This window comes from Roseburia sp. 1XD42-34 (genome assembly GCF_009917385.1).
In the GTDB taxonomy this organism is placed as follows: domain Bacteria; phylum Bacillota; class Bacilli; order Bacillales; family Amphibacillaceae; genus Virgibacillus.
The window spans coordinates 1-55,778 of the sequence record NZ_QWLJ01000032.1 but is presented as its reverse complement, the minus strand read 5'-3'; the positions used below and the strand labels follow the sequence as shown (position 1 = coordinate 55,778).

At 37.1% G+C, this 55,778-nt stretch carries 51 protein-coding genes; 19 read left to right on the top strand and 32 right to left on the bottom strand.

What is annotated here, in order from left to right; all coding sequences use genetic code 11:
- The first annotated feature begins 739 nt into the window (after positions 1 to 739).
- Positions 740 to 1,798, top strand: a complete 1,059-nt coding sequence (ytvI, locus tag D1839_RS14970; protein WP_120380660.1) for a sporulation integral membrane protein YtvI — start codon at positions 740 to 742, stop codon at positions 1,796 to 1,798.
- Between the two features lie 129 nt (positions 1,799 to 1,927).
- On the opposite strand, the gene D1839_RS14965 is transcribed toward ytvI, so the two are convergent.
- From D1839_RS14965 to cyoE, 7 genes are all read right to left on the bottom strand, one after another.
- Positions 1,928 to 2,383 (bottom strand): DUF420 domain-containing protein, encoded by a 456-nt coding sequence (locus tag D1839_RS14965; protein WP_120380661.1) that lies wholly within the window; start codon positions 2,381 to 2,383, stop codon positions 1,928 to 1,930.
- Positions 2,384 to 2,728: 345 nt separating this feature from the next.
- The gene (ctaG, locus tag D1839_RS14960) at positions 2,729 to 3,634 is read right to left on the bottom strand and encodes a cytochrome c oxidase assembly factor CtaG (protein WP_120380663.1); all 906 of its coding nucleotides are present in this window, start codon (positions 3,632 to 3,634) and stop codon (positions 2,729 to 2,731) included.
- Between the two features lie 124 nt (positions 3,635 to 3,758).
- Positions 3,759 to 4,070, bottom strand: a complete 312-nt coding sequence (gene ctaF / locus D1839_RS14955) for a cytochrome c oxidase subunit IVB (protein ID WP_120380664.1) — start codon at positions 4,068 to 4,070, stop codon at positions 3,759 to 3,761.
- 6 nt (positions 4,071 to 4,076) lie between these two features.
- The gene (locus tag D1839_RS14950; RefSeq protein ID WP_120380665.1) at positions 4,077 to 4,700 is read right to left on the bottom strand and encodes a cytochrome (ubi)quinol oxidase subunit III; all 624 of its coding nucleotides are present in this window, start codon (positions 4,698 to 4,700) and stop codon (positions 4,077 to 4,079) included.
- 2 nt (positions 4,701 to 4,702) lie between these two features.
- A complete protein-coding gene (gene ctaD, locus D1839_RS14945) occupies positions 4,703 to 6,556 on the bottom strand; it encodes a cytochrome c oxidase subunit I (protein ID WP_120380666.1) in 1,854 nt (617 codons plus the stop codon).
- Positions 6,557 to 6,594: 38 nt separating this feature from the next.
- Positions 6,595 to 7,647 (bottom strand): cytochrome c oxidase subunit II, encoded by a 1,053-nt coding sequence (gene coxB, locus D1839_RS14940; RefSeq protein ID WP_120380667.1) that lies wholly within the window; start codon positions 7,645 to 7,647, stop codon positions 6,595 to 6,597.
- Positions 7,648 to 7,711: 64 nt separating this feature from the next.
- Positions 7,712 to 8,653 (bottom strand): heme o synthase, encoded by a 942-nt coding sequence (cyoE, locus tag D1839_RS14935; RefSeq protein WP_120380668.1) that lies wholly within the window; start codon positions 8,651 to 8,653, stop codon positions 7,712 to 7,714.
- Between the two features lie 1,206 nt (positions 8,654 to 9,859).
- Between cyoE and D1839_RS14930 the strand changes: the two genes are divergently transcribed.
- Positions 9,860 to 10,810 carry a COX15/CtaA family protein gene (locus D1839_RS14930; protein ID WP_120380670.1) on the top strand — a complete coding sequence of 317 codons (951 nt, stop codon included), beginning with the start codon at positions 9,860 to 9,862 and terminating at the stop codon, positions 10,808 to 10,810.
- 638 nt (positions 10,811 to 11,448) lie between these two features.
- Here the strand turns inward: D1839_RS14930 and pyc are convergent.
- The 3 genes from pyc to D1839_RS14915 form a co-directional block, all read right to left on the bottom strand.
- Complete coding sequence (pyc, locus tag D1839_RS14925; protein WP_120380671.1) at positions 11,449 to 14,892, bottom strand: pyruvate carboxylase; 3,444 nt, start codon at positions 14,890 to 14,892, stop codon at positions 11,449 to 11,451.
- Positions 14,859 to 16,049: an FtsW/RodA/SpoVE family cell cycle protein gene (locus D1839_RS14920; RefSeq protein WP_120380672.1), complete on the bottom strand. Its 1,191-nt coding sequence runs from the start codon at positions 16,047 to 16,049 to the stop codon at positions 14,859 to 14,861. Before D1839_RS14920 ends, pyc begins: the two co-directional genes overlap by 34 nt.
- A gap of 268 nt (positions 16,050 to 16,317) precedes the next feature.
- Positions 16,318 to 16,599, bottom strand: coding sequence for a YlaN family protein (locus D1839_RS14915; RefSeq protein WP_050352617.1), 282 nt, complete (start codon positions 16,597 to 16,599; stop codon positions 16,318 to 16,320).
- A 448-nt stretch (positions 16,600 to 17,047) separates the two neighbouring features.
- Here D1839_RS14915 and D1839_RS14910 point away from each other — a divergent pair, with 448 nt between their 5' ends.
- Together D1839_RS14910 and D1839_RS14905 are read left to right on the top strand one after the other, a co-directional pair.
- On the top strand, positions 17,048 to 17,536 hold the full coding sequence (locus D1839_RS14910; protein ID WP_120380673.1) for a hypothetical protein: 489 nt from the start codon (positions 17,048 to 17,050) through the stop codon (positions 17,534 to 17,536).
- A gap of 470 nt (positions 17,537 to 18,006) precedes the next feature.
- Positions 18,007 to 18,612 (top strand): YhcN/YlaJ family sporulation lipoprotein, encoded by a 606-nt coding sequence (locus tag D1839_RS14905; RefSeq protein ID WP_120380674.1) that lies wholly within the window; start codon positions 18,007 to 18,009, stop codon positions 18,610 to 18,612.
- A gap of 406 nt (positions 18,613 to 19,018) precedes the next feature.
- Here the strand turns inward: D1839_RS14905 and D1839_RS14900 are convergent, their stop codons facing one another.
- On the bottom strand, positions 19,019 to 19,309 hold the full coding sequence (locus D1839_RS14900; protein ID WP_120380675.1) for a hypothetical protein: 291 nt from the start codon (positions 19,307 to 19,309) through the stop codon (positions 19,019 to 19,021).
- Between the two features lie 175 nt (positions 19,310 to 19,484).
- Here D1839_RS14900 and D1839_RS14895 point away from each other — a divergent pair, with 175 nt between their 5' ends.
- Positions 19,485 to 19,688 carry a YlaI family protein gene (locus D1839_RS14895; protein ID WP_120380676.1) on the top strand — a complete coding sequence of 68 codons (204 nt, stop codon included), beginning with the start codon at positions 19,485 to 19,487 and terminating at the stop codon, positions 19,686 to 19,688.
- Positions 19,689 to 19,834: 146 nt separating this feature from the next.
- Here the strand turns inward: D1839_RS14895 and D1839_RS21385 are convergent, their stop codons facing one another.
- Positions 19,835 to 20,074 (bottom strand): YlaH-like family protein, encoded by a 240-nt coding sequence (locus D1839_RS21385; protein WP_442970620.1) that lies wholly within the window; start codon positions 20,072 to 20,074, stop codon positions 19,835 to 19,837.
- 217 nt (positions 20,075 to 20,291) lie between these two features.
- On the opposite strand from D1839_RS21385, the gene D1839_RS14885 reads away from it, so the two are divergent.
- Complete coding sequence (locus D1839_RS14885) at positions 20,292 to 20,462, top strand: DUF5325 family protein (protein ID WP_158589674.1); 171 nt, start codon at positions 20,292 to 20,294, stop codon at positions 20,460 to 20,462.
- Positions 20,463 to 20,468: 6 nt separating this feature from the next.
- On the opposite strand, the gene D1839_RS14880 is transcribed toward D1839_RS14885, so the two are convergent.
- The gene (locus D1839_RS14880) at positions 20,469 to 21,278 is read right to left on the bottom strand and encodes an inositol monophosphatase family protein (protein WP_120380678.1); all 810 of its coding nucleotides are present in this window, start codon (positions 21,276 to 21,278) and stop codon (positions 20,469 to 20,471) included.
- Positions 21,279 to 21,778: 500 nt separating this feature from the next.
- The gene (locus D1839_RS14875) at positions 21,779 to 21,973 is read right to left on the bottom strand and encodes a hypothetical protein (RefSeq protein ID WP_120380679.1); all 195 of its coding nucleotides are present in this window, start codon (positions 21,971 to 21,973) and stop codon (positions 21,779 to 21,781) included.
- A gap of 386 nt (positions 21,974 to 22,359) precedes the next feature.
- On the opposite strand from D1839_RS14875, the gene D1839_RS14870 reads away from it, so the two are divergent.
- Positions 22,360 to 22,974 (top strand): YktB family protein, encoded by a 615-nt coding sequence (locus D1839_RS14870; RefSeq protein WP_120380680.1) that lies wholly within the window; start codon positions 22,360 to 22,362, stop codon positions 22,972 to 22,974.
- Positions 22,975 to 23,058: 84 nt separating this feature from the next.
- Here the strand turns inward: D1839_RS14870 and D1839_RS14865 are convergent, their stop codons facing one another.
- Entirely contained in the window at positions 23,059 to 23,352 is a 294-nt protein-coding gene (locus D1839_RS14865; RefSeq protein ID WP_120380681.1) for a UPF0223 family protein, read from the bottom strand.
- A 266-nt stretch (positions 23,353 to 23,618) separates the two neighbouring features.
- Between D1839_RS14865 and D1839_RS21380 the strand changes: the two genes are divergently transcribed.
- Together D1839_RS21380 and D1839_RS14855 are read left to right on the top strand one after the other, a co-directional pair.
- The gene (locus D1839_RS21380) at positions 23,619 to 24,068 is read left to right on the top strand and encodes a transposase (RefSeq protein WP_120380682.1); all 450 of its coding nucleotides are present in this window, start codon (positions 23,619 to 23,621) and stop codon (positions 24,066 to 24,068) included.
- A complete protein-coding gene (locus D1839_RS14855) occupies positions 24,037 to 24,198 on the top strand; it encodes a hypothetical protein (RefSeq protein WP_158589675.1) in 162 nt (53 codons plus the stop codon). The genes D1839_RS21380 and D1839_RS14855 overlap by 32 nt, the downstream gene beginning before the upstream one ends.
- A gap of 418 nt (positions 24,199 to 24,616) precedes the next feature.
- On the opposite strand, the gene D1839_RS14850 is transcribed toward D1839_RS14855, so the two are convergent.
- Positions 24,617 to 24,724, bottom strand: coding sequence for a GapA-binding peptide SR1P (locus D1839_RS14850; protein ID WP_072742214.1), 108 nt, complete (start codon positions 24,722 to 24,724; stop codon positions 24,617 to 24,619).
- Positions 24,725 to 25,061: 337 nt separating this feature from the next.
- The gene (locus tag D1839_RS14845; protein WP_120380683.1) at positions 25,062 to 25,946 is read right to left on the bottom strand and encodes a polysaccharide deacetylase family protein; all 885 of its coding nucleotides are present in this window, start codon (positions 25,944 to 25,946) and stop codon (positions 25,062 to 25,064) included.
- A 643-nt stretch (positions 25,947 to 26,589) separates the two neighbouring features.
- Here D1839_RS14845 and D1839_RS14840 point away from each other — a divergent pair.
- Positions 26,590 to 28,119, top strand: a complete 1,530-nt coding sequence (locus D1839_RS14840; RefSeq protein WP_120380684.1) for a glycine betaine uptake BCCT transporter — start codon at positions 26,590 to 26,592, stop codon at positions 28,117 to 28,119.
- Between the two features lie 752 nt (positions 28,120 to 28,871).
- Positions 28,872 to 29,204: a hypothetical protein gene (locus D1839_RS14835; protein ID WP_147358288.1), complete on the top strand. Its 333-nt coding sequence runs from the start codon at positions 28,872 to 28,874 to the stop codon at positions 29,202 to 29,204.
- A gap of 888 nt (positions 29,205 to 30,092) precedes the next feature.
- Here D1839_RS14835 and lpdA read toward each other — a convergent pair.
- From lpdA to D1839_RS14810, 5 genes are all read right to left on the bottom strand, one after another.
- Entirely contained in the window at positions 30,093 to 31,499 is a 1,407-nt protein-coding gene (lpdA, locus tag D1839_RS14830; RefSeq protein ID WP_120380686.1) for a dihydrolipoyl dehydrogenase, read from the bottom strand.
- Between the two features lie 4 nt (positions 31,500 to 31,503).
- On the bottom strand, positions 31,504 to 32,766 hold the full coding sequence (locus D1839_RS14825; protein ID WP_120380687.1) for a dihydrolipoamide acetyltransferase family protein: 1,263 nt from the start codon (positions 32,764 to 32,766) through the stop codon (positions 31,504 to 31,506).
- Positions 32,767 to 32,792: 26 nt separating this feature from the next.
- Positions 32,793 to 33,770, bottom strand: a complete 978-nt coding sequence (locus tag D1839_RS14820; RefSeq protein ID WP_120380688.1) for an alpha-ketoacid dehydrogenase subunit beta — start codon at positions 33,768 to 33,770, stop codon at positions 32,793 to 32,795.
- Between the two features lie 3 nt (positions 33,771 to 33,773).
- The gene (pdhA, locus tag D1839_RS14815) at positions 33,774 to 34,856 is read right to left on the bottom strand and encodes a pyruvate dehydrogenase (acetyl-transferring) E1 component subunit alpha (RefSeq protein WP_050352602.1); all 1,083 of its coding nucleotides are present in this window, start codon (positions 34,854 to 34,856) and stop codon (positions 33,774 to 33,776) included.
- Positions 34,857 to 36,178: 1,322 nt separating this feature from the next.
- On the bottom strand, positions 36,179 to 36,868 hold the full coding sequence (locus D1839_RS14810; RefSeq protein ID WP_120380689.1) for a YkyA family protein: 690 nt from the start codon (positions 36,866 to 36,868) through the stop codon (positions 36,179 to 36,181).
- A 254-nt stretch (positions 36,869 to 37,122) separates the two neighbouring features.
- On the opposite strand from D1839_RS14810, the gene def reads away from it, so the two are divergent.
- Positions 37,123 to 37,674, top strand: a complete 552-nt coding sequence (gene def / locus D1839_RS14805; protein WP_120380690.1) for a peptide deformylase — start codon at positions 37,123 to 37,125, stop codon at positions 37,672 to 37,674.
- Between the two features lie 42 nt (positions 37,675 to 37,716).
- Here the strand turns inward: def and D1839_RS14800 are convergent, their stop codons facing one another.
- Positions 37,717 to 38,490, bottom strand: a complete 774-nt coding sequence (locus D1839_RS14800; protein WP_120380691.1) for a Cof-type HAD-IIB family hydrolase — start codon at positions 38,488 to 38,490, stop codon at positions 37,717 to 37,719.
- 569 nt (positions 38,491 to 39,059) lie between these two features.
- Here D1839_RS14800 and D1839_RS14795 point away from each other — a divergent pair.
- Both D1839_RS14795 and rnjA read left to right on the top strand, forming a co-directional pair.
- Positions 39,060 to 39,269, top strand: a complete 210-nt coding sequence (locus D1839_RS14795) for a DNA-dependent RNA polymerase subunit epsilon (RefSeq protein ID WP_120380692.1) — start codon at positions 39,060 to 39,062, stop codon at positions 39,267 to 39,269.
- A gap of 3 nt (positions 39,270 to 39,272) precedes the next feature.
- Positions 39,273 to 40,940, top strand: coding sequence for a ribonuclease J1 (gene rnjA / locus D1839_RS14790; protein WP_050352597.1), 1,668 nt, complete (start codon positions 39,273 to 39,275; stop codon positions 40,938 to 40,940).
- A 195-nt stretch (positions 40,941 to 41,135) separates the two neighbouring features.
- Here the strand turns inward: rnjA and D1839_RS14785 are convergent, their stop codons facing one another.
- The 8 genes from D1839_RS14785 to cbpB form a co-directional block, all read right to left on the bottom strand.
- Complete coding sequence (locus tag D1839_RS14785; protein ID WP_050352596.1) at positions 41,136 to 41,801, bottom strand: potassium channel family protein; 666 nt, start codon at positions 41,799 to 41,801, stop codon at positions 41,136 to 41,138.
- A gap of 133 nt (positions 41,802 to 41,934) precedes the next feature.
- Positions 41,935 to 43,776 carry an ABC transporter ATP-binding protein gene (locus D1839_RS14780; protein WP_120380693.1) on the bottom strand — a complete coding sequence of 614 codons (1,842 nt, stop codon included), beginning with the start codon at positions 43,774 to 43,776 and terminating at the stop codon, positions 41,935 to 41,937.
- A gap of 17 nt (positions 43,777 to 43,793) precedes the next feature.
- Entirely contained in the window at positions 43,794 to 45,545 is a 1,752-nt protein-coding gene (locus tag D1839_RS14775; protein ID WP_120380694.1) for an ABC transporter ATP-binding protein, read from the bottom strand.
- Between the two features lie 213 nt (positions 45,546 to 45,758).
- The gene (locus tag D1839_RS14770) at positions 45,759 to 46,199 is read right to left on the bottom strand and encodes a TlpA family protein disulfide reductase (RefSeq protein ID WP_120380695.1); all 441 of its coding nucleotides are present in this window, start codon (positions 46,197 to 46,199) and stop codon (positions 45,759 to 45,761) included.
- Between the two features lie 90 nt (positions 46,200 to 46,289).
- Entirely contained in the window at positions 46,290 to 46,532 is a 243-nt protein-coding gene (locus tag D1839_RS14765; RefSeq protein ID WP_120380696.1) for a YkuS family protein, read from the bottom strand.
- 193 nt (positions 46,533 to 46,725) lie between these two features.
- On the bottom strand, positions 46,726 to 47,841 hold the full coding sequence (locus D1839_RS14760) for an N-acetyldiaminopimelate deacetylase (RefSeq protein WP_120380705.1): 1,116 nt from the start codon (positions 47,839 to 47,841) through the stop codon (positions 46,726 to 46,728).
- A 13-nt stretch (positions 47,842 to 47,854) separates the two neighbouring features.
- A complete protein-coding gene (gene dapD / locus D1839_RS14755; RefSeq protein WP_120380697.1) occupies positions 47,855 to 48,574 on the bottom strand; it encodes a 2,3,4,5-tetrahydropyridine-2,6-dicarboxylate N-acetyltransferase in 720 nt (239 codons plus the stop codon).
- Positions 48,575 to 49,145: 571 nt separating this feature from the next.
- Positions 49,146 to 49,586: a cyclic-di-AMP-binding protein CbpB gene (gene cbpB / locus D1839_RS14750; RefSeq protein WP_120380698.1), complete on the bottom strand. Its 441-nt coding sequence runs from the start codon at positions 49,584 to 49,586 to the stop codon at positions 49,146 to 49,148.
- Between the two features lie 196 nt (positions 49,587 to 49,782).
- On the opposite strand from cbpB, the gene D1839_RS14745 reads away from it, so the two are divergent.
- From D1839_RS14745 to D1839_RS14730, 4 genes are all read left to right on the top strand, one after another.
- Positions 49,783 to 50,082, top strand: a complete 300-nt coding sequence (locus tag D1839_RS14745; protein ID WP_120380699.1) for an ArsR/SmtB family transcription factor — start codon at positions 49,783 to 49,785, stop codon at positions 50,080 to 50,082.
- Between the two features lie 15 nt (positions 50,083 to 50,097).
- Entirely contained in the window at positions 50,098 to 51,018 is a 921-nt protein-coding gene (locus tag D1839_RS14740) for a cation diffusion facilitator family transporter (RefSeq protein ID WP_183030250.1), read from the top strand.
- A 247-nt stretch (positions 51,019 to 51,265) separates the two neighbouring features.
- Positions 51,266 to 52,120: a metallophosphoesterase gene (locus D1839_RS14735; protein ID WP_120380701.1), complete on the top strand. Its 855-nt coding sequence runs from the start codon at positions 51,266 to 51,268 to the stop codon at positions 52,118 to 52,120.
- Between the two features lie 322 nt (positions 52,121 to 52,442).
- The gene (locus D1839_RS14730; protein WP_120380702.1) at positions 52,443 to 52,919 is read left to right on the top strand and encodes a YkyB family protein; all 477 of its coding nucleotides are present in this window, start codon (positions 52,443 to 52,445) and stop codon (positions 52,917 to 52,919) included.
- A gap of 600 nt (positions 52,920 to 53,519) precedes the next feature.
- On the opposite strand, the gene D1839_RS14725 is transcribed toward D1839_RS14730, so the two are convergent.
- Positions 53,520 to 53,849, bottom strand: coding sequence for a hypothetical protein (locus tag D1839_RS14725; protein WP_120380703.1), 330 nt, complete (start codon positions 53,847 to 53,849; stop codon positions 53,520 to 53,522).
- A gap of 566 nt (positions 53,850 to 54,415) precedes the next feature.
- On the opposite strand from D1839_RS14725, the gene D1839_RS14720 reads away from it, so the two are divergent.
- Positions 54,416 to 55,309, top strand: coding sequence for a DMT family transporter (locus tag D1839_RS14720; protein WP_120380704.1), 894 nt, complete (start codon positions 54,416 to 54,418; stop codon positions 55,307 to 55,309).
- Positions 55,310 to 55,778: the final 469 nt, after the last annotated feature.

The window sequence follows — 55,778 nt, the reverse complement described above, 5'->3', positions numbered from 1 at the left end:
ATGCCTCAAATGGATAATTAGCGCTTGACTTGAAGCATTACTTTTTATGCAACGCTAGTGAGGAAATTATAAAATTTTGCAGCTGTGGATAACTTACTAAGTTATTTAGCCACGTCCGGCGCAAGCGCCCAGCAACTAGGCGACTTCACGAAATCGCCTTTCGATAAGTCATCATTGGTTCGTGCCTCACCATGATTCCTTTATCTCACTTCATTCGTTCCACTCGCTACGTTGCTAAACGGGAGCTTGCGCCTTTGTTCTTTTAAATACGCTCGTTTGACCATTGTTTTGCTGTGGATCAAATCTTGTTTCAGATTAGCAAAACTCTCCTTCCCTTTTCAAACAGTGAGAGTTTACGAGGGCTTACATTCGGTATAAACCGATAGGTAAAAGTAGAGCCGTAGCCAGCTACAGAAATGAAAACTATTTCCCCCAATAAAGCGAAACTTCCATCAGCTGTGGTTTTCATCATCCTCACAGATAGTTACATCGTGTGTCCAAATAGGACATTTAAATGCCTATTATCTTCCTCTTAGGCTTGTTGCACCCACTCAGGGGTTTTTTCAGCACTTATTTGCAGATGAAAATACGATAACCAACTCTGATTTACTTTAAATGATACGTCTAGAATATATTCTTCCATTTTAATAAATATTTCTGTTCAAATGCGTTATTTAATGCTATATTTTTTATAAGTATACCGTAACTGTTTGATGATGAAAGGAGCCATCGTAATACTTTGTTTCGCAATCTAACTAAACGTCACTGGACATTTATTTTTTTAACTCTTTTATTAATCCTGTTATTCATTTTTGTAGTACCAATTTCAATTCCTTTAATCGTTGCTTTTGTAACAGCTCTTATTCTGAACCCAGTTATAAGGATGGTGCAAAAAAAGCTAAAGATTAATCGAAAAATATCTGTAACGATTGTTTTTTTATTATTTTTAATCGTTCTTGGCGTTGTGGGAACTTTTACAATTACTAGAGCAGTTACACAGGTTGTTAATTTTGTAGAAGATGTTCCGCAACACTTTAATGAATTAAATAGAATCTACCAAGATTGGGAAAGGCAACTTCAACATTACACAGATGATTTGCCTGACGAATTTGTACGACAAGTATCGTCCAGCATTGAAACGAATCTCAATGCGTTGAGTACAACCGCAAAAGAAACGATAACATTAGAACGAATCGCTCAACTCTTCGCCTCTATCCCACAATATTTAATTAGCTTTATCGTTTACTTAATTGCGTTATTCCTGTTCATGCTGGAATTGCCGCTTCTAAAGGCAAAAATGTACCATGTTATGACAAAGGAAACAGCAGAAAAAGTATCATTTATGAATCATCGAATTACAAATGTATTTTTAGGGTTCTTTAAAGCTCAGTTTTTAGTAAGTCTGATTATTTTAGCCGTCACACTAGTTGGCCTTTTCCTTATTACGCCAGAAGTAGCGATTATTATGTCGTTAATTATTTGGATTATTGATTTAATCCCTATCATCGGCTCGATTGTCATATTAGGTCCATGGGCATTATTTATGTTTATGGCAGGAGATACATCACTAGGCATCCAGCTAGCTATATTAGCTGTCATCTTGCTAGCCATTCGCAGGATTGTCGAACCTAAAGTAATGGGTCAGCATATAGGTCTCTCCCCATTAGCTACTCTAATTTCTATGTTTATCGGTTTAAAGCTACTGGGAATATTAGGATTTATACTTGGTCCGTTAATCCTAATTGCTTTTAATTCAGCAAAAGAAGCAGGAATTATTAAATGGAATGTAAAGATTTAAGTAACTAACTGAACGGTTAACGTCGTTTCGTCTATCGGTTCTGTTATCTACCAACTACTTTATTCAACCGGATTAGGATACTACGAAAATAGGACAAAAAACGGGAAGTTCGTCTGACTCCCCGTTTTTTTACGTTCCTAAGATGGCTTTGATTAAACTTGTTGTTTCCCCGCCTTCATATAAAATATATAGTAGCAAGTATACTGCAACTCCGGTAATCGCAGTGAAAAACCAAATCACACTAGTTATGGGTCCAACCTTTCTATGTACACGAATGTTACGTTTAAATGCCAATGTCAATGTTACTATACCAAAAATGGCCCCCGTGGTAGCTAATATAATATGGAATACCAAAAAGATCGTATAATATATTTTTAAATCCTCCGGACCTCCAAAGCTAGTATTCCCTACAAATATTGTTCGAGAAACATAAATAATAAAAAATATTGTTGCACTAACTGCAGCAGTTATCATGGCTTTTTTATGTTTTACAGCTTCTCCTTTAGCTATAAAGCGCCACCCAATCGCTACAAAAACGGCACTTAAAACAATAAAAAAAGTACTTATTGTTGGTAAAATTGGCATTAAAAAATCTCCTTTCCCACGCAAATTAGTTGCAAATCATAGCTGTTTTCCCCTATATCATATCTTGGACTATAGGAATATAATAGACTTTGCAAAAAAGATAGTTGCCCCATCACTTATGAACAACTGCTTATTATAGGAGAAGCAGTTTCATTTCGTGAAGCTTTATAACTTGACCGAATAAAGTAGAACAAATTTGATTTATTACAACCACCCTTTGCTCTACTTCATCCCTTTTGTCTTCCACCATGTTTAATAACTTAATAGTTAAAACCAGAAGTCTTCTGCTCTTTTGCATATCCGTGTTGGTATACATAACCTACTACATCTTTTGTCCAAACGACTTCATTGGGAATGTTGTACTTCTGTCTGAATCGGATCCACCTTTAAACTTTCTTCTGTAAACCATTTAAAGAAGACTCTTGCCAGGATAGTACCGTAGGTGATTTCTTGCATAATCTTCATAATGATACCACCAAGCTGCTGATCTTCTAACGTACTCATCGGCGAGAACATTTCTGGACCGCTAATTTGTACAGCCATTCCTTCCAAAATATCTCCTGGGACACATAACGCAAGCGCTTGTAACCATGCTCCATTTTGGCTATATGCAGCAAACAACGGCTCGTCAGCAAATATGATTAGTACACAAGCTGGTGTAATTAATACACCATTAGCAAAAATGTAAAATATTTTTAACAGCGGCCGCATTGTATCCATTTCTTTAATCGGCGCCAGTAGAGGCCACCAAACGATGAACGCCGCAATTAAAATAATTAGTGAAATAGACGTATGGGCAACTTGTGACGATTTAGCAAAATCAAATATTGCTGGAATATGGTAAAGAGAAAATAGCCCATTAAATAACAGTAACGAAATAAGTGGTTTGGTCAATAGTTGAAACACCGGTTTTATAATCGGTGCATGGATAATTTTTTTCCAAATCCACACTGGAACACCCTTAATTACTAAAATCGGGAAAATTAAATAATAAACAGCCATTTGCATCATATGTGCTGTAAGCATAATATGAGACAACAAATCTATTGGCGCACCCTTTACTGCATAGAGTAACACTAATGCAAGCAAAAACATGAATTGTTGCATGCTCGTGGGTTTCTCCTCCCCACCGAATTTATGCCGATAGGGACCAGTTATGAGAAAATAAGCGACCCCTAACGCAAATATGAACAGGAGAAAATAGGGGCTCCATAAAGCTCGAAAACCAAAAATTTGTAGTTCTAGCCACATGTAAAATCACCTCAAAAGGATTGTCCTTTCTATTATAACATTTATAAATTTATGGACAGCAATAAGATTTGACAATTTCAAAACATTCGCAGAAATGGAAAAGGTCGGGAATCCCCGACCTTATTTACCACCATACAATAGCTACTAACGCAGCTATTGTTAACATTGCAGCAAACACTCCACCATAAATCATCACGGACGGAAATTCATGACCTCTATCCTTCATATGCATAAAATAGTAGAATTGGAAGCCAACCTGAACGACCGCCAAGATGAGTAATAATGGAACAGCAAACATCTTATCCATTGCGTTTGTCGCTACTATCGCAAAGGCGACAATGGTAAAACCAATCATTAACACAAATGTAATCAGTTGCTTTTTCATTTCTTCTTTATTCTTTTGCTTTTGAAATGAATTGGTATTGGTGTTATCCATCTTGTATTAACCCACCTTCCCCATTAGATATACAACTGTAAAGATAAATACCCATACAACATCAATAAAGTGCCAGTATAAGCTGAATGTATTAAATTTCGGCGCATTATATAAATTCAATCCACGTTTTGCATTTCGCACCATTAATGCAATTAACCAGCTTATTCCAAACACCACGTGTCCACCATGGAAGCCAACAAGCGTGTAAAACGCAGAACCGAATGCGGATGATCTAAACGTGAATCCAAAATCAGTAATATAGTGATAGAACTCGTAAATTTCACAACCGAGGAATCCGATACCTAAAAAGGCTGTAATTCCTAGCCATAACTGCATTTTCTTAAAATCATTATTTTTCATATGATACATGGCATAAACACTTGTTAATGAACTCGTTAATAGTAACATAGTCATAAGAAAAACAAGCTCTAAACCAAATATATCCTCACCGCTCGGACCGCCAGCAGTTGAGTTGCGAAGTGCTAGAAAAGTCCCGAACAGGCTAGCAAATAATACTGTTTCTCCGCCAAGAAAGAACCATAAGCCGAAAAATTTATTTTTTCCTTCTAATGTAGCCTTAGCTGGATCTTCAGGCATTGTTTCTGGATTTAAGGAATGATCGTGACTCATAATTAGTCCGCCTCCCTTTCAAGTTCTGCTTTGCTAATATGATAACCATGATCATCTTTTAATGATCGCATCAGCATGGATCCTAACGCAATTCCCATACCAATAAATATTGCAAAATTCCAAGCCTGATGGTCAGTTTGATAAATGAAGCCGAACCCTGCAATAAAGAAACCGAAAGAAATGATAAACGGCAAGATTGAACTATTTGGCATATGGATGTCACCAAGCGGCTCTGCAGGTGCCAGATTATCTTTACCATCCATTTTTTCCACCCACAAAGGATCCAGACCACGTACAAGTGGCAATTGCTTAAAGTTGTAATATGGAGGCGGAGATGAAATTGCCCATTCCAACGAACGCCCATCAAACGGATCTGCAGATGCTTTTTCTCCTTTAACCGAAGTATAAATAATATTAATTAAAAATATGGTTGCACTAATTGCCATTAGGAACGTACCAATTGTACTGACCAAGTTCCCTGTATCTAAGCCTTGATCTTCCAAGAATACCCAGTAGCGTCGTGGCATTCCCATAAGACCTAAGAAATGCTGAATAAAGAAGGTTAAATGAAATCCGATAAAAAATAACCAAAAGCCTATTTTTCCTAGTTTCTCATTTAATATTCTGCCAAACATTTTTGGCCACCAATAATGCAATCCCGCAAAAAGACCAAATACAACCCCACCAACAATAACATAGTGGAAGTGAGCTACAACAAAGTACGAATCGTGGTATTGGTAATCAGCCACAGCAGATGCAAGCATAATACCTGTCATACCACCAATTGTAAACGATGGTATAAAACCTAATGACCATAGCATAGCTGAATTGATCGTTATACTTCCGCCCCACATCGTTGCTAACCAGTTAAAGATTTTAATTCCAGTTGGTACAGCAATCGCCATCGTTGCTATCGCAAAGATCGCATTCGCTACTGGACCTAAGCCAACCGTAAACATGTGGTGTGCCCAAACCATAAAACCTAAGAAAGCAATTAACATCGTTGCAAAAACCATTGACGTATAACCGAACAAACGCTTTTTGGAAAATGTTGGTATAACCTCACTAAACACTCCAAATACTGGCAAAATCAAAATATAAACTTCCGGGTGAGCGAAAATCCAGAATAAATGTTGCCAAATGATAGAGTTCCCCCCTAAAGCAACATCGAAAAATGCCGATCCAAACATACGATCAAACATCAATAAAAACAAGCCTACCGTTAATGCAGGAAATGCAAATAAAATAAGTGTACTTGTAACAAATGTCGTCCATGTAAATAACGGCATGCGCATATATGTCATTCCTGGTGCCCGCATGGTAACAATTGTAGCTAAGAAATTAATCCCACCCATTAATGTACCGGCACCAGAAATCTGTAAACCCAATACATAAAAGTCAACTCCATGTGTTGGTGATACCGCAGATAATGGTGTATAGGCAGTCCAGCCTGCATCTGGTGCTCCACCTAAAAACCAGCTACAATTTAAAAGAATGCCTCCAAACATAAATAACCAAAACCCTAATGAGTTTAAAAACGGAAATGCCACATCACGTGCACCAATCTGCAGTGGCATTACTGCGTTCATTAGTCCTAACAACAACGGCATTGCTGCAAGGAAAATCATGGTTGTTCCATGCATGGTAAACATCTCATTATATAACCCTGCACTAATAAAATCATTTTCAGGGGCAATTAATTGAATACGAATAAATAAAGCTTCGAGCCCGCCGAGGATAAAGAAAAATCCTCCACCAACTAAATACAAATGTGCTATTTTCTTATGGTCAACTGTCGTTAAATAATCCCATAGAAAAGCACCGAAGCCTCTTTTTTGAGCAGCTGCAATACTCAAATTATAAACCTCCCTTTTAAATCTTCCACCCTTTATTATTAGTTACCCGCACTCTCTGGAGTTATTTCCGATGGCTTTAATTGCAGCAAGTATTCTGCAATACTGTCTGCCTCTTCTTCCGATAGTTTAGGGTATTTACCTGTCATCAAGTTACCTGGTTTTATAGACTCTGGATTTAATAACCAGTCAACCAGATTTTCCTTGTTAGTTTCAAGGTAACCAGCAATCTTGGTTCGATCTCCGAAGTTAGTTAAATTAGGTCCAACCGCATTTGGTGAAGATCCAATCGCATGACAGCTTAAACAATTATTCGCTTCCATTGCTGCTTTACCATCTTGAGCCACGGCGTCTTGTGGTTCTTCCTTAGGGTCTACAGCTTGCATATCAGATACCCATTGCTCATACTCTTCTGGACTAACGGCTATGACTTTAAAGTCCATGAGTGAGTGTGAAGGCCCACATAATTCCGCGCATTTGCCCCAATAAACCCCTTCTTCATTTGCTTCAATATACATCGTGTTTTCGTTTTCAGGATTCACATCCATCTTCCCCGAAATACTCGGCACCCATAAAGAGTGAATAACATCTGAGGATTTCATATTCAAATATACTTTTTTGCCAGTTGGGATGTATAAATCCTGACTTGTTTGAATTTCTTCATTTGCATAGCTAAAATGCCACCAATATTGATTTCCTGTCACATCAATATTGATATGTTCACTTTTGCCGGACTCATCGGCTAAATCAAAGGTTGCAGCAACAGTAGGTACTGCAAGGATCAAAACTAAAATAATTGGTATTACGGTCCAAATGGTTTCCAGTTTTTTACTACCCTCCACCTGCTTTGGAATGTACCCCTCCTGTCCTTTCTTTTTACGAAAGCGTATCAATGCTATCGAGTAAATAGAAAGAACAACAATAAATACAAATGTCATAATTACTGTTGAAAGAATAATTAAATTCATGGAAGACTCCGCACCATACCCCTTTGGTACAAGAGCTGTTAAGTTTTCCTTTCCACATCCTGCAAGGATAATGGTAAGAAAGCTTAAAAGGAATACAAATTTAAATTTTCCCATCCAACCTTTCATGTATCCATACCTCTCTTTCTTTTCTTGATGCTCCTTATATAAAAATTCATTAAGGACAAAATCACTAGAATGGTGAGTTCCACGTTACAACAACCATCATTAAAAAGAAGATGGTCAAATAGTTCAAGGAATAAACAAAAATAATATTTGCCCATTTAATATCATTTTTCATATAAAAACCACTGACCCCAAGCACTAACCACCCCATGTTCAGTAAAGTTGCCAACATAACAAATGTTGTTCCTAAGGACGCTAAATAAAATGGCAGTGGTAATAAACACGTGATATAAATGACAATTTGTCGTTTGGTAAATTCAAGCCCATGTACCGCAGGAAGCATGGGTATTTTTGCGGCTTTATATTCTTCATTTTTTCGGATAGCTAATGCTAAGAAATGCGGTGTTTGCCATATAAACATAATTAGAAATAATACAAGTGGAACAATGTGGAAGTTCGGATCTACCGCAGCCCAACCAATCAACGGAGGGGCAGCTCCAGAAAAGCTACCAATCGTAGTATTCAGAGTATATCTTCTTTTGGACCACACGGTATACAAAACCACATACACAAACCAGCCTATAAATGCAAACAGCATTGCTTGTATGGTTGTAAATAACAAGAGAATAAAGCCGACGAGAGATGTTATAATACCAAGTACAAGTACAGTTTGAAGTGAAATTGTTCCAGTTACTGTTGGTCGCGTTTTCGTTCTTTTCATCATCGGATCAATATCAACGTCATACCAATTATTTAACATGCATCCACCGGCAATTACTGCAGCGCTTCCTAACATAGTAATCATAAACGTGCCAATATAATCAGAAAATGAGTACCCACTAAAGTAAATTGCCAGCCAAAAACCAGCGAATACAGTAATCAAATTGGAGTTGATAATCCCTATTTTGATCAACGATTTAATATCAGTTAGTAGAGAATTCGATTTGTTTTCCTCAGCTACTGAGGTGTCAGTAACAACTTGTGAAGCTGCTGCATCTACTTTTTCCATCCCTTTCCCCCCCTTTATGCTTATGCAGAAATAATAATACTTGCTCACAAAAGAGAGTTACGACTGTATTACTCAAAAAACTCAATTATATCATGGTTTTTTTTACAATTTAACAGCAGTGTGCCAAAACCCCCTCATGCCTATTCTACTTCAATTCAAGTAACTTTTTGTGACATTTTTGTGAATCATTTGTTACAGTTGCGAATTATTTTAAATTAATGAATAAAATACCTATGTACGCAATTTCTTTTTACATTATCTAACAGCTGTAACAAAATCCCCTACACTATTTCTAGCAAACAAATGAGAACAATGCAAGCGTTTTTTATTATTATAGTGAAAATCGCTCCAATTCATGTTACGATTGATTCGCTTGGTATACATGCAATCTATCGTTTGTACGATAATTTAATTTAATCGAAGCTGTAACAATTCTGTGTCATATTGAACTATTTATAATCAATTCTTTGCTTTTTAGGCGGTATTAATATTATGATAAATCTATCAGCGATTTAAAAACTCAAATTGATATACACATAATAGTATGCTAAATAACTGAACAAAGGCGCAGAGCGCCCGTTTAGCAACGTAGCGAATGGAGCGGATCAACTGAGATACAGGAATCATACTCCTGCAACAGGAGTATGCCGACGCCTGAGCGGCAAGCCCGTTTTTAGTCGGCCTTCCTCTTAACCTCGAACCGATGATGACTTATCGTAGGGCAATTTCGTTAAGTCGCCTAGTTACTGGGCGCTTAAGCTGGACATGGCTATTCCATTATATCGTTATCCCAAAGCAACAATTTTTATACTTTCTTATCTTTTAAAAAAGAACACTTTGTCTCTATCCCTTAAAACATCATTGTCTTGCCTTAAGACGGGAGCGCTTTTTATAGTTTGATAAAGTTGTTGCATCCATCTAAAGATTATTTTTTGACTGTAATAAGCTCTATCATGCTTCCCCTTATCTGAAAGTGGCTTAATACGAGTAGATTTGTAGTAGAAATTTTCGGCACCCATTATGGTAACATTATGAAGAAAGCAAAGATTACAAGCCATTTTTTATGAATTATGTATTCCTAATATTACATAGTGATGTGGTTAATTCAAGATCGGAGATTCGAAAAGTGAGTCTATCATGCTCTTAGTTGCAATTACAATTAAGACAACTTCGGAGAGAATAAAACGCATAAAGTGAGGCATTTATATGATGAAAAGCTTAAAATGGTTATCTATCGTAGCAACACTTGGTATGACATTTGTGTTACTCGGCGGAGCCCTTGTAACAAAAACTGGATCAGAAGATGGCTGTGGCAACAGTTGGCCATTATGTGAAGGTGAATGGATTCCTTCAGAGATATCACCAGAACTAATTATTGAATTAAGTCACCGTTTAGTTACCGGAGTAGTTGGTTTCGCAGTTGTAGGCTTAGCCATATTAGCCTGGATAAAGATAGGCCATATTCGGGAGGTTAAATTTCTATCAGTCCTTTCGGTACTATTCTTAGTATTACAAGCGCTTATTGGTGCTGCCGCTGTTGTATGGGGACAATCTGATTTTGCCCTCGCTGCTCATTTTGGTATTTCGTTGATTTCGTTTGCGGCAGTATTTCTGTTAATGCTACTTATTTTTGAGATAGATAAAAAATTCGATGCAAAATCATTATTCATTAAAAAATCTCATCGACTTGAGATTTATGGACTTACAATTTACACAATGCTCGTTGTTTATACAGGGGCTTTGGTTCGGCATACAGAAGCAAATTTAGTATGCAAAAGCTGGCCGTTTTGCAATAACGAAGCTCCGTTAGCATTTTCTAATTATGTTGGACCACAATGGATTCAAATGGGGCACAGATTAGCCGCTGGTATTTTATTTATCTGGACAATTACATTTTCTTTTCGAATGCTACGTCACTATAAAAATAATAAATTGATGTACTGGGGCTGGTGGACAGTCATGATTTTAATTACTTTACAAGTATTTTTTGGAGCTATGGTCATATTTACTCAGTTGCATCTAGCTACGGCATTAATGCACGCACTTATCATTTCGCTGTTTTTTGGAATGTTAACCTATTTTATTCTCCAGGCAACTCGAAGCGGAAAATACGCAAAGCAATTGGAAGGTAACAAGTCAAATGTCCAATCTTCCTAAAAAGAGATTACATTGAAAACAAAAAGAACAAAGGCGCAAGCGCCCGTTTAGCAACGTAGCGAGTGGAACGAAGCAACTGAGGTAAAGGAATCATGGTGAGGCACGAACCAATGATGACTTATCGTAGGGCGATTCGTGAAGTCGCCTAGTTGCTGGGCGATGAAGCCGGACGTGGCTAAATAACTTAGTAAGTTATCCACAACTGCAAAATTTTATAATTTCCTAGACTAGAACAAAGGCGCAAGCGCCCGTTTAGCAACGTAGCGAATGGAACGAATCAGGATTTTAGGCGCTGTTACCTCCCGCTTCTACTTGTTCAGCTCACATCTTCCATTCTTAGACCATGGGAGTCTACAACGCCTTTTTACGGGATAAAGAAAACATGCCACTAAAACTAGGGTATGCCAACGTCTGGGCTAAAAGCCGGTTTTTAGACAGTCTTCCGCATTAGAGGCGAACCGATGAAATCTTATCGTAAGGCGCATTTCTAAAGTCGCATCGTTGCTGGGCGGTCGATCCGGACCGTGACTATTCGGTTATTTTGTTATCGACAAGCACCTCATTTTATAGTTTCCTATACAAATACAAAAAAGAGAGCAGGAAAACTTGCTCTCTTTTTTAGCTACAGAGACGTGATTTTATTCAAATTCAATAAGTAAATCATCCACAGCGATACTATCGCCATCCTTCACATTCACATGCTTAATGACTCCCGTAAATGGAGCTTGCACCGTTGTCTCCATTTTCATCGCCTCATTGATTAATAAGTGGTCACCTTTATTAACACGTTCCCCTGCCTGGCGTAGTACTTTGATAACTGTTCCTGGCATCGTAGCTCCAATATGTTTTTGATTATTTTTATCAGCTTTTGGTCTCATTTCGACTTCAGATTGAATGCTTTGATCCTTTACAACAATCTCCCTTGTCTGTCCATTTAGTTCAAAGTATACGACACGCGTTCCATCTTCTCTTGGCTCTGAAATAGACACGAGTTTTACAATTAATGTTTTCCCTTGTTCAATTTCCACTTCAACTACTTCTCCAAGCTTCATCCCATAGAAGAACGTTGGGGTGTCCAATACCGACACATCCCCATATTTATCATGGAACTTATGGTAGTCCATGAATACTTTCGGATAAAGTGCGTGAGAAATTAAATCAAAGCTGGTTACCTGTCGGTCCAAGGTTTTAAATAATGTTTCTTTTAATTGTGTAAAGTCAACTGGTTCCAACAACTCTCCAGGTCGCACTTTTATTGGGTCTTTTCCTTTTAGAATAATTCGTTGTAACTCTGGTGGAAATCCTTGATAAGGTTGTCCAATATAACCTTGGGCAAATTCAATCACAGAATCTGGAAAGTCAATGGTTTCTCCACGCTCATAAATATCGTCTTCTGTTAAATTGTTTTGTACCATGAATAATGTCATATCACCAATCACTTTTGACGATGGTGTAACTTTGACAATATCCCCAAACATATCATTCACTTGACGGAACATCGATTTTACTTCATTCCAACGATCTTCCAAACCTACGGCTTTCGCCTGTTGTTTAAGGTTACTATACTGCCCTCCAGGCATTTCATGCATATAAATCTCTGTATGTGGTGCTTTCATGCCACTCTCAAAATCACGGTAGTATTCTCTGATTCCTTCCCAATAATAGGAAAGCTCTTCATAAGCTTTCACATTTACCTTCGGCTGACGCTCATGTCCTTCCAGTGCATGGTAAAGAGTTTGCGCGCTTGGCTGTGAAGTTAACCCTGCCATCGGACCTGCAGCTACATCTACAGCGTCTACTCCGGCATCAATCGCTCTTGCGTATAAATAGATGCCATTTCCACTCGTATCATGCGTATGCAAATGGATTGGCAGGTCAATCGTTTCTTTTAACGTAGAAATCAATTGATATGCCGCTTCAGGCTTTAATAAGCCGGCCATATCTTTTATTCCAAGAATATGGGCTCCACAATTCTCTAATTCCTTCGCCAGATTTTTATAATAGCTGATATCATACTTTGTCCGCCCTGCGTCTAATATGTCGCCAGTATAACACACCGTTGCTTCAGCAATTTTATTATTGTTACGTACAGCTTCAATTGCCAACTGCATCCCTTCTACCCAATTCAAGCTATCAAATATTCGAAATACATCTATGCCTGCTGTCGCACTTTTTTCTACAAACTCCTTAATGACATTATCTGGGTAATTTTTATATCCGACGGCATTACTCGCCCGGAGTAACATTTGCAATAATACATTAGGCATGCTTTCGCGTAATTTCAGCAAACGATCCCATGGGTCTTCCTTTAAAAATCGGTAAGCAACATCAAAGGTTGCTCCACCCCACATTTCAACAGAGAACAAGTTAGGAAGCATTCTTGCAGTTGGTTCGGCGATGCGATGCAAATCTTTTGTCCGCACTCTTGTAGCTAATAACGATTGATGCGCATCACGAAAAGTAGTATCTGTCAATAACACCTCTTTTTGTTCCTTTAACCAGGTTGCTAAACCTTCTGGGCCGCGCTCATTCAAAATTTGCTTCGTACCTGAAGGAATAGGCTTAGACAAATCCACCTTTGGAATTTGTAGTTCAGAAAAAGCTGGTTTGTCTTTATTTCCATCTTTATCTACACCATTGACGGTCGTATTTCCAATATACGTAAGCATCTTCGTTCCACGATCTTTGCGCTTTGGAAACACAAAAAGCTCAGGCGTATTATCAACAAATGTAGTATCATAAACTCCAGATAAAAAGTTTTTGTGCAAAATAACATTTTGTAAAAAAGGGATATTTGTTTTAATTCCACGTATACGGAATTCTTTTAAGTTTCTGACCATTTTTTGCGCAGCCTGTTCAAAATTCAATGCCCAAGTCGAGACTTTAACTAATAAAGAATCATAATGCGGCGAAATAACCGATCCTTGAAAGCCGTTTCCTGCATCTAAACGAACGCCAAATCCCCCTCCTGAGCGATATGCCATAATTCTTCCAGTATCTGGCATGAAGTTGTTCAATGGGTCCTCCGTTGTTACACGTGATTGGATGGCGTAACCTATGGTAACAATTTTATCTTGCTCTGGAATTCCAATCGATCCATCATGTAAGTTCCTTCCCTCGGCAACTTTTATTTGCGTCTGAACAATGTCAACGCCTGTAATCATTTCGGTAATCGTATGTTCAACTTGTACACGCGGATTTACTTCTATAAAATAGTATTTATCCTTGGTCACTAAAAATTCAACGGTACCAGCATTTAAGTAATCTACATTTTTCATAAGTTTGACCGCAGCTTCACATATTTGCATGCGCAAATCTTCAGAAAGCGATGTACTCGGTGCCACTTCTACTAACTTTTGATGCCTCCGCTGTACTGAACAGTCTCTCTCGTACAAATGAACAATATTCCCATGCTGGTCACCAATTATTTGAACTTCGATATGTTTTGGGTTTTCAATCAGTTTTTCTAAATAGATTTCATCATTACCAAAAGCGGCTCTAGCCTCTGATTTCGCTCGATCATACGCCTCTGCAAGTCCTTGCTTACTGCGGACAATTCGCATACCTCGTCCACCACCGCCTAAAGAAGCTTTAATAATGATCGGGAACCCATGTTTATCTGCAAATCTCTCCACTTCTTCAAGTGAATAAACAGGACCATCGCTTCCTGGTATAATCGGCAATCCAGCCTGTGTAGCTTGATAGCGGGCTTTTACCTTATCACCAAACATATCCAAATGCTTACTTGTAGGACCGATAAAGATAATCCCTTCTTCTTCACAGCGCTTTGCAAAATTAATGTTTTCAGATAAAAAACCGTATCCGGGGTGGATCGCATCGACGCCCACACGTTTCGCTAATACGATAATTCCTTCGATATCTAAGTAAGCGTCAATCGGCTTTTTCCCTTCTCCAATTAAATACGCTTCATCCGCTTTATAGCGATGATAGGAACTTAAATCTTCTTTAGAATAAATAGCGACTGTACGAATATTTAATTCGGTACAAGCCCGAAACACCCGAATCGCAATTTCCCCACGGTTGGCAACTAATATTTTGTTGATCTGTTTGAGTTGTGCCATGATCTTCCTCCTCGATATGTTTGTGATATGTGACGATTGTTTTGTTTTTCTTCTGCTGGTTCCATTTCTCTTTTTTTTATATGCATAGCTATATTATTTAAAATCCCCATTGATATTAATAACACCAAAAGAGATGAACCGCCATAACTGACAAAGGGTAATGGCACACCTGTGATCGGCAGCAACCCGCTTATGGCGCCTAAATTAATAAACGCCTGTATTCCTACCATGGATGAAATACCAATTGCCAATAAAGCGCCAAAGCTGTCCTTTGCTTTTCTAGAGATAAATATCCCTCTTAAAACAATGATAGCTAACAAACCAATAACAATAACTACACCGATAAAACCCAACTCTTCTGCAACAATTGCCATAATGAAATCTGTGTGTGCTTCTGTTAAGTATCCAAGCTTTTGTACACTTTGCCCCAATCCTTCACCAGTCAGTCCGCCATTGCCGATAGCAACATAAGATTGGATTAACTGATACCCATGAGAATCAGGAGTTTCAAATGGCTGATAAGCTCCTGTAAATCGAGTAAGTCGTTCATCGGTAGCCATAAAAGGTAATGCCAACAACAAAAACACAACACCAATGAATATAAGTAATGATAAATGCTTGAAACGAATACCTGAACTAAAAATAACCGAACAAGCGATGAGAAAGACTATCGAAGCTGTACCAATGTCCGGCTGCAGAACAATAAGCGCTAAGATAACCCCTGTTATGACAAGGGGAGGTAAAACCGCCCGACTAAATTCACGAATATACTCCTGTTTTTTAGAGTATACAGATGCTAAATACATAACGATGGCAAGTTTAGCAAATTCTGCTGGTTGAATTCCCAAAAACCAGGATTGCGCATTATTGACTGTTGAACCAAACAATAATACTCCTATTAATAATAGTATTACACCAAGTATAATCGGTTTGATTAATTTTTGATAGTACCGATATGGAAAAGCACAACAAATAATGAATCCAACCAAGCCCATTGCAAATCGAACAGCTTGCTGGGTTAAATAATGATTTGCAGGTTGCCCTTGAACAACTGCGAAAACCATACTTGCACTATAAATCATTACTAAACCAAAAGCAGCCAATAAAATTGGTGTTATTAATAGTGTGTAATCATAATCTTTTAATTTATGTAACATATTCTTCTCCCTACTAAATATGTAATACAAGAGCTTGTCCAAGAAATGGCTATAAGGAAACGTAATAAATTATTTAAATCTATACATTTTAAGTAGCTTCTACACGCTGATTCGTGCTTTATTTTTACATTTTCACTCTTGTAAGCCGATTCTTTCCTAATTGCAAGCCCCGATTACAGATATTTGAAACAAAAAAACCTTGCCGATATGATTATGCAGGCAAAGTTTTTGCTTTTTAAATTCTCGCAAAAACCGAAGATAAGTAGGATTATACGGAATTTTGCGCTGCTTCGTGCAGAATATTTAACTTCCTCTCCAGATCTTCTAAAATTGCTTTACCTTCACTTTCGCTAATTAAGTTTAAACGAACAGCAAAATCAATCTCCCTGGAAAGCCCAAACATTTGTGTATCCAATACCTCTTCATATAATGGGCATTGTGGCATTGTTAAATTATCTATTTGAACTTCTATGAGTCGCAAAATTTTATCAGCATCAGCCTTGAGAAGGGCATGGGCTTTTTCGCGATGATTTACAGTCACCTCTGGCATCAAATCTATCCCCTCCGTTATCAAAGACTTCTTTCTATATTATATTATCGTTAGTACAACTAAAATGCAAATAAAAAAATATTTTTTCATGGTTGTTCTAAATCCAATGAAAGCGAGTGTTTTATCCCTCCGTTACCGTTTACAAGATACTACCTACTTTTTGTAAAAAAATTCATTATAGCTTCTCTTCTGTAGTTCTTACGATTAGTTAAAAAAGCTTTAAAACCTCTTTAGATAGCGAGTTTTCTCCTTTATGTTTACCATAACAGGATTTCCGGTTACTTTCCACTTTTTTACTATTATCATATAACTAGAATATTTTTTTTGAAAAAGAAGTAAAGTACTTCCGTTTTTATATTGATTTTTAATTCGAACGTAGCTCGAAATGAATGAAATTATCTTTAAGGTTTGCTATCCTAAATAGGAAATCAAATATGAGGTGATGATTATGATCGTACCAATTAAAGGTAAAGTTACATACCCCATTACATTAGATCCTTCCGTTTGGATATTTGATGATCGTAAAATTGAATGGGAACATGCATTTACAGACAGCAGTAACGTTTTAGAGGATAATGAAAATGATTTAAAACGAGCTTCAGAAAGATGGGAAAAAGAAGTTTCTGAACAAGTGAAGCCACCAGTAAATCGCAGTATAAAACGCTATGAACGTGATAAAATTTTAAAGAGCTCTTATGTTATTCCATTGGAAGATTTTTTAAATCACGCAGAAATTAAAGCTGATGCTACAGAAGCTGTTTTGATTCGTGAGATTGGAAACGTCACCATTCCATTAGTTGAATTATTTAATAGTTATTTCTTATTTTCAAAAGATGGAAAGCCATTAAGAACCGATGGCCCCGTACATCTATACTATAAGGACGGAACAAACAAAAATAATCCGATAACACATATTAAAGGTATCTCTATTCAATAAAGTGAATCTATCAATCAGTGGGAGTATCATTTATTCCCCGCTGATTGACTGATTGTCAGATGAACGAAGCGGGCATTTAGGTGCTGTTATCTCTCACTTAGACTTGTTGCAGTACGGATTATTCAACTTCTGAAATGGGGTCTTCCAACAGCCGAATCTCTCTATCCCCTATCCTAAACAGCATATAGTCATTTATTTCGTAGCTTTTTTTTCGGTTGCTAGCCCCCTTAGACCGGATAAAATATGGATTTAATAATATCCTTCATAGACAGCGAGGGATTTCTTCGCTGCCTGTTATACCCTCAAAGAGAGCTCTACACAATAGCAGTTTATATATAACTGTTCTTCCCCCTCTTCTGCTGTAAAAAACTGAAACTCTTTCCACCTAACGTCGCCTTCATCCAATTTGTATATTTTCTTAACTTCTATGCAAAATAATTGTAATTGGATTTATGGATGGAGGAATGATGATGAGATTGTCTCTTATAACAATCACACTTTTTAGCTTGTTTGTTTTTACAGCTTGTAATCAAGAAAATCGTGAAGAAGCAATTTCGAACGAAGAAACAGATAAACAATTCGAACAAGTAAAAAACTCAGATCCAAATCAACCACAACAATTATCCAACACCGAAATCGCTGATCATTTGGCAAATATCGCTAGCGACGTTCCTAACGTAAATGATGCTGTTTCTGTCGTTGCTGGACCTTATGCAGTAGTAGGGATAGATGTGGATAAAGACTTGGACCGTTCTAGAGTGGGTACTATTAAATACAGTGTATTAGAGGCGTTGTATGATGATCCTTATGGCAAAACTGCTGTCGTTATTGCCGATGCGGATGCCAATGAAAGAATTCGCGGGATGGCCGATAAAATCGAACAAGGACATCCTATCTACGGCATTGTAGATGAATTAGCCGCAGTTGTTGGACGGTATATGCCTGAGTTTCCGATTAATAAAAATAGACCAAAGGAAAGTGACCCAAATAAAGAAGTTATCCCTGAAAATGAAAAAGAGCAACTGGAAAATACCGAGGAAGAACAATCTAATCATTATAAGCATAATGAACCTTAATATAATGGAAGTGTGCTCTCTAATTTCAAACACCTTGATTTTCCCTGGTAAGCGATAGAATAATGGAAAAATGCATTATCCCAAGCTAATTATGAACGACTTTTTCACTTTGACGATCGGCTTTTTAGCTGGAGCAGCTTTTTCGTTTCACGAGCGACTATATGAATACCGCTTGTAAGGCAAGTGAATTTTCAATTAGAGGGGGTTTTCATGTCATCCCAAATGAATGAAGGGTACAACTGAAAAGACACGAAGCCGAATCTCGTCATGTCATTTCAGTTGGATCCCACGTTTATCCCTAATTTCACCTTGTAGATTGGATAGCAGATTTTACTATCCACTCATGAGATAAACATTAATCTTACCTCAGCAATAAAAAAATTCCGCTATAATTAGCGGAATTTTTTTATTGCTGATATTCACTTGTATTGGGCTCTTTGTTTTGTGCGTAATATTGAACTCCAAACTGTGAGCCTTCCGAAACCATTTTAGCATTTTCTAATTGTGCTAAATCCTGGTTCTCAGACTGATCTGGTACCCCTGCATCCTCAAAAGTGGTGCGGATACTATTTTGGTAACTTTTTACTTTCTGTTTTACCATGTCCCTATTTTCTTTATCCTTTAGAAAATACCCAGCTACTGTAGCTCCAATAACGCCTGCAGCTCCAGCAGCGGAATATAAATATTTCTTTTTCATCGAATCGCTCCTTCTTGTCTTAGTTAATTACCATTACCCTTTCCGCTATTTCATCAAACATAAGAATGTGCTATACTAAAAAATAATATATTTTATTTCTTGAAATAAAGCTACAGTCAAGTTAGCTTAGTTTTTATGGTTCTTTATGCTTATTCTTCGATTTTGAGGTGAAATTATGCAAGTGAAATGTACAATTTGCGATACGGTGGAAAGTATTCATGACCACTGCTTTGAAGCTAAACGCTTAAGAAACAGAAGAATCCATATGCATTTATGCCAAGCTTGTTATGATAGAATTGGCAAAAAAACGAAGGAACGCCACGCAACTGGAAATTTCCGCTTATATACAGCAAAAAAGCCAGCCGATGATTTTATATAGCTATACCGTTTAGTAACATTAAAAACCAGAAGAATCAAAGACTCTTCTGGTTTTTAAGATCTTTAAGATCGTAAAGCGGTTCTGCTGAGACCGTTCCCCCAGACGCCAGGATCAATTTAATTAGCTTCCTATGTAAAAACACAATGCTAGCGATTTTTTCTTTCACGATGCAAACGAAATCGATAAATCGCTAAAACCGCAGATATCACTATTAAGCTTTCTGTTATTGGGAGTTGAAATATACTAAATATAGTTAGTAAGTAAACTCCAATTGCGAGCATGGTATATACAAAAACCGTTTTTAAAGGCGAAAGTTTTCTGGCAAACCCCAGCTTAAACGAAATAACACTAAAAATTAAATTCAAAATGTATAAAGTCAAAAACATATTTTCGGCTCCAAATTGTTCTAAAAGAAAATTGAAAACAAAGCTGAAACTTCCTTCCATAGCCATCCCCCATAATTATATATCTCGTCATCCATGTACCATCATACTAAATAATGTTTCCTTTCGCCAGTTATAATCTCCTTAAGCAACGCATTACGTTTTGAACTCCAGCCTAAATTCCTTTATACTAGATGGTGAAAAAGAGGTGGATGGGAAGATGAAAAAACTAAATATACCAATGCTGCTTTTAGCTATGCTTGTCATCTCAATGTTTATAGGTGTAGGCGCCGCTATTGCTTATCGTAATATTTGGCTCGTTATATTATTTTTATTGTTAGGCTTTGGATTTATGGGAACGGGCATCCGTTTTAAAAAAACAAGGGAGTGATAAGATTCACTTCCTTGCCTGCTTTATATAATCGGTTATAATTTTCTCTTGTATCACAGGATTCCCGGTTGCAATTGAGGTTTTAGAGAGCATATCAATATTATCACCATCAATCGTAGTCGTTACACCACCAACTTCGTTTACAATCACCATTCCCGCAGCATAATCCCACGGAGAAAGACTTAACGTTAAATAATTATCCATTATACCTTCTGCCACGTAAGCAAATTCCAATGCAGCAGAACCATAAGTGCGTGTCCCTCTTACGTCTTTTACAAGTTGTTGCATCCGCTTTTCTTCCACTAAGCGATTTTCACATAACCAAAAATGGTTCATACTAATCATCGCTTGCTGGAAAGGAACACCACGATTAAGCTGTGATAGCCTCTCATTGTTTTTAAAAGCACCTTCACCTTTTTTCGCACTGTATAGGACGTCTTCCATAACATCATAAATAAATCCAATTTCACCAACACCATTATTAAATATGCCAATTGATATTGCAAAATTTCTTTTTTGGTGGACAAAATTCATCGTACCATCAATCGGATCAATAATCCAAACAATTCCGTCCATAGAGTCTAACTGATCTCCATATCCTTCTTCACTCAAAATCAAATGATCAGCGTAGGTGCGCTTAATATTTTCAGCAAAAAAAGCTTCTGTCGAACGGTCCATCTCCGTTACCAAATCATTGGGGTTGGATTTGGTACTAATAGTTAACGGGTTATGGATTTGTTCTCTTATTTTTGCACCTGCTTCATATATCCATTGTTTAGCCTGGGAAAAAATGATATCACGCTGCGCTTTATTCATCTGTATATTCCTCCATTCAATACTACCTATAATAGTACCAAATTTTAGATGTTCCGTCATGAAGTTTTACATGTCTCCCAATCCCGAACTATAAAGGAAGCTTTTCATATAGAAGCCTTATGCAATGTAGCATTTTCTTTATTCTTACTTCATTAAGAAACCGATCATTTCTGAGTTCTCGAATTATCGCTATTAATTTTTTAAGAAACCATTTTGAAAATAACATCGCTGGCGGGGAATACATTGCTTTTACAGATGGCAAATAAAGTAATCAATTAGTAGAGGGTTTTTATTCATTCCCCACCGATTGTACCGAAATGGTATGACCTAAAGGTCGCTTACGAAATAGGACATTTAGGTGCTGTTATCTCACACTTAGACTTCTACAGTACAGCTTATCCAACTCCTTGAAGTGGGCCGTCTTACAAGTACCTTGTAAACGGGATAAAAAGCGATCAGGACAATCGTAAGTTTCGACAATGGAAGGTTTTCACTTCTGCTCACTTTCGATCCTCCATTTCCAGCCATTGCTTCCTTAAATTGATTAACCGTTCTTTACTTTTTATAATAGCAACCGTATCATCCTGCTTCATTGCATCATAAAGTGTTACTAATTCATAATCAATTTCCATGCGAATCACTGGTAACTTTTCCCGAGCTTCTTTTTTACGTAAAGTTTCCATTACGTACTTCAAATCTTTCACATCCTATCCAAAGCTTCAAATTTTAGGGGGCTTTACATATTTTATGACCGTTTTTTAAATTTGGTTCGACTAACGACTCAGTTACGAGCTTACTTTAAAGTCATCGTTACAAATAGATAATCTGACAACTACAGACGCTCACAAAACAACATGTTCTAGACAATGCAATGCTTGCTGTCTTCACCTATTCCCTTTTTTGTCATATTTAAACTCCAGAGTAAATTAATGTGTATTCATAACCATTTAAGAATGATAACATGTATAGCTTGACTTGTATTCTTTCATATTAAATAATGATGATAACGTGAATGGATTACCATTTCCAGTCAAATTTCACATTAGCATGTGGATATAATCTACCGGAAAGGACGATATAAATGACATTTAATGGCTTTGAAAAAGCAGATTTTGATACGTTTTCTATTGACGGGCTCGAAAATAGGATGAAAGCCATTCAGACTAGAATTCAGCCCAAATTTCAAGAGATCGGCAACGAATTAGTAGACCATCTAGCAACACAACTAGGAAATGAAATGTTTCTACATATCGCTAAACATGCGAGAAGAACAGTAAATCCACCAAAAGATACATGGTTAGCAGTAGCAAATAATAAGCGAGGGTATAAAAAGCACCCACACTTTCAAGTAGGGGTATTCGATGATCATGTGTTTGTCTGGTTAGCACTGATTTATGAATTAGATCATAAATCAGCCATCGCACAAACATTTTTGGATCATTTCGAGCAATTGAAACAACTCCCGGAGAGCTTTGTTTTTTCGTTGGATCATACTAAAAAAGACGCTAAACCATTACAAGAACTAAACAGACAAGATTTAGAAAGATTTAGAGATGTAAAAAAAGCAGAGTTTTTAATAGGGCAACATTTTTCTAAAGAAGATGAGCGCATTTATAACGGACAATACTTTTTAAAGGAATTGAAAGCTACGGTTGAGCCATTAATTCCTTTTTATAAACTTGCTTTAAAAAGCTAACCATACAACTAAATGGTTATAGACAGTTCTTTCTCACGATGTAGAAAAAGCAATTCATTGATACAACAAAGGAAAGAAGCACTTTTATTTAAGCTTCTTCCCTTTTGTTTTATCCATCATTATAAAATGTTCTTCCGTTTCCTTCGCTTGTTTAATGACATGAAAACTTGAATATCCTGAACCTTGTTTAAAAGTTGCAAACAATTTCTTCTCTTCACTTTTACTTGGAACTACTTGTTTAAATCCCCGATAAGCAGCCAACAAAATGTCTTTTTCCACTTTTTTTTCATACGCCTGCTCAATCAAACTAAAAAACTGGACAACTTGAATAACTTCTTCTTTTGTCCAAGTATCATCAATTGGATAATGATAACTCATCTCATTTCCTCCATTTGCACATTCATATTTATCAATACTTTTCAGTGTAAGCAAAAGCAGAGGGAGATGCAAACAATTTTCCCATTATCATTGGCATGATTTTGTGTTCTTTCAATGGAATGGATAAAATTTGCCAGGATGCGCCCGTTTAGCAACGTAGGAATCGAACGAATTGACGAAAGATAAAGCGAACCTTCCATCAGCGAGGTTTTTCTTCATCCCTCCTGATGGCTAGTAACCCAAGGGTATGACCTAAAGGCCCTTGAATGAATCGGAATTTAGGTGCTGTTACCTCCCACTTCGACTTGTTCAGCTCACATCTTCCATTCTTAGCCGTGAGACCGTGGGAGTCTACGCCTTTTTACGGGATAAAGGAATCATGCACTAAAATCGGGGTATGCCGACGTCTGTGGCGGCAAGCCCGTTTTTGTCGGCCTTCCTCTTACAGGCGAACTGATAAGACCTTACCGGAGGGCGCATTTCTAAAGTCGCATCGTTGCTGGGCTCATGAGCGAGACGTCACTATTCGGTTATTTCGTTATCCCCAAGCACCTTATTTTATTATTTCTTATCTTATTAAAAAAACTGGCACCAATCCTGTTATCAAACAATCAGGATCTGGAAACGGATATGCTGGACGTATTTCTAACCAAGGGAACGCAAATTTAAGGAGAGGTGTATACAATGCAGGGAAAAAGCCTTTCAGTTCACAATGACGTTTTAACTCCTTTCGCAAACGGCTTGAAAGATAAGGATAAAAAAGCTGGCGCAATATATATCGCAATGGGAAATAAATTCTTTAAAATTGCTTTTGCTTGCAAGAACGAACCATTTAAAATAGGATAATTCAACATATAATTACAAAACAGAAGACCTTAAAAAGATAACTTTACCGTTAGTTGCGTAAATGAATAAAAATATACATGCTCCATTCTCTTGATTCGAGTGGAGATCGGATCTAATTTTGCTTAGGTAGATTTGACCTCGATGTTTAGCCTTACCCCACTCGACCTGTAAATGCGAATTAGTACGTTATTTATCTATTTTGTACTCCATGCCAGATTGCATCAATGCAAATAAGAATCGAGTGAAAACCCATTTCTGAATCAAGAAAATAAAGCCTTTTTCATAAAAAAATTGGTTAAATGCTACTTATAAAAAATGATAACTACAGTAGGTCTGTTAGAGTTACTCAAACTTGAAAAAAGTACTTGACATTGTAAGCTATACAAAAAAGCTGCTTGAGGCAGCTTTTTTGTATAGCTTATTTATTTTCACGACAAGTCGGACATGTACCATAAAGAGTTGTTACTTTCTCTTCTTCATACTGTTCAATGATTGTTTGGCATTCTTGGCAAACTACTGTGCCCACAAGACCAACCCCTTTTCGTTATGATAACGTATTCATATTATAATATGTCACAATACAAAAATCAACCCCATTTAGTATGACACATTCAATTAGAACGCTATTTTTCATCAGCAAGAATTGTATTCTTCGTTCCAACTTTAAAAAAGATACAAAACTTTCAAGTAAATCACATTGCAGAAATATCTCTATTTGTTGTTTGCCATTACACAACACAAAAAAGACTCCATATTAGTTGGATTTCCGATAACAGAATGAATCTATGATGGGGTACAGTTCAACATATGGAGTCTCTATATTCAGTTATTCAAAAGCTCAAGTAAACGTCGTTAAACTTCTCCTACTCCCCCTCCAATGTTTGGATAAGCTTCGGATCTACTATCTCATATCCTTTATCACGTAAGCCTTTAACAATATCTGCTAACGCTTTGTTTGTCCATTCGCGATCATGCATTAACAAATTTGCTCCTGGCTTTAGTAAAGAATAAGTAACATCCACTTCAGGACCTTCTCCGCTCACCATGGCTTCTGTTAGCTTATTAGCCTCTTGATAAGGCGCAAAATAATCGTAACCATACGTCCAGTTCATAACGACCATCCCTTGTTCCTTAGCTACTTGCTTAGAATGATCACTATTCATACCATGCGGTGCACGGAAAAATTTCGGACGTTCTCCAATAATTTCTTCAATCTGATCACTTACACGAACGATTTCTTCTGTTTGTTCCTGTTCTGACAAATCCGGAAGCTTAGGGTGGCTATATGTATGGTTGCCAATTACAAAGCCCATCTCATGAATTTCTTTCAGCATATCCTTTTGTTCTTGTGTTTCCAGAAAGTGACCATTCACGAAGAAGATTGCATTTGCATTTAAATTCTTTAATGTTTTGGCCATTTCCAATGCATGCTTATCTGGAACATCATCGATCGTTAAAAGCACAACTTTCTCATTCGTACCTTCGTTTATTGGCACAATCATTGCATCTTCAGAAACTTGATATTTAGGTTTTTCTTTTTCAGGATTTTCTTGCCTATCTTCGCTTTTATCCTCCTGATTAGCTTCTTCCTTGTCCGCTTCGTTCTGTTTTTCTTGCTGCTGATCATCTTTCTTTTCTTCTTTCGATCTATCTGCATTTGTGGGTTGAGCATTCTCTTTATCCGCTCCACATGCGACGATAAATAATGTAGTTAAGATGAAAGTGACCATTAAAATAGCTTTTTTCATATAGGTCCTCCTGTCCCGATCAACTGTATAAAATCTCCATTCTATTATAGACTGCTGGAAATTAATTGACAACAATAATCTACAGGTTTCGACTTCAAATACGATAAGAATCCATTTTTGTACGAGACATGTTTATTTATTTGAACGATAAGATAGAATAAAAACGAGACTTTGTTCAAAAGAGTATCAACGCTTTGGTAGCTACCCTGAATGCTTGTACTTATCGTACGATAAGTTTGGCTTTAAAAAGGCAAGACTTCAATCTTAAAACTGCTCTATTTAGCAGCTCGAACGGTCGGATATAAAGGTAACGCACTAGGATAATTGATAGATAATATTAGAACGAAGAATTATCAATGTGCATAATTAAGGAATTTGACAGAAATTCTTCTTAGATAATGGTACTTTTACTCAAAGTATATACATAATTATTCGAAAATGGATTCATTTTTCAACGTTTTTTTCTTTTATGCTTGAAAATAGAATGAATACAAGCTTAGCACAATTTTAGTATGTTTAGACTTGGACAGGAAATAGTAAAAGAATAAGGTTTGTTATTTGAACAAATCCAGCGCTTATGTTTTAATACAATAAGTACGTCTACATAGCTATCCAAAAAATAAAATTAGAAAGGATTATTTTTGTGAAGAAAGTAACGCGAGTATTCTATATTTCAGCAATTGTCGCAGTACTATTCATTATTTGGGGAATAATTCCGAAAGACGTATTGCCTAATGCCAACTTAGATAACGTCACGAATATAATTCAATCATTTCTTGTTGATGAGTTCGGTTGGTTTTACTTATTGAGTGCAACCTCGTTTGTTATTTTTGCGATCTATCTCATTTTTTCAAAATATGGCAATATCAAATTAGGTCGCCCCGGAGACAAACCAGAATACAGCTACTTAACATGGTTTGCTATGTTATTTAGTGCTGGTATGGGTATTGGTCTTGTATTTTGGGGAGCAGCTGAACCTTTATCTCATTTTCATGATCCACCTTTTGGAGCGGAAGAAACTAATGATGCTGCTAAAACAGCGATGCAATACAGCTTTTTCCATTGGGGTGTTCACCCTTGGGCTATATACGCTACAATTGCCTTAGCATTAGCATACTTTAAATTTCGTAAGCAAGCACCAGGAGTTGTAAGCGCCGTTCTTGAACCGTTGTTTGGTGATCGAATTAAAGGCGCCTTAGGAACAACAATTGATTTTATTGTTGTTTTTGCCACAGTATTTGGTGTATCTACTTCTCTCGGTTTGGGAGCCATTCAAATTAGCGGTGGGCTCTCATACGTTACCGGGATTGAATCAACTATTACACTTCAATTAATCATCATTGGAATTGTTACCGTCTTATATATGACTTCAGCTATGTCTGGACTAAACAGAGGAATTAAATATTTAAGTAATGCCAACCTTGTCCTAGCCGTATTACTTATGCTATTTGTATTGTTCTTGGGTCCAACCAATTTTATAATGAACTACTTTACCACAACTTTAGGAAGTTATATTCAGAACCTTCCTAGTATGAGTCTGCGCATGACTCCATTTAACGAAGAAAATTCCACATGGCTTAATAACTGGACATTCTTTTATTGGGCTTGGTGGATTGCTTGGGCGCCATTTGTAGGAACTTTCATTGCAAGGGTTTCCCGAGGAAGGACAATAAGAGAATTTGTATTGGGCGTACTACTTGTACCTACTATATTTGGAGCGTTATGGTTCTCTGTATTTGGGGGATCATCTATCCATTTAGAAACCTTCAAAGGTGCAAACATTATGCAGACAATTAATGAACTTGGAGAGGAAACAGCCTTGTTTGCTGTTTTGGAACACTTTCCAATTGGTACTGTAATATCCATTATTGCTATTCTATTGATTTGTACCTTTTTCATTACATCTGCGGACTCAGCAACTTTTGTTCTTGGAATGCAAACAACCGGAGGAAGCTTAGACCCTGCTAACTCAGTTAAATTTATATGGGGGATTATTCAATCAAGTGCAGCCGCAGTACTGTTATGGCAAGGTGGGTTGAATGCATTACAAACTGCTTCTATTATAGCAGCTTTTCCTTTTGCCATTATCATGATTTTAGTCATTTTCTCGCTTGTAAAATCATTTAAGCAAGAGGCAAAAGAGCTTGATCTAACAGGTAAAAGAAAAAGCTAGAGCTAAATTGCTCTAGCTTTTTTTGTCTATAAAATGAAGCTTCCATTAATGGGGGATTCATTCATCCCGCGCTGATTGTTAGATGGACGAATCAAGCATTTAGGTGCTGTTATCCCCCATTTAGATTTGTTGCTGTACTTGACTATCCAACTTCTGAAGTGGGAGGGAAGCCTTACACACCTTATATGCGGATAAATGTGAGGCTTTCATTAGTGGAAGGGGCTTTTAAGCACCACTTATGGATGATTAATATCGGTTTAGGTATGACTTAGCGGCCACTGAACAGGAACCAGATGTTGACTTCCAGTTTTAACTACACCTATCCTCCTAGGGTTTCACAATATAGTTTCGAAAGCAGCCCCCGCCTTATTGCTAGTTACCTCGTGCACTTAATATAAGATTATATTGTTGTTTAACAGCATTTTTCCCGTCATGAAATGTTTTTTTACTCACCTGTCGTTCATTCAGCAAAATCAAATTTTATATATGAGAAAACCTCCTTTACCTATTTAATTCTCACTTTATAGACGATGTTCTTCAGATTTAGTAACTTCCGTCTAGTAATAGTTCATGTAACAATCTTTACTTTTTGTTATCCTATATTACTAACTCTAACATAGCGTTATCAACTTTATAACAGTTGAATTACATAGAGCATACTACCGTTCAAATTTGTTAAACTAAGCCTATCGACAATAAATGACAAGCAGGTGAGGATTATCAAAAAGTTAATTATTTGTCTGATGATTGCATTGGTTCTAGTCACTGGCTGTGATACTTTCAGTGCTTCAACCATTAATATTATTTCCTTTCAACCAAAAGACTATGATGTCATTTTTTATACGCACCAAAACAATAACCAATTAGAAAACTTATATTTTGATGCTATTATTGAAATAAAAGCGGATTATCCATCCGAGTTTAGTGAAGTGAAAACTAGAGAAGTCACATTTGATGAAGTCGAAGATGAAATTGATCCTAAATATCCTACTTTAATTATTAGGAAAGATGATAAAATGGTAGAGCGTATTGCTGGACAAGCGTCAAAACAAGAAATAATAAACAAACTTAAAAATTTGTTGTGAAATATCACATACTCCTAACGTCATACCCTATATACTCTTATCAAATTGCTACCGTTTACTGTTGATCACTAAAACGGAGCCATTTTACTTAGTATATTATACAGACCCACTACGAAATCAAACTATTTCTTTATTGAAGCTTACAAATCATTTTCACTTCATTTTTTCAAGTAACAAAACAGTTGCAACGTCTTAACAATCGCCTTATTTTTCCTATTCCCCTTACCTCCTTGAGACTAAGACATCGCTATTTTATCAAGTAAAAATCCGAAGCATCTGAAACAACCAGGAGTTGCAAACAACCCTGGGGATCTTTTTCACTTTATGTAAGCGCTAATAACCATAGGAACTCAACGATGTTTTTTCACAGTTTTAGTCTACGTTTATTTCCGGAGCTAAAATAATGCCGCACGCTTTTAAAAGTTAATGTGTAGTTTGTTTTATATTTAACATACTATCTAGCAATGTTGTTATATTCATTAGAAAAACTTGACTTGTCGCCAAGTCTTATGGCGGAAGCCTTTGTTTTTCTTATACTATAACAAAAAAACCTTATACTTTCCTATAGAGGAACAAATGCGCAGAGCACCCATTTAGCAACGTAGCGAATGGATCGAATCAACTAAAGTTTTAGGAATCATGCTCCTGCAACAGGAGTATACCGACGACAGAGTAGCAAACCTGTGTTTAGTTGGCCTTCCTCTTAGCGACGAACCGATAATGACTTGACTTATTGTAGGACGCATTTCTAAAGTCGCATCGTTGCTGGGCTCATGAGCCGAACTTAGCTATTCGGTTATTTCGTTATCCCAAGTACCTCATTTTATATTTTCTTATCCTTTAAAAAAAGAGCTGCTCTGAAAATAGAACAGCTCTTTACTTTAAATATTATAGCATATGAATAGGTGTACCTAGCGCTACTTCAGCAGCTTCCATCGTAATTTCACCTAGGGTTGGGTGAGCGTGAATAGTTAATGCAATATCTTCTGCTGTCATACCAGCTTCAATTGCAAGCCCTAGTTCTGAAATCATATCGCTTGCGTTTGGTCCAGCGATTTGTGCACCAATAACTAAGCCATCATCTTTACGAGTAATGAGCTTCATGAATCCATCACTATCATTTAAGGATAATGCACGACCGTTAGCAGCAAATGGGAACTTCGCAGCTTTGACATCATATCCTGCATCTTTTGCTTCTTGTTCCGTATAACCAACTGTAGCCAATTCTGGGTCTGAGAAGACAACTGCCGGCAAGCTTAAGTAGTCGATTTCTGCTTTCTCACCACTAATTGCTTCTGCAGCTATTTTTCCTTCATAAGAAGCTTTATGAGCTAATGGAGGACCAGCTACGATATCGCCGATTGCATAGATATTGTCCATGTTGGTACGGCATTGCTTATCAATTTTAATCAAGCCGCGATCGTCTTTTTCAATTCCAACTTGTTCTAGACCAAGATCTTCTGTATTCGGACGACGACCAACAGTAACTAATACATAATCAGCTTCCACGGTCTCTTCTTTACCTTTAACTTCATAGGTTACTTTGACACCGTCTTTCGTCTCTTCTACGCCTTTAGCCATTGCTTCTGTAATAATGGTAACATCTTTTTTCTTCAAGCGTTTCTTCACTACTTGGCTCATTTGCTTTTCAAAACCGCCTAAAATTTCTTTTGCACCTTCAAGAACAACGATTTCCGTTCCAAAATTTGCATAAGCAGTTCCGAGCTCTGTACCAATATATCCGCCGCCAATGACAACCATTTTCTTTGGAATCTCTTTAAGGTTTAATGCACCAGTGGAGTCTAATACACGATCTGAAAATTTAAAGTTAGGAATTTCAATTGGTGTTGACCCTGTAGCAATAATACAGTTATTGAACGTATATGTTTGAGACTTCTTCTCATCCATAATCTTCGCTGTATTTTTATCTACAAAATATACTTCACCCTTCACGATATCCACTTTATTTCCCTTTAACAGGCCTTCTACTCCAGAGGTTAACTTTTTAACGACACTGCCCTTCCACTCTTGTACTTTGGAAAAGTCAACAGTCACATTTTCTGTTTTAATTCCCAATTCTTCATTTCCATGAGCTTGTTGTGCCAAATGTCCAGCTTGAATTAACGCTTTGGATGGAATACATCCAACGTTTAAACAAACCCCACCTAAAGCGCCTTTGTCAGCAATCGTTACTTTTTGTCCTAACTGGGCAGCACGAATAGCAGCAACATAACCGCCAGGACCTGCTCCAATGACAAGTGTGTCTACTTCAATTGGAAAATCTCCTACTACCATAAACTCACGCCTCCATCATAATTAGTTGTGGATCGCTTAATAATCGCTTGATTTGATTTAGAGCATGCTGTGCAGTTGCTCCATCAATAATACGATGATCAAAGCTTAATGACAATGCAAGTACAGGTGCAACTACAACTTCTCCATCGCGAGCCACTGGTTTTTCTGCAATGCGTCCAATACCTAGAATTACCGCTTCTGGGTAATTCAACACTGGTGTAAACCATTGTCCACCTGCTGAACCAATATTCGTAATTGTATTTGATGCACCACTCATCTCTTCAGGTGATAGTTTACCACTTCTAGCCTTTTCTGCCAATTCATTAATCTCTTTAGAGATTTCAAAAATGGACTTACGATCTGCATTTTTAACGACTGGAACAAGCAGACCTTTATCCGTATCTGCCGCAATACCAACGTTGTAGTAATGTTTATGAACAATTTCATTTGTTTCATCATCAACAGAAGCATTAATCATTGGGAATTTCTTAGAAGCAGAAACAAGAGCTTTCACAACATATGGTAAGTACGTTAACTTAATTTCCTGTTCTGCAGCAACTGCTTTAAATTTCTTACGATGAGCAACTAATTCTGTCACATCAACTTCATCCAATAAAGTTACATGAGGAGCCTTCGTTTTAGAATTAACCATGGCATTGGCAATTGCTTTACGGATTCCACTCATAGCTTCACGAGACTCTGGGAAGTCACCTGTTGTTGCAGTTTCTTTCTTCGGTGCTGCTTCATCCTTTGTCTCAGTTGCTTGGGCAGCTGGCTGATCTCCACTTAGGTAAGCATCGATATCCTCTTTTAAAATACGCCCATTTTTACCTGTACCTGTAACTTTCGTAATCGAAACCCCATTTTCACGTGCATATTTTCTTACTGATGGCATTGCGATTACACGCGTATCATCATCTTCTTCGTCTTCAGTTGAAGCATTAGCGGTTTCAGCTTGCATTTCCTTAGCTGGAGCTTCTTCAGCTTTAGCATTCGCACTTGCTTCTTCTTCATCATCTGATTCGTAGCCTTCTGCATCAAAAGTGATTATTGTATCACCAACAACTGCTACTGTCCCTTCTTCTACATGCAATTTTGTCACAGTTCCATCAACTGGTGATGGAATTTCAACAACTGCTTTATCGTTTTGCACTTCACACAGAACATCATCTTCTTTTACCTCGTCGCCTTCATTGACGAACCACTTAACGATTTCACCTTCGTGAATTCCTTCACCAATATCAGGTAATTTAAAATTAAAAGCCATAAAAATTTTACCTCCTGTCTCTTTAATTAAAAGTTCATCACACTGTTTACTTTTTCTACGATGTCTTTATGGTTCGGTAGCCATACCTCTTCTGCCTCTGAGAATGCATAAACGGTGTCTGGAGCAGCAACACGCAATACAGGAGCTTCTAAGTGTAAAATTGCACGTTCTTGTATTTCTGCTACTACATTTGCAGCAACACCCGCTTGACGTTGAGCCTCTTGAACTACGACAACGCGATTTGTTTTCTTAACTGATTCAATAATCGTTTCCATATCAAGTGGTGATACAGTTCGCAAGTCAATAACCTCAGCATTAATACCATTTTCAGCTAGTTCATCAGCTGCTTTAAGACAAGCGTGAACCATTGCGCCATAAGCAATCAACGTAACATCTGTACCTTCACGCTTAACCTCTGCTTTTCCTAATTCAATGGTATACTCCTCTTCCGGAACTTCTCCACGGAAAGACCGGTATAGCTTCATATGCTCTAGAAAAATAACCGGATCATTATCGCGAATAGACGCAATGAGCAAACCTTTTGCATCATAAGGAGTAGAAGGAATTACAACCTTCAATCCGGGCTGCTGTGCAACTAAACCTTCTAGAGAATCGGCATGAAGTTCAGGCGTATGAACCCCACCACCAAATGGTGCACGTACGGTAATAGGTGAATGATGGACGCCACCTGAACGATATCGCATACGTGCCATTTGACCACTAATTGAATCCATCACTTCATATACGAAGCCGAAGAATTGAATTTCAGGAACAGGTCGGAAGCCTTGCAAGCCAAGACCGATAGCCAAACCGCCGATACCTGATTCAGCTAAAGGTGTATCAAACACACGTTCTTCACCAAACTCGGCTTGAAGCCCTTCAGTGGCACGGAACACGCCACCATTCTTACCGACATCTTCCCCGAAAACAAGCACATTTTCATCGTTCTTTAGCTCTGTGCGTAGTGCGTCTGTAATGGCTTGGATCATTGTCATTTGTGCCATGATTTACTTCGACTCCTTTTCTTTATATTCTTCCATTTGCTCCTGCAAGTTATATGGAAGTTCTTCATACATATTTGCCATTAAATCGGTAACTTTTTGTTTTGGATATTGATCAGCTTGCTTAATCGCTTGTTTAATTTCTTCTTTTGCTTGATCAATTACTTTGTTCTCTTCTTCTTCAGACCATAGATTTTTCGATTCTAAATATTTGCGGTAGCGAACAAGCGGATCTTTCTTTTCCCACTCATTATCTAAATCTTCCGTACGGTAACGAGTTGGGTCATCTCCAGCCATCGTATGTGGTCCATAACGGTATGTCAAAGTTTCAATGAGCATTGGTCCTTCCCCATTAATTGCGCGCTCTCTTGCATGCTTCGTAGCTGCATAAACAGCAAGTACATCCATACCGTCTACTTGGATACCTTCAATCCCAGCTGCAACAGCTTTTTGTGCCAATGTTTTCGCATTTGTTTGCTTTTCTACTGGAACGGAAATAGCAAAACGGTTATTTTGTACAAAGAAAATTGCTGGTGCTTTATACGCTCCTGCAAAGTTAATTCCTTCATAAAAATCGCCTTGCGACGTACCACCGTCACCAGTATACGTTACAGCCACATTTTTCTTGCCGCGCTTTTTCATGCCTAAAGCAACTCCAGCAGCTTGTACGTATTGTGCACCAATAATAATTTGCGGACTTACTGCATGAACTCCTTCAGGCATCTGGTTGCCGTGGAAGTGTCCTCTAGAGAATAAAAACGCTTGGTATAATGGTAACCCCTGCCAAATTAATTGAGGTACATCACGATATCCTGGTAATAGAAAATCCTCTTGTTCAAGTGCGAATTGACTTCCTAATTGGGAAGCTTCCTGTCCTGCTGTTGGTGCATAGAACCCTAAACGACCTTGACGGTTTAAAGCAATCGAACGCTGATCCAACACTCGTGTGTAAACCATTCTGCGCATAAGCTCTTTTAACTGCTCGTCCGAAAGATCAGGTACATCTTCTTCATTGACAATCTTTCCATCTTCGTTAAGAATTTGGAACATTTCGAACTGACTTTCAACACTCTCTAGTACGTGTTTCAAAATAGTTCACCTCTTCCTTTCTGTATCCATCTTCATATTATCATTTCTAGCCTACCCAAAATCAGAAAAAAACTGTACTTTTAAGGTATTCCCTTTTTTGCTTAAGATAAATCTATAAGTGAACGCCCAAAGGGAGAGCACACTAAATTTACAATCCCTTACTTTGCTTCAGATAGTATTTGTGTTCTCTTTTTGTATTACATCCACCTAATAACCAGTTACAAAACTGTTACATAAAAAAGCAAATTATCATTAGTACAATTTCTTTTCATATAAATTCTAGCTCAATTCTTCTTAGTGGTCAAACACTTTGTTTCCTTTAATTAATTTTTACATGAATTGAATAACAACCTTCTACATAAAAACGCTTTCTCTATGTTTCTGTTATAGTTCATTTTAACATCTGTATTACTGTTATTCTAAAAGAACCTTTTGCTTTTAAGCATGAATTTGAAGTTTCTTCCCTAAAGGGAATCTTCCATCAGTGGGGGGGGGCATTCATCCCTTCACTGATTGTTAGTACCGTAATGGTAGTTCCCACTTGGACTTTTGACAGTAAAGAGGTACAGATTATCCAACTCCTGAAGCGGGAGTCTCATAGCACCTTATATAAACCTATTGGTATAAAACTTTATATTTACCAGCAGTTTCTTGATAATCTTTTTCGTGCTCCAAGCAGGAAACAGCTATCTCTATTTTTTCTCCCAAATGATTTCCTTCCTTTAGTATAGAACGTTGCTCTCCCTTTTCTCGTGTCTTTTAATTATCTATAATCACGATACTTATTTACCCACTCATTGAGTATCGAATTACTTGAAATATGATACTTCTAGACAACTGCTTTATAAACATAAACTTTCGTCAAATAATCAGGCACTGTCACTTGTTTAAATTCCTTGGAATAAAATTGTTTTAAAGTTTTGAATTCGCTAGCCCTCTTTCCCCTTCTATCTCGAACCTTTCAACACCGTCTTCTAAAGGTCGTTTTCATTAACATTGATATTTTGAACATCATGCTTTCATCCTGTATCTTCATCCTTATAATCACTTATTACTTCCTATTTAAATTCACTTAGATAGGATGTATAGGGCATTAGAAAAACTTGGCTTGTCGCCACGTCTGGCGGAAGCCTTTGTTTTTCTTATACTATAAACCCAAAAAACCTTATACTTTCCTATAGTGTAAAAAAACTCCTCCTAAAGCAAAACAGATCATTATTTTTTAATCTGTCTCCCTTAAGAGGAGTATATTAAATTTGGTTGTTTGGCTGATTCAATATACTGTTTATGTTCCAGGCTTCTTTTTCATCCACTCCATCCACTTACTTGTCTTCTGTTGTTTTGTCTGATTCTCCTTCATATGTAACATTTATGCCTGTCTGTTCATAAAACTTCTTTTTGATTTCATTATAGGCTTTTGTATGCTTATTAAAGGCTTCGTTTGACTCAATCACTTTTTCGTAAGCTTCATTAATAGCATTTATTTTTTCAGTTAAGGTTTCTTGTTTTAAATCTTCTTTCGATAATAATTTATACATTTCCTTTTCCAGCTTTAGAGCTTTATTATAAGCTTTATTTAACTTACCATACGAATCATAACGTTGATCCATTGTATTAATCATTTTTTCAGCTGTTTCTTTTCCTTCTTTTCCTTCTAAATCCGCAATAATTTCTTTAGTATTAGAAAATTCTTCTTGTGCTTTCTCAATACTTTCCTGCTCTGTCTTTATCGCTTTAGCCCGCTTATCAACTGTTTCAATTCCTTGATCAGCAAGCTTTTTGATTTCATCCATTTCATCCTTGCCAAGTCCCATAATTTCCTTATATAGTTCCTGCTCTTTCTTCTCCAAATCTGTTATTTTACTTTGCTGTTTTTCAAACCCTTCTTCTAATGCTACTGCTTCCTCCAAATGGTTTTGTATTTTCTCCTCGGGTGTTTCATTACTACACGCAGTTATTATAAATAAAAGCATGAATCCAAATGCAATGATTACAGACTTTTTTATTGACATTATTAACCTCCTAAACCTAAATCAAATATACGTTTAATAGTATAACATAAATCAGCTTGTACAAAAGAAAAAATAATGAAACGATGACCTCAATGTTATTAACGTCGTTAAAAAGTATAGAACACTAGAAATAATGATCTTTAATGAAAGAAGATTATAGAAATAGCTATATTCTATAGCAAATTATGATGAAACAGGCATAAATATGATAAAATATTCATTGGAAAGATGGATATAGAATGGGGAGTGGTACAATGATTACTATGAAAGATATCGTACGGGAAGGTCATCCTTCATTAACAACAGTCGCCGATGAAGTAACAATACCCTTAACTGAAACGGATAAACAATTACTTGGAGACATGGTGCAATTTTTAAAGAACAGCCAAGATGAAGAGATAGCAGAAAAATATCGGCTCCGTGCTGGTGTTGGTTTAGCTGCTCCTCAACTAGGTATAAACAAACGGCTGATTGCGGTGCATTTTGAAGATAAAAATGGAAAAAAATATAGTTATGGTCTTGCTAACCCAAAAATCATCAGTCATTCTGTCGAAAAAGCTTATCTTCCATCTGGGGAAGGTTGTTTATCTGTTGACAGAAATGTGGAAGGATATGTTCCCAGGCATGCCAGGGTTTCCATAAAGGCAATATCTATGGAGGGAGAAGCTATTAAATTACGTTTAAAAGGATATGCTGCTATCGTATTCCAACATGAAATTGATCATTTAAATGGCATCATGTTTTACGATCATATTAATAAACAAAACCCCTACTTTATCCCAGAGAATGCTAAACCTGTAGAATAAAAATGAGCAGCTGAAAACCAGCTGCTCATTTTTCACTTATTATTAGATTAAAGCAAAATGTTTAAGTGCTTTTGCAATCCCATCTTTATCTACATCATCGGTTATATAATCTGCTACCTGCTTCAAATCAGAAATGGCGTTCCCCATTGCTACACCAGTACCAATTTCCTTAAGCATCTCCATGTCATTTAAGCCATCTCCAAAAGCATAGGTATCTTCCACTGCTAGCCCACTAGCCTCCATTAATTTTTGAACACCTATTGCCTTCGATCCGCCCATTGGAATAATATCACATGAATATTCATGCCAACGTATAAAGTCTAACGTATGATGCTCATTTGCTAATTGCATTTCTTCCTCTTGTTTACAAAAAAGGAGCGCTTGATAAATCGACCCGGATTGGTAAAAATTCGGATCAACTTCTGGATAACCGAAATCCATACTTTTTAAACTTTCTTCTATAAATGGATGACCGGGCACAGAAGCTTTCATCTGCTGATGGCTTGAAAATACAATGGGGTATTTTCTTTCTGCTATTGCTTGATTTAACCGAATAAGATCATCTTCTTTAATTGGGTTTTTATAAACCTCTTTGCCTTCAAACACAACATATTGCCCATTAAAACTGACAAAGGATTGAATGTTCAATGTTTCTCGAATATGATCAAACATAAACGGGGCTCTTCCAGTAGCAATTGCCACATAAACCCCATTAGCTTGCAATTCTTTAATTGCTTCCTTAGTAGAACCCGGAATTTCATTTGTGGCAGTCAAAATTGTGCCGTCAATATCTAAAAAAACCATTTTCTCATACATGCGTATTTCCCCTTTTCCGTGTATAAAATAAACCTTAATGTAAAAACTAAGCATAGTAATAATCGGAAATCGTATTGTTTGTAAAGCGTATGCCGCTGCTTATAAAATCATCTAAAAAAGGAGAATTAAAGCTTCTTTTTTCCCTTTTTTATCACAGCGATGAGAAATTATTTTTAAGAAAAAGCGTATTTTTATTTCAAATTTCCTCAAGTCATACTATACTATAGATAAGAGGGATTGGATCGGTAGATGTTTTTATTGCTTTTCTTAATATAAAGAAAGGAGATGACACGTCATGCTAAAGCGTCTAAAAGAAAAGCTCAAGAAACGCTGGAAAGACTTTTTAGGCCGAGGACGTGTACCAACTACTTGTAAAAAGACTACCAATGATTAATTTACCCAATCACATACTAAAGGTACCATAAAGTTCATGAAAAAGACAAAGCTACGCTATTCGGAAAAAGAGGATACCTTTATCTTGTGTTCTTGTGTCGGGTAACTCCATTAATTAAATACGTGTTCAAAAGAATAAAAATAATAAACAACGAAACTATTCAAGGAGAGATGAGATGATTTACAAAGTTTTATATCAGGAACTGGTTGATGAAATTCCAGTTCGAGAACGTACGAAAAGCGCCTATGTAGAAGGTGATTCTGTAAGAGCAGTTAGAGCAAAAATAAATGAACGCAAGTATAACATTGAATATATTCATGAACTGGATAAAGCACATTTAGCATATGAAAAACAATCCGAAGATTTTTACGTGGAGAAAATCTAAACAATGAAATTCGTAAAAAATGATCAGGCTGCCGTCTTTGCTCTAGGTGGCTTAGGAGAAATCGGAAAAAATACGTATGGCGTTCAATTTCAGGATGAGATCGTATTAATCGATGCAGGAATTAAATTCCCTGAGGATGAATTGCTAGGAATCGATTACGTTATTCCTGATTATACGTATCTTGTACAGAACCAAGACAAAATTAAAGGATTATTTATTACTCACGGACACGAAGATCATATTGGGGGGATCCCATATCTTCTCCGTGAAATTAATGTGCCGATATATGCTGGTAAGCTTGCGTTAGGATTAATCAGAAATAAATTAGAAGAACACGGTTTATTAAGAAATGCAAAATTATTAACGATACAAGAAGACGATATTATTAAATTCCGAAAAACATCCGTTAGCTTTTTCCGGACGACTCACAGCATTCCCGATTCCTATGGTATTGTAGTGAAAACTCCACCAGGAAATATTGTGCATACTGGAGATTTTAAATTTGATTTCACTCCTGTTGGAGAGCCCGCTAATTTATCAAGGATGGCAGAAATCGGCAATGAGGGTGTGCTTTGTCTTTTATCAGATAGTACGAACAGCGAAGTTCCCGGGTTTACGATGTCCGAAAAAGTGGTTGGAGGAAACATAAAAGATATTTTCAGCAGAGTTGACGGTAGGGTAATATTTGCAACTTTTGCTTCAAATATTTATCGATTACAGCAAGTAGTAGAAGCATCTGTGAAAAACAATCGAAAAATTGCTGTATTCGGTAGGAGTATGGAATCCGCCATTAACCTTGGGCAAGAATTAGGTTATATTCAAGCACCAAAGGATACGTTTATTGACGCCAATCAAATAAACCGCCTTCCAGCTCAAGAAGTAACCATTTTATGTACCGGATCCCAAGGTGAACCAATGGCTGCACTGTCAAGAATTGCTAATGGTACCCATCGTCAAATTCAAATTATTCCTGGCGATACAGTTGTGTTTTCTTCATCCCCAATCCCTGGAAACACAATTAGTGTCAGCCGGACAATCAATAAATTATATCGAGCAGGCGCAGATGTCATTCATGGCAAGTTAACGAATATTCATACGTCTGGTCACGGCAGTCAAGAAGAACAAAAGCTCATGCTGCGTTTAATCAAACCAAAATTCTTCATGCCAATTCACGGTGAATATCGAATGCTAAAAGAACATGTTAAATTGGCAGATGCTTGTGATGTAGACTTGGACAATTGCTTTGTCATGGACAATGGAGATGTTTTAGCACTTGGAAAGGATACAGCTACAATTGCCGGAAAAATTCCTTCAGGTTCGGTCTATGTAGATGGAAACGGAATTGGTGATATAGGAAATATTGTCCTCCGGGATCGTCGCATACTTTCAGAAGAAGGATTAGTTATTGTAGTTGTAAGTATCAACATGAAAGAGTTTAAAATATCTGCAGGTCCCGACATCATTTCGCGTGGATTTGTGTATATGAGAGAATCAGAGGACTTAATTAATGAAGCACAAAAATTAGTCGCCGCTCACTTAGCTAAAGTGATGGAACGTAAAACCACGCAATGGTCAGAGATTAAAAATGAAATCACCGATACAATCGCTCCTTTTCTATATGAAAAGACAAAACGTCGGCCCATGGTTTTACCTATTATCATGGAAGTTTAAAAAGAAAAAACAGCCAGCTGGCTGTTTTTTTGTTGTGAATTCGAAAACCGTTATTATTGTCTATCAATTGACAGATAACGGGTTGTTATGATTCATACATGTAAAGAAAATCTCTCTTCCATTCTAAGCGATAAGTAGCATCGGATACCCTGTCAGTACTGTGCTTAGCAGTGGACCTATCAGCACAGCTCCTTTTTATTCCTCGATTACCAAATGCTTTTCAAATCGTGATATATCTTTATCTGCACCAATAACGATTAAAATATCGCCTTCTGCAAAACGGTGATCGGCACTAGGCGATACATTGATATCTTTCCCATGCTTGATAGCTACGACGTTACAACCATAATTAGCTCGAATGTCCAATTCTACTAATGTTTTCCCTAGCATTTTTTCCCCAACTTTTACTTCGACTATACTATGGTCATCTGATAACTCTAAGTAATCTAATATATTATTGGAAATAATACTGTGGGCAATCCGTTTCCCCATATCCCTTTCTGGATGCACAACTTGATCTGCACCTATTTTATTAAGGATTTTAGCGTGGTAATCATTTTGAGCTTTCACCGTAATCTTCTTGATTCCTAAATCAGTTAAAATAACCGTTGTTAGTATACTTGCTTGAATATCGTCTCCAATCGCGACTATAACATGGTCGATATTCTTTATCCCTAATTCTTTTAAAGAGGCTTCATCTGTTGAATCAACGATTACCGCATGAGAAGCAATATTTTTAAATTCATTAATTCGATCTTCATTATTATCTATAGCAAGCACTTCCATTCCTTCCATGCTTAACTCTCTGCAAATACTTCCTCCAAACCTACCTAAACCTATTACTGCAAATTCTCGTTTCATCCTATTTCCTCCATGTTTTGTCTTTGTTCATAGCTTATCATAGTTACGGAAGTTCTACCATATTTCGTTACCACAAGCACCTCATTTTACAGTTTTCTATACAGCAAAAAAGGAGACTTTACGCCTCCTGATACTAGATTGCATCCAACATTTGAAATTGTGATTTCACCAACCGGTAGTATTCTCCGCATTGTTTCATTAATTTATCGTGATTTCCACTTTCCAAAATGCGTCCATTTTCTAGGACAAATATCGTATCAGCTTCACGGATAGTAGACAAGCGGTGAGCGATAATAATGGCCGTTCTCCCCTTTAACAATTTAGCTAAAGCTGCTTGTATTTTAACTTCTGTCTCTGTATCAATACTTGCTGTAGCCTCATCGAGAATTAAAATTCTAGGATTCGCTAACAAAGCTCTTGCAAAAGACAATAATTGCCTTTCTCCGGCTGATAAAATATTTCCTCTTTCTTCTACTTCCGTTTCATAGCCATTGACCATACGTTGTATAAAATCATCAGCACCAACCACTTTTGCAGCTTGAATGACTTCTTCGTCTAAAGCTTCCGGGCGTCCAAAGCGAATGTTTTCCATAATGGTACCTGAAAAAATAAACGTATCCTGTAAAACAACACTAATGCTTTGCCGTAAACTATCTAATTGCACTGCTTGTAAATCATATCCATCAATTTTGACTTTTCCTTTTGTTGGATCGTAAAAACGACTAATTAAATTGGCAATCGTTGACTTTCCACTTCCTGTATGCCCAACTAGTGCAACAGTTTCTCCTGCCTGAATGGTTAAAGAAATATCATGTAAAGCGATACGGTCTTCATCGTAAGAGAAGCTCACCCTATCAAAAACGATTTCCCCTTTCATATCGGTAAATACATAAGCGTCCTTCTTTTCCTGTACGTTTGACCGCTCATCCAAAAACTCAAATATACGCTCAGAAGCCGCCATTGCCATCAGCATTTGATTGTACATTTGTCCTAAGCGCGATATTGGTTCCCAAAACATTCCAATAAAAAAAGCAAACGAAACGAACGTCCCAATCGCTATACCTCCATTATTTTCACCAAGTAAAATTAAGTATGCGCCGTAGGAGATTAAAATAACCGTACCGATTGCATTACTTAATTCTACAAATGGACGAAACATAGCACTCTTTTTTGTTGCTTCCTTCCAGCTCAAAAAATTATCTCGATTCACTCCGTGGAAGTACTCGCTGTTTTCCTCCTCTTGAGAAAACGATTGCGTGATACGCATCCCTTGCAACCCTTCATTTAAATGAGAATTCATACGTGATTGCTGAATACGCACTTGTTGCCACGAACGGCGGATCAACCGGCGCAACTTGGTTGTTAAATAAAACATAAGCGGCAAAATAACCATGATTGCCAACGCTAGCTTAGGACTAAGCACAAACAAAATAACAATAATTCCTACCAATGTGACTACATCCATAAGCAAGTTAATAATCCCATTGGTAAATAGCTCCTGTAATGAGTTAATATCGTTCATGATTCGAACTAAAATTGATCCAGCTGAACGGGAATCAAAAAAACGATGAGACAGCCGTTGGACATGTGAAAATAAATGCTGCCTAATGTCATAAATAACATTTTGCCCTAAAATATTTACCCACTTAATTCGAAACACATTGCCTGCGTAACTTAAAAAGTATAAAATTCCAATAATTACAACTAAATATGTTAGCATCGTTACGTTTTGTTGATTGATAGCTACGTCGATAGCTACTTTTCCAATTAAAATCGGCACGATTAGCCGAACGGCTGTCGATATGAGCATCGCTATAATTGCAGCCGGTAAATATGTTTTCGCATAAGGCTTTAAATAGGTAAGGAGACGTAACATTTGCTTCCAGTTAAATGGTTTTTCAATCGCTTGATCTTGCGTATAATGAAATCGTTGTAAATGTTTACTTTTCGATGATGACGAATTATCTTTTGTCATTTTATCTACCCTCTTTTTTACACATGTTGGCGCTTCATAATCTCGTCTCTATCCTGGTACTGAATATCATAAATACGTTGATATGGCCCTTCATTTTTAATGAGAAAGTCATGTGTACCTCGCTCCACGACTTTTCCACCTTCCAAAACAAGAATTTCATCTGCATGTTTTAACGAAGCAATTCGGTGCGCAATAATAAATGATGTCCTGCCTTTCATTACTTCTCGTAAAGCTTTTTGAATCCTGAATTCTGTCTCCATATCGACAGCAGATGTTGCATCATCAAGGATTAGAATTTTAGGATTAATGCAAATTGCCCTCGCGATAGCAATGCGTTGCTTCTGCCCGCCTGACAGCCCCATTCCGCGTTCACCTAACAACGTCTGATAACCATCTGGCATTTTTATAATAAACTCATGTGCTTGCGCTCGTTTGGCAGCATCGATAACTTGTTCGTCCGTTGCATGCGGATTTCCGTAAGCAATATTTTCCCGAATCGTCGTAGAAAATAAGAATGGTTCCTGCAGGACAAAGCCAATTTCTTTACGCAATGCTTTCAGTTGATAGTCGGATACCGGTTTTTGATCGATGAATACATCTCCTGACTGTGGCTCGTAAAATCGGGTAATTAGTTGGGTAATGCTCGTTTTACCAGAACCTGTTGAGCCAATTAGTCCGATAACCTTTCCAGGAGGCGCATCAAAGCTAATATCCTTTAGAGCAGCGTCATCCTCTTCTCCATATGTTAACGTTACATTTTGAAACGTTACATGACCTTGAATTGGTTTTGTAATAGCTTGTTTTGTTGCGACAATATCTTCTTTTGCTTCCAATATTTCTAAGAGACGTTCAGCAGAAGCCTTTGCTTGAGAAAACTGATTAATTACGAAGCCCAAATTCATTAGCGGGCCCATAATATACCAAACTAAACTAAAAAACGCGACCAATGCCCCAAGCGATAATTGACCATCCATAACTAAGTAGCCACCAAATGCCAATAAGACAACCGCACAAAAATTACCAATAAATTCCATTAAAGGAAAATACTTCGACCATATAAAAGAGGTGTGTAAATAGTGTTGTCTGTATGCATCATTACGATGAGCAAAACGTCCAATTTCAAAGTCCTCTCGTGACAGTGACTTTACTGTATGCATTCCGCTTATATTTTCCTGTACACGTGTATTCAGCTTTCCATAAGACTGTCGTATAAGCCGAAATGCAGGGTGAACACGCTTATCAAATTGAAATACGATAATGGCGAGAAAAGGCATAGCAGCCATAGTTACAAGAGCAAGAGGAACAGAAAAATAAAACATGACTCCTAAACTAATCGTTATAAGTAATACGATCCGTAACAGTTCGGCAAATCCAAAAGAAAGGAAAAACCGAAATCCTTCCACATCAGCTGTCAATCGTGACATAATATCTCCTGTCTTTGCATTATCATAATACGTAAATGATAGCCGCTGCAGTTTGTGATATAAACCGTCCCGTAGTTTATATACAGCTGTAATACCAAACAAATCGCCTAAATATTGATGATAAAAAGTAGCGAATCCTTTGCCAATCATCAAGAATAAAAACACGGCACAAATATACGGAATTAACTCATAGCGATCCATTAACACTACTCGGTCAATCGTTTGCTGTAATATGATCGGGTAAATTACTGTAATTACCGTTACAAAAAACAAAAAGCATAAGGATAGCAAAAAATATTTCTTGTAAGGCCAATAGTACTGCTTTAGTTTTTTAAACGAATCCACGCATGTTCCTCCCTTAAGTTTTAATTCATAACATATAATATAACGGGTTTCGAAATAAATATCTACTTTTTTGCTAAAATTTTTTAAATTTTTTCCCTCTTAATATTTTTGCATAAAAATAATATTAATGTATTCGGTTTACCATAAGAAATATGAAGCACATAAAAAACACTTCTTTTTATGTGCAGAAAAAAGAAGTGTTTTTTTATCTAATTAGATTAGCCGCTGTATATTTTTTTCAAGCAAATTCACATTGGTTTTGCCCCGCTGTAGGTGACGCAGTTTTCCTAAAGCATCAAATAAATAATATGCTGGTACAAACTTCACGTGGAATGCCTCTGAAATCTCTTCCTGGTGATCCACTGCAATAGGCTGTTGCAAATGGTATTCTTCTACTACATTACCAATTTCACCCGTATTCTTATCTTTTTCAAATAAAGGTGTATGCACAGAAATAAACTGCACATTATGTTTATGTTTATCATATATGTTGTTAAAACGGGGCATCGCTTGTTTGCATAACCCACAGCTAATCGACCAAAAATGAAAACAACATGGTTTGGAAGCCTTTCTAATATCTTCTGTTAATAAAGACTGGCTATTCAGCCATTCACAAGTTGTCACAAATTCAGGTATTTCCTGACCTAAACGCATAGTAGTATCCTCCCATATCCTGATTCATTTCGTTTTATACTTTTATATGTGATAAAACGCATAAAGGTTCTCAGAATATAGAGAATAGCACTAGACTACTTTTTCATTTACCATTTGACAAACATCTTCTGCATTCATACCTTGAGCATTAATGACAGCTCCGGTTATTTCTGCTTCTGATATTCCCATTACATTTTTATCTAGACCAGAGATAACACAACAATCACAATATGCAGCATCTTCTGATTGACGAAGTTCTACTACTTCATGTCCCATCTCAGTTAAGGCTTCTTTTACATCGGTAAGTGTTGCTTCTACGCCAATTCTTGCCATCTCAATACCTCCTCAAAGTAGCTTTTATATGGTGTTCAAAAGTTAGGGAAACAGTATATCCGATTGCTCCTAGCTTGGACACTTGACATACCGAACCAATACAAATCCCACCGACTTGTTTGGAACTTTTCTACCCTTTTTTTGAACGAAGACGTATACATATATTTTGCTACCATACGAAAAGTATGCATTTTTAATGAGAAAGCGTTGAAAAAGTCCGCGCGACAGCGTCCAACCCAACGTATAAAGCTGCCTCATCAGGATTTAATTGCGCATGGTGCAGCCCGTATGGTGAATTCACCCCAAGCCAGAACATAAATCCGGGGATTTCCTTTAACATATATCCGAAATCTTCACCAGTCATAGCAGCCTCTGCTTCTTCATAACGTATATTAGTACCGGCTAAAGCCTGACAAAATTGCTGTACCATATCTGGTTGATTAAAGACTTGATAATAATTCGCTCCATAATCCACCTCAATCTTACAATCATATGCTATTTCATATCCTTTTATCAGCTTTTCCAATTGAGATTTAACTGTTTGGATACTATTAGGATATTGCGTACGAATTGTACCTTCCAACCGGGCTGTCTCCGCGATCGCATTTTGCACAAACCCACTTTCCATTTTTCCGATCGTCACAACAGCTGCTTCAAGAGGGTTGATATTTCTGGAAATAATTTGCTGCATTTGGACAACAAAGCTGCTGGCTGCAATAGTCATATCCTTCGTTAAATGTGGGTAAGCCGCATGCCCACCTTTGCCTGTAAAGTCTAAAAATAGTTCACTCGTATTGGCAAACAGTAAACCGGGTTTACTAGCGACCGTGCCAACTGGTAATTCCGGCGCAATATGTAATGCGAAGATGACATCGGGTCGCCAAGTTTGAAAAGCTTCAGATTGTAGTAATGGTAGTGCCCCCCCGGGACCTTCTTCCGCCGGTTGAAAGATGAATAAACAATGATCGTTTATTGGTTCGGCAATCATTTGCTCCAACACACCTAAAGCTATTGTCATATGAAAATCATGGCCACATGCATGCATTTTTCCTTCGTGCTTGGATGAGAAAGGCAAGCCAGTTTGTTCGGTTATTGGCAGCCCATCTATATCTGCACGAAAACCAATTGTTTTTGTAGGTGCTGTCCCTTCTACAAAAACTAGAATACCGGTCTTCCAAACCTGAATAGTTACTTTTTCTGTTTGTAATTGTTTGATGATTTTCAATAAGTACTGCTGGGTTTTCTTTTCTTGAAAACCCAGCTCTGGTATTTGGTGCAGCTCACGACGAATGTGGTGTAAATTTAGCATATCATTCCCCTGCTTAATCATTTAATTTTCGAAGTTCTTGCTTGATCTCCGTTTTTGATTTTGTACTTTCGTCAATTTCTTTTAATACTCTTGCCGGAGTTCCTGCTACAAGTGTATTTGGAGCCACATCTTTAGTCACAATAGAACCAGCAGCAACGATGGCTCCTTTTCCAATGGTCACTCCCTCTAGCACAACTACGTTCGCACCAATCACGACATCATCTTCCACAATAACCGGTTTCGCTGATGGTGGTTCAATTACTCCAGCTAATACTGTACCTGCACCGATATGACAATTTTTCCCTACCGTAGCTCGTCCACCAAGCACAACATTCATGTCAATCATCGTACCGTCACCAATCACTGAGCCAATATTTATCGTTGCGCCCATCATAATAACGCAGCCGTCACCAATTTCGACTTGGTCACGAATGATCGCTCCTGGTTCAATGCGAGCATTAACAACTTTTAGATCAAGTAAAGGGATAGCTGAATTACGACGGTCGTTTTCAATAACATAATCCTTAATGATATGACCTGACTCTTCAAGCAACTTTTTAATTACATCCCATTCACCAAATAAAACACCGCTTTTTGATTCGATAAAAGCTTGTATGGAATCGTCCATGGATAAACGGTCTAGCCCTTCTCCTTTTATATATACCTTTACGGGTGTGCTTTTCTTACTATTCGAAATAAAGTTTATAATCTCATTACCATCCATCATCTTCATTGATTGTTCCCTCCTAGTTATGTACTATCTTATAATTTAGCAGATCACTTTTTTTGTCGCAATCATTACCTACTTTTAGATTCTGTCATGAATTATTTTAACTTGTAATTTTCTTGCTTTTATGCGGAATTAATAACAGTATCACTCCTGAAGCCGAAGCGGAAATTCACTCTACTTTCCTAGAAAGAGGGAAATCCTACGAGCCATACCTATATCTAGATTCCCATTTAACGTGTCAATAAGGTGGTGCACGAAAAAAACGGTCATTTCAAGTGTCTTCGATAGCTTGGAATAGTTTTTAAGTATATTCATAAAAGGATAATTCAAAAATGGTATGTTTCGTGTTGCTTAGCTACTACAGCCTGCGGTTCGTTTAAAAGTGATGCAAATAGGGATGAACACATCGACGGAGATGTTTATTCTGTAAGAAGTTCCTCCGGGAGTTTTAATTGAAATCGCATTGTACAGGGATCGAGGAGGTCGATTTTTATCCCTTACACGACAAGATATAATGATTATGAAATTCACCAGTCAAAAGCCCATCCTCTGCCTACTAAACAGAGGATGGGCTTTATTTGGTGGCATACATATCTTTTTTTAATTGTTTCAGTATTGCTCTTCTAGTTAAAATTCCATCAAAATATCCTTCTTCATCAGCAATACAAACAAATGGATGGTTAATGACAGCGTTTAAACCTTTCAACAACGAGTCTTCTTTTGTTAAGCAAGGAATATCATCCTGAAGCACATCTTTTACCACTATCGTTGACAGACGTTCAAACTCAAATCGTTCCAAACCAAGGATCTGATCTAATATGGTTGTTTTTCCAATAATACCAACCAATTTATATGACGAATCCAATACCGGAACGGCTGAGTACCCAGACTTTACCAGTACGAGCAGTGCGTGCTCCAACGGATTATTCACTTGAACATGTGCTACTTTTTCTGATGGAATCATCATTTCACCTAACCTAATGTCTGTTAAGCGCTGATTTTGCAACATGCTCATCATATCACCCCTTTTAATTCTTCATATAGAAGGTTTGCTCTTTTTTAAGCAAACATAAGACGGAGAACAGACTACATACATTTTACCATAGGAAAGCAATAAGCAAAATATTTTACCATTTTGATTGTCATTTTACTTTTATTAATATATAATATGAGCATATGAGCATATAATATATTAATAAGGAGGAATATAAGTGGATTATCATCCTATTGACGACCAATTAATTGATACTGTATCCCAAACATTTAAAGCTTTATCAGATCCGACTAGATTAAAAATATTACATTTGCTGTTTCATAAAGAATGTTCGGTAAACGAAATTGCTGAACGTTTAGAAATGCACCAATCGACTATTTCTCATCAATTGAAATACTTAAAGCAAATAAGGTTAGTAAAAAACCGACGAGAAAAAACAACGTATTACTATTCACCTGATGATTATCATGTAATGAATTTATTAGAACAAACAATTGAACATAGTAAACATACCTAGATAGGAGGTTATATAGTGGGGCACGGACATAATCACGAACATGGGCATGGCCATCACCACGGCACAAGCAATAAAAAAGCTCTATTATTCAGCTTTTTGCTAATTTCTTTTTTTATGATTGTTGAAGCGGTTGGTGGATTTTTAACCAACAGTCTTGCTCTCCTTTCCGATGCTGGACATATGCTTAGCGATGCGGCAGCGCTTGGGCTAAGTTTATTAGCATTCAAAATTGGAGAACGACAAGCAACAGCTTCTAAAACGTACGGTTACCGCCGATTTGAAATAATTGCTGCGTTTATCAACGGGGTTACACTAATCGTTATTTCCTTATATATTTTTTATGAGGCATTCCAACGCTTTATGGAGCCCCCAAACGTGAGTGCGAGTATGATGATCATTGCTATCATTGGGCTAATTGTGAATATAATTGCTGCTTGGGTACTTATGCGTGGAGATTCACAGGAAAATTTAAATATTCGTAGTGCCCTTCTGCACGTTTTTGGAGATTTGCTTGGTTCAATCGGAGCCATCATTGCTGGTATTCTCATTTTGCTGTTTGATTGGAATCTTGCAGATCCGATTGCCAGTGTTATTGTTGCGTTTCTAATTATTTTATCCGGCATTCGGATAACTAAAGATTCTATTCATATTTTAATGGAAGGAAAGCCAGCAAATGTCAATGTTGAGGACGTAAAGCAAGAGCTAATGGATTTAAAAGGAGTTCATAACGTGCATGATTTGCATGTATGGTCCATTACTTCCGAATTTCCAGCATTAAGCTGCCATTTAGTTGTAGATGATACAGTAGATCGTGATAGCTTAATCACGCAGGCGAATCAGCAATTGAAGCGTAACTTCGCAATCTCTCATTGCACATTGCAAATAGAAGGTAAAAACGCAGAGATTCAAGAGAACTGTGATGATTGTTCCTTTTAAATAGATAACATCCTCTCTTTCCAATGAAATACAGTTTTAATTTAACTGCATTCAGCAGGTTGAACCTGCTGAATGCAGTTCCTTCTTTTTAACTACTACGTAAAACAATGGTTCATGACTTTTATAAGCTTCTACTCTCTTTAGTTTTATTTATATTTAAATGAAGCAAATTTTTTTAAGATGATTCTATTTTTCAATATTCATGTTATAATTTTATTCTAATGAATGCAAGAAAGGTTTGTCAGTCATGAACAGAAGAACTTTTTTAAAAAAGGCGCTTGGGAGCTTATTTGCATTGTTAGGCTTAAGCGGTGGAACTTTTTATTATGCTAGAGATGTCGAACCAATTTTACTTCATGTAAATAAAAATACAGTTGAATCTAGTAAACTGGCAAAAGCGTTTGACCATTTTAAAATTGTCCAATTCTCAGATACACATATTGGATTCCATTACACATTGGAACAATTAAAAGAATTGGTAAAGAAAATAAATGGGCTCCAACCTGATTTAATTGTGTTTACCGGTGACTTAGTGGATGAACCACAAAATTTTCACTGGGATGATACAATTATTCATATTTTAAAAACTTTACAAGCACCGAAAGGGAAGTTTTGGATTTATGGAAACCATGATCATGGAGGGTATGGAACCGAAGTTGTACTTGATACCATGGAAAAAGCAGGGTTTCAATTATTACAAAATAATAGTGTTACTATTAAAGAAAAAAACGAGTCCATTATTTTAGCGGGTATTGATGACTTAATGCTAGGGAAACCTGATCTTACTAAAACTTTATCCCAAGCTAATACCAATTTGTTTACAATTTTATTAGCTCATGAGCCTGATTTTGCGGATAAAGCGGCAAAGCATCCTATTGACCTGCAACTGTCTGGTCACAGCCATGGAGGCCAAATACGCTTCCCTTTCATTGGTCATATTTACAGCCCTGCTTATGCAGAAAAGTATGTACAAGGAGAATACAACCTTAATGGTGGAAATATGCAATTATTTGTTAATAGCGGAATTGGCACCACGCGACTTCCTTTTCGGTTTTTATGCAAACCTGAAATCCATGTCTATACATTGAAATCAAAAATATAGATTGCTAAAGAATAGAGTCTTAATAGAAATTTGCAGTACATTCCAATTTAATACCAATCCTATGTCTCTGTGCTTGCATCCCTTTGCTTGTTACGATAGGATATATACAATGGAAACTTCAATCCGTAGAGGCTATTATTACCCGCTGATTGCTAGTACCACAAGGTATAACCTAAAGTTCCTTGAACAAAACGAGAATTTAGGTGCAGTTATCTCACACTTAAACTTCTTGGTATCCACTCGGGCTCCCCAAAGTGGGCGACTAACAACACCTTCCCATCGTATACATGAACACTTTTAGCTTAAAGGAGGAGCAAATGGGATGAATGAACAAGAGCAAATTGAAGAAATAGCGAAAGCACTTTATACAGTAAACCGCCATGCAAAAACCGCTCCTGACCCTAAACACTTATATTATATAAAAAAAGCAACGATAAACCAGTTACTACAGCAAAATCTAGCGAAGAAGGTTGGTCTGCACTTTTCCAAACACCCCAAATACAGTAATCAGCACTCTACGCTACTCGTTCAGATAGCCGATTACTATTTTCATATTCCTCCAGCAAAGGATGATTTCAAGGAATTGCAACACTTAGGTGAATTAGATGATAGTTACCGTAACCCCCAAACAAAGATGTCCTTGTCACAAGCAAAAAAAATCATTTATCGCTATATTAACTGGAAAGCCAAAAAGCCTCCATATTCAATAAAAAGAGCCGGCAGGAGAGCGTCTACCTACTACACACCGTCATCTCTAGGAAAAATGGAATGGCCACCGACAAAATCGCATCGCAATTAGCCCCTATTCTCAATCGTAATTTTGATTACAACAGAGATACGGTAGAACACTAAAATATAAGAAAGCGATCACCTACTTGGTATCGCTTTCTTTTCTTCATTACTATGTCAATAAAGTGAATCTTCAATGGAGGTTTTCATTCACCCCAAACGGATTGTTCGTATCATAATTGAAAAATTATCGACGGAAGAAAGACAATTTGTTATGAATGCAGCCCCAGAAAAGATTAACGCTCCCGACCATATTCATTACCCTATATTTCCCCTGCAAAATCACAGTAACCAATTGTGAACAGAGTGCCTCAATCGTAGGCTATCATGGCCTGCGGATAACCAGGACACATTTTCTGAAGTTTTCATATAGTTTTATGGTGCGTGTTCAAAAAGGTGGTAATACGGATTAAGGACGGCTAAGGTCTCAGGTGTCCTTTAGAAAAACTTGGCTTGTCGCCAAGTCTTATGGCGGAAGCCTTTGTGAATAACCTCTTATAGTGATTAATCTAGATGGCTTTTTACAACATAACTCTATAGACAAGCAGGTCTAAAGCATTATAACCTTCCCCTAACGCTTCCATTTAAGCATAACTCTTCTCCCAAAAGTCTATTTAAACCAATATTTGAACATCGATCCAAGAATTAATATTAACCCAAACACAGCTAAAGATTGCATAATTAACGGGAATGATTGAAAAAAACTCATATTTAATCCACCATTTAATAAACTAATAGCAAAATAAATGGTGAAAATGAATAAACTGATGACGACATAGGAAAGAAGTAATATTGCATTCCGATGAATAACCCAACGAATAAATGATTGCGATACAAAATAGATAAAACAGAGTGTACAAACAAGAAAGAAAATATACCAATATTTTTCTTGTATTTGTGATGGATTTAATAACTCCAAAGCTAGTCCCATATCATTCATCCCATTTCCCCTTCCTACTAATATTTCTAATATTTTCCCCCATTCATTTTATCTATATACATAAAGGCATAAATATATAATGATTAGCTATTTCTTGTTATAATTAAATAAATATTGCAAATATAATCCCGTCGCTTTATAACTTGATATTTTCTCCCAGAAAGGTATAAATGAATTTCTACATATTTTTAAATTCCAAATAGCCTCAACATAGAAACACGCATAGAATAAAGTGAATTCTTCATTCAGTTAGGGCCATTCATCCCTAACTGATTGGTAGCTCCTTCATGGTATGACCTTAAAGGCTGTTCGCGAAACAGGACATTTAGGTGCTGTTATCTCCACTTAGCTTTGCAGTAAAAGTTATTATCCTACTCGGGAAGAGGAAGTCTTACAGGACCTTAAATACGGGATAAAAGAAACCGTTAAATGTTATCCAGTTAATAAAGTAAAACATCTTTATAGCTTGAACTATCTCTTCCAGGTTAATTTGAGAGCGCATGGAATGCTCACATATTTTGTTTCTGCGAAAAAAATTATATTTTTATTCAAGGGGGTGGTTAAGGTTGAAAAAAGCATACATATTAATTTTACTCGGTGCCGCATTATGGGGAACAATAAGTTGGTATGTAAAACAGCTTTATGACTACGGATTTTCACCAATAGATGTTGTTATATTACGAGCATGGACAGCTGCTATATTACTCGTTATCTATTTACTTCTTTTTGCCCGTAGTGAATTGAAACTCCATGCTATAAAAGACATTCGATATTTTATCGGAACAGGTATTCTGAGTATTTCTTTTTTCAATTTTTGTTTATTTACCGCAATGGAGCTCAGCACAATTCCAGTTGCTACAGCACTCTTATACACCGGTCCCGCCTTTGTCGTCATCCTTTCTTACTTTTTCTTACAAGAACCGTTAAATAAAGAAAAAGTAGCTGCTTTAGTCTTCACTTTGGTAGGAGTTTCTCTCGTCATTGAATTTTATCCATTAAATGTAAACACGGTGTCTTTTCAAGCGATTGTATTTGGTTTGGGAGCTGGATTTGGTTACGCTCTATACAGCATTTTCAGTAAATTCGCCTTAGCAACTTATTCAACAGTGAGTATTACGACATACACTTTTATTACAGCTGCGGTTGCATTAACCCCCTTTTTTCCTTTTGCGGAAAAAGGAATATTACTTTTAGAACCGGCTGTCATCCTTTATGCATTTGGACTAGGCTTTTTACCAACTGCTTTTGCATATATTATTTACACATGGGGATTAAAAGATATTGAGGCTTCAAAGGCATCGATTTTAACAACCGTTGAGCCTGTAGTTGCTATGTTAATTGGTATTTTCATTTTTCATGAAACATTTACGACCCAACAAATGATTGGTATGGTAGTTATTTTAGGAACCATCTTATTAATGCAACGCAAACAGAAAATAGATAGTGAGTTGCAAACATAACGAATTAAAAAGAATTCCACATAAAGTGAATCTTCCATCAGCGGAAGTTTTCGTTCACCCCCTCGGATAGTTAGTAGCCCAAAGGTATAACCTAATGGTCTCTTACGAATTAGGGGATTTAGGGGCTGTTACCTCCATCCTCGACTTGTTCAGCTCACATCCCATTCTTAGGACGTGGGAGTCTACAACGCGTTTTTACGGGATAAAGGAATCATACAGGGGTATGCCGACGCCTGGGCAGCAAGCCCGTTTGTAGTCAGCCTTCCTCTAGGGACGAGCAGATGGGGACTTATCGAAGGACACATTTCTAAAGTCGCATCGTTGTTAGGCGATAGAGCCAGACGTAGCTATTCGGTTATTTCGTTATCCACAAGCACCTCATTTTATAATTTCTCACTAGCGTTGCATAAAAAGTAATGCTTCAAGTCAAGCGCTAATTATCCATTTGAGGCATAGATGACATAATTTT

What these genes read in the sequence shown, in the direction of transcription:
- D1839_RS14820 (WP_120380688.1), bottom strand. Translation starts at nt 33,770, where the DNA reads ATGGCACAAATGACAATGATCCAAGCCATTACAGACGCACTACGCACA.
- D1839_RS14930 (WP_120380670.1), top strand. Translation starts at nt 9,860, where the DNA reads ATGATGAAAAGCTTAAAATGGTTATCTATCGTAGCAACACTTGGTATG.
- cbpB (WP_120380698.1), bottom strand. Translation starts at nt 49,586, where the DNA reads ATGAGCATGTTGCAAAATCAGCGCTTAACAGACATTAGGTTAGGTGAA.
- D1839_RS14885 (WP_158589674.1), top strand. Translation starts at nt 20,292, where the DNA reads ATGAAAAAACTAAATATACCAATGCTGCTTTTAGCTATGCTTGTCATC.
- coxB (WP_120380667.1), bottom strand. Translation starts at nt 7,647, where the DNA reads ATGAAAGGTTGGATGGGAAAATTTAAATTTGTATTCCTTTTAAGCTTT.
- D1839_RS14800 (WP_120380691.1), bottom strand. Translation starts at nt 38,490, where the DNA reads ATGTATGAGAAAATGGTTTTTTTAGATATTGACGGCACAATTTTGACT.
- D1839_RS14855 (WP_158589675.1), top strand. Translation starts at nt 24,037, where the DNA reads ATGCAGGGAAAAAGCCTTTCAGTTCACAATGACGTTTTAACTCCTTTC.
- cyoE (WP_120380668.1), bottom strand. Translation starts at nt 8,653, where the DNA reads ATGGAAAAAGTAGATGCAGCAGCTTCACAAGTTGTTACTGACACCTCA.
- D1839_RS14900 (WP_120380675.1), bottom strand. Translation starts at nt 19,309, where the DNA reads ATGAAAAAGAAATATTTATATTCCGCTGCTGGAGCTGCAGGCGTTATT.
- pyc (WP_120380671.1), bottom strand. Translation starts at nt 14,892, where the DNA reads ATGGCACAACTCAAACAGATCAACAAAATATTAGTTGCCAACCGTGGG.
- D1839_RS14735 (WP_120380701.1), top strand. Translation starts at nt 51,266, where the DNA reads ATGAACAGAAGAACTTTTTTAAAAAAGGCGCTTGGGAGCTTATTTGCA.
- D1839_RS21385 (WP_442970620.1), bottom strand. Translation starts at nt 20,074, where the DNA reads ATGTTTTTGACTTTATACATTTTGAATTTAATTTTTAGTGTTATTTCG.
- D1839_RS14870 (WP_120380680.1), top strand. Translation starts at nt 22,360, where the DNA reads ATGACATTTAATGGCTTTGAAAAAGCAGATTTTGATACGTTTTCTATT.
- D1839_RS14730 (WP_120380702.1), top strand. Translation starts at nt 52,443, where the DNA reads ATGAATGAACAAGAGCAAATTGAAGAAATAGCGAAAGCACTTTATACA.
- D1839_RS14920 (WP_120380672.1), bottom strand. Translation starts at nt 16,049, where the DNA reads ATGTTACATAAATTAAAAGATTATGATTACACACTATTAATAACACCA.
- dapD (WP_120380697.1), bottom strand. Translation starts at nt 48,574, where the DNA reads ATGAAGATGATGGATGGTAATGAGATTATAAACTTTATTTCGAATAGT.
- D1839_RS14905 (WP_120380674.1), top strand. Translation starts at nt 18,007, where the DNA reads ATGAGATTGTCTCTTATAACAATCACACTTTTTAGCTTGTTTGTTTTT.
- D1839_RS14910 (WP_120380673.1), top strand. Translation starts at nt 17,048, where the DNA reads ATGATCGTACCAATTAAAGGTAAAGTTACATACCCCATTACATTAGAT.
- D1839_RS14895 (WP_120380676.1), top strand. Translation starts at nt 19,485, where the DNA reads ATGCAAGTGAAATGTACAATTTGCGATACGGTGGAAAGTATTCATGAC.
- lpdA (WP_120380686.1), bottom strand. Translation starts at nt 31,499, where the DNA reads ATGGTAGTAGGAGATTTTCCAATTGAAGTAGACACACTTGTCATTGGA.
- D1839_RS14965 (WP_120380661.1), bottom strand. Translation starts at nt 2,383, where the DNA reads ATGCCAATTTTACCAACAATAAGTACTTTTTTTATTGTTTTAAGTGCC.
- D1839_RS14845 (WP_120380683.1), bottom strand. Translation starts at nt 25,946, where the DNA reads ATGAAAAAAGCTATTTTAATGGTCACTTTCATCTTAACTACATTATTT.
- rnjA (WP_050352597.1), top strand. Translation starts at nt 39,273, where the DNA reads ATGAAATTCGTAAAAAATGATCAGGCTGCCGTCTTTGCTCTAGGTGGC.
- D1839_RS21380 (WP_120380682.1), top strand. Translation starts at nt 23,619, where the DNA reads ATGAATCGGAATTTAGGTGCTGTTACCTCCCACTTCGACTTGTTCAGC.
- D1839_RS14795 (WP_120380692.1), top strand. Translation starts at nt 39,060, where the DNA reads ATGATTTACAAAGTTTTATATCAGGAACTGGTTGATGAAATTCCAGTT.
- D1839_RS14725 (WP_120380703.1), bottom strand. Translation starts at nt 53,849, where the DNA reads ATGAATGATATGGGACTAGCTTTGGAGTTATTAAATCCATCACAAATA.
- D1839_RS14810 (WP_120380689.1), bottom strand. Translation starts at nt 36,868, where the DNA reads ATGTCAATAAAAAAGTCTGTAATCATTGCATTTGGATTCATGCTTTTA.
- D1839_RS14770 (WP_120380695.1), bottom strand. Translation starts at nt 46,199, where the DNA reads ATGCGTTTAGGTCAGGAAATACCTGAATTTGTGACAACTTGTGAATGG.
- D1839_RS14865 (WP_120380681.1), bottom strand. Translation starts at nt 23,352, where the DNA reads ATGAGTTATCATTATCCAATTGATGATACTTGGACAAAAGAAGAAGTT.
- D1839_RS14950 (WP_120380665.1), bottom strand. Translation starts at nt 4,700, where the DNA reads ATGAGTCACGATCATTCCTTAAATCCAGAAACAATGCCTGAAGATCCA.
- D1839_RS14760 (WP_120380705.1), bottom strand. Translation starts at nt 47,841, where the DNA reads ATGCTAAATTTACACCACATTCGTCGTGAGCTGCACCAAATACCAGAG.
- D1839_RS14915 (WP_050352617.1), bottom strand. Translation starts at nt 16,599, where the DNA reads ATGCCAGAGGTGACTGTAAATCATCGCGAAAAAGCCCATGCCCTTCTC.
- D1839_RS14765 (WP_120380696.1), bottom strand. Translation starts at nt 46,532, where the DNA reads ATGGCAAGAATTGGCGTAGAAGCAACACTTACCGATGTAAAAGAAGCC.
- D1839_RS14785 (WP_050352596.1), bottom strand. Translation starts at nt 41,801, where the DNA reads ATGAAACGAGAATTTGCAGTAATAGGTTTAGGTAGGTTTGGAGGAAGT.
- ctaF (WP_120380664.1), bottom strand. Translation starts at nt 4,070, where the DNA reads ATGGATAACACCAATACCAATTCATTTCAAAAGCAAAAGAATAAAGAA.
- D1839_RS14880 (WP_120380678.1), bottom strand. Translation starts at nt 21,278, where the DNA reads ATGAATAAAGCGCAGCGTGATATCATTTTTTCCCAGGCTAAACAATGG.
- D1839_RS14825 (WP_120380687.1), bottom strand. Translation starts at nt 32,766, where the DNA reads ATGGCTTTTAATTTTAAATTACCTGATATTGGTGAAGGAATTCACGAA.
- D1839_RS14780 (WP_120380693.1), bottom strand. Translation starts at nt 43,776, where the DNA reads ATGACAAAAGATAATTCGTCATCATCGAAAAGTAAACATTTACAACGA.
- def (WP_120380690.1), top strand. Translation starts at nt 37,123, where the DNA reads ATGATTACTATGAAAGATATCGTACGGGAAGGTCATCCTTCATTAACA.
- ctaG (WP_120380663.1), bottom strand. Translation starts at nt 3,634, where the DNA reads ATGTGGCTAGAACTACAAATTTTTGGTTTTCGAGCTTTATGGAGCCCC.